The following is a 54,766-nucleotide window of genomic DNA, read 5'->3' as shown; positions in this document are numbered from 1 at the left end:
CCACGTCGACCAGCACCTCGCCCTCGCCGGGCACCGGATCGGGCACCTCGGTCCAGGTCAGCTTCTCGGGCCCGCCGGGTTCGGGAATCGTGATCGCGTGCATGGCGGCGACGGTATCTCCGCGAGGGGCGTCTCCCGGGGAAGCCCGGTCGAGCGCGTCGGCCGTGTCCCGAACCGCTCGTGCCCGTCCGCCGGGCGGACCTCGACGCCGTGGGCGGCCGGTCGGCCACGTTTTCCTCTTCAACCAGTCAACTTGTCTGCCCTGTGCAGTCGATGTGCGGCCGCTCATAGGATGCCCGCATGCTCATTTCCTTCCGCTCGTTCCGCGCCTCCGGTGTCGTGGTCACCACCCTCGCCGCACTGCTCGCCGCCTCTGTGTCGGGCTGCACCGCGGAACACGGAATCCCCGCTGCGAGCAGCCCGACGGCCCCGGGCCAGGCCGGACGGACTCCGGATGCCAAGCCGCGCCCTCCCCGGCAGGACGGAAGCCCTGGCGACATCCTGGTCGCCGGGCGGCCCGTCACGGGGTCGAAGCGGTCGGGCATTGCCAAAGCCCCGTTCAAACGCACGTACACAGAGGGGGAGTTGTACGCGGCGGTCACCGGGTACCGGTCGCTGGCCTTCGGTGCCGACCAGCTCGAGTTCCTCCTGGCGGACGACATCGAGGCGGGCAAGGATGTGGCGACCACCATCGACCCGGCTGTCCAGCGTGCCGCCTACGACGGGCTACGAGGCCGGCGTGGAGCCGCGATCGTCCTCGACGCGCGGACAGGCGACATCCTGGGACAGGTGAGCACCCCGTCGTACGACCCCGGAACGTTCAGCGGGAACTCCGTGGCCGATCAACGGGCCTGGGGCCGGCTCACCGGCGACGGCGACAAGCCGCTGTCCAACCGCGCCCTGCGCCTCGTCGACAACCCGGGGTCGGCGATCCACGTCCTTGTCGCGGCTGCTGCCCTGGAGAAGGGCCTGCTGCCGTCGGTGGACACGCCGACTCGGAGCCCAGCGGTCTACGCCGCCCCGGGCAGCACCACCCGGTTCTCCGGTGATCCCGCGCACTGCACCGACGCCACCCTCCGTGCGGCCCTGCGGTACGGGTGCGCGAACGTCTTCGCCCGTATCGCCTCCGACCTCGGCGCCGACGCGCTGGCATCGACAGCCCAGAAGTTCGGATTCAACAACGACACGCTGGATACGCCGGTGCGTGCCTTCGAGAGCACCTGGCCGCGCAAGCCCGGGAATCCCACCCGGCTGGCCCTCATGGCCAACGGCCTGTTCGAAGTGAAGAGCACCCCCGTACAGATGGCCATGGTGATGGCCGTACTCGCGAACGGCGGCAACCGCGTCCATCCCCACCTCGTCACCGGTTCAGGAACCGTCGTGCCCGCTCAGCGCGTCGTCACCCGGCGCACCGCCGATCAGCTGCGGTCGGCGCTCGGGGACTCGTTCGCCACGTGGGTGCCCTCCGCCTCGGCCGTCTGGGCCTTGTCGGCCACCCGGACCTCGGCCGGCCGGCCGGTGGCCATCGCCGTCTACCTCTCCGCTTCCGCCGACGCCACGTCCCAGGCCGGCAAGGTCGCGGAACGGATCTCCGCAGCCACGCGGAAGTGAGTCCCGCCCCTCCCGAGACGACCGCGCACCCGCCTCCGGTCGGTCATGCGATTGGCCACTGGGCGAGGACCGTTCAGAGAACCGGCGGTCGCCCCAGCCGGGTCATACGCCAAACCGTGCGCCACCTCATCGGCTTGCGCGGGCCGCACGGCCTGCGCGCACCCTCGAGAAAACCGCCCCACCACGCCTTCGCACCCGCCAGGGACCGCATCCGCACCATGGCGAGGAGCATCCATACGCCGAGGTAGACCGGAATCAGGGGGACCGGGAGTCGCCGGCGGGCCAGCCAGACACGGTTTCGGGCGGTGAACCGGTAGTAGACCGCGTGTCGGGCGGGGGACGTCCTCGGATGCTGGAGGACCAGCTCAGGTTCGTAAAGGATCCTCCACCCCGCATCGAGCGCGCGCCACGCCAGATCGGACTCTTCATGCCCGAAGAAGAACTCCGCCGGCCACAGACCGATCTGCCGGAGCATGGGCATCGAGAAGGCGTGGCCACCGCCGAGAAAGGCGGTCACCGAACCGCGCCGCATCGGATCGTCCACGCGCAACCGGGGCACCCAGCGTCGCTCCGTCCGTCCGTGCTCGTCGGCGACCCTGAACCCGATGATCCCCAACTCCGGGTCCTCGGCGAACAGTTGCCGGACCTTGCGGAACACGTCGTCGGCGACGAGCAGCCCGTCGTCGTCCAGCTCGACGACGACGTCCACCTCGCCCGAGTCGCGCAGCATCTTCAAACCGACGTTGCGGCCGCCTGGACAGCCCAGATTCTCCTCCAGCGGAATCTTGGTCGCCTCCACCGAGATCTCGGCGAGAGGCGTCGCGTTGCCCACCAGAACGACCCGCGCCGCAGGCACATCCTGCTTCTCCACCGAAGCGAGCAGAGCCGCCAGCTCCCTCGGGCGAGTGCCCATGGTCACGATGACGACTCCGATACGCGGCAACGACATGGTCGCGAACTCCAGTGGTCGGCGGACTGCCGGTGCCAGCGTAGCGAGCCGTGGCCACCTCACGGGGCGGCGACATCGAGGTCCGCCGCCCGGGTCCGGCCGGCCCCGTCCACTTGATGACGTGGACGGGGTTCAGCCTGTGGCGCCTCCGCGCCTCGGCGAACTGCACGTCTGGCTCAACGGCTGCGTGGGGGAGCGGCGTTCGATGTCCTGGCGGACGGTGTGGCGACTGACGCGGGCGGTCCGCTCGCCATCGCGTGGGCCGGCGCGCTCCGTCGGTCGTTCTCGTTCTCCCAGACCAGCAGCAGCACTTGGGGGTCGGCACCGCAGGCCCTGGCGTAGGTGACGGTGAAGCGCCGGGTGGGGAAGCGGTGGCCGGCGAGGACGCCGGTGAGGTGATCGAGGCCCGTACGGGTCTTCCGGGCCAGGGCCTCCGGACTCAGTTCGGCCTGCCTGCGGACCCGTTCCATGACGTGTCCGATGTGCGCCGGGCTGCTCCCCGCGTGGCTGGTTTCAGGTGGCATCGAGGGCCTCGCGGGCGTCGGAGTCCTGAGCGCGCTCCGTCTTCAGAGCGGGTTGGTCGTGCTGGTCGTGCGTACGGGGAGCGTGGGGGCAGCGCCGGCCGGTCATGCGCAGCAGCAGAAGGCAGGCACTGGCCGCGATGTTGATCCAGTGTTCGGACGGGTGAGTGAAGAGCAGTTGTCCGGCGGGCCCGGTGGCCGCTTCGAGTGCTTCCATCACGCAGATCGGGCACGGGTGGATGAGACGCATACGGCGCGGGCGGGCATGGCGTGGTTTGCGGCGTCGTCGCCCCGGGGAAGGGGACATGGCGGCCTCCTAGGAGAAGTCGTGGACAACAGGGCCCCGGTCGATGACCGCGAATCACTGCACCGGGGCCCTGGTGCCGCTCGACGTGTTGTCGAGCACGAAGGACGCTAAGGCGAACTCCGGCTTCGCGGAATCCACTTGAGTGGCGGAACATGGCATTGCCAGCCCTGTCGGTGACTCGGCTGCGATGCGTATTCGTGAGCTCGGCCCGTGCGGCGTTCGATTCCCTCGAAGTTTGCGCCCCATTTGCGCGCCCCTTGTTTTCCTGTTGAGAGCCCCTGCAGTGCAACGCAACTCGTCATCTTTTCTTAGGGTGTACGAATATCCCGCGCTCGACTATGGCCGGTGCATATTCCAGAGTATTTTGCATCCCCAGCCCGGGACGCCGCGAACTCGCTGGACCGTCGGGCGCACTTGCGCGGCAGGCCCAATCGAATCCAGACATTGTTGCTTCAACCATGCATACATGGCATGGAGAGCGGCGATCCTCCCAAGGTCGGGCCGGATGCAATTGCATCCCGGCAACGGGGAGTTCGTTCACCGCAGGAGGTCGCCCGGTGGGGAAACCGACGATTGTGAAGCGGCACAGCGCACCGCGGGCTGGTGTCGCGTGGCGGAAGAGTTCGTACAGCCTTCCGGAGGGGTCGTGCGTGGAGGTCGCGGAGCCGGCCGGTGACCACGTGCTTTTCCGTGACTCCAAGGAGCAGGACGGTCCGGTGATGGCGGTGTCGAAGGGGACTGCCGCCGCGTTCGTCGCCGCCGTCTACAGCGGCGACCTCTGAGGCAGCCAACCGGGCCGCCGGAAGATGCCCATTGCCTGTGCGGTGGGTGTCTTCCGGCGGTCTCCGTGTGCAGCCGGGTCCGCTGGGCTCCCGCCGTCAATTCGGCAATGGTATGCGTGGGAAGGCGAGAAAATCGTTCAGCTGTGGACATCGCTGCTGAACGGCCGGTATGGATGGGGATAATGCAAGTGCATTCTGCACCTGGCGGGACGGGTGCTCGTGGATGCCGGGGAGGAGCATGGTGGGGGAGCGGGCCGCACAGGGGCACGGGCAGGACAACAGTGATCTGTTCTTAGGGCAGGACCGGGCGCACAGTGCGCGGATGTACGACTATTACTTGGGCGGCAAGACCAACTACGCCGTGGACCGCGAGGCGGCCCGAGCGGTGATCAGACTGTTTCCGGCGATCCAGACCGTGGCCCGGGTGAACCGCGCTTACATGCACCGCGCCGCGCGGTACATGGCCCAGCAAGGGGTATGGCAGTTCATCGACGTGGGAACAGGTATCCCCACGGCGCCCAACCTGCACGAAGTGGTCCAGGAAGTGGCCCCGGACTCCAGGGTCGTCTACATCGACAACGATCCGATCGTCCTCGTCTACGCGGACGAGCTTCTCGCCGGCACACCGGAGGGCCGAACCGGCTTCGTCCAGGCGGACGCCACCGATCCGGAGGCGGTTCTCGCCGCGGTCAAGGAGAAGGGCATCGTGGATTTCGGCCGGCCGGTCGGCCTCAGTCTCCACGCGCTGCTGCACTTCGTCCCCGATGACCAGGAGCCGTACGACATCGTCCGCAGCTTCATGGACCGGCTGCCGCGCGGCTCCTTTTTGAGCCTGACCCACTGCACAGGGGACTTCGCCCCCGAGGCGTGGCAGGCCATCATCGACACCTATGTGCAGCGCGGAACCCCGGCCCAGGTGCGTACCCGGGCGGAAGTCCTGGGCTTCTTCGAGCAGTTGGAACTCGTCGACCCCGGACTGGTGCCGGCGCACCAGTGGCGCCCGGAGGTCGGCAGCGGACCGGGTGTTGTCGACGACCGACTGGTGTCCCTCTATGCCGGGGTCGCACGAAAGCTCTGACGGCGATGGGCCGGAGAGCGTCAGTAGCGGGTCGTCTTCAGCAAGTCCTGCAGCCGCCGCCTCATCGCGTGAGATGCGAGGGACTGGGCGGCGAGCGAGTCGAACGCTTTCACCCGGCGATCCACCATCTGCTCGTCCTCGATGACCAAACCCCCGTCGTACCCCTCCGCGAAGGCGATCGTGGGGAGGTGACCCGCGAAGTCGAAGATGGTCGTGGAGCCGAGTTCGACGTGCACGTTGTAGTCGTGCAGGGGGGCGAGGCAGAGCTGGAAGCGGGGATCGTGTGTCAGTGCGATCAGGTGCTTGAGCTGCCCGCGCATGATCTCCGCTGACCCGACAGGGCGCGCCAGGGCGGCCTCGTCCACGACACAGATCAACTTCCTGTCCGCTGCGGCGAACCGCTGCTGGCGTTCGGCGCGGAACCGGACCAGTTTATCGTGCTCGCTCTTGGATCCGCGGCCCCGCTCGATCAGCGCGCGGGCGTATTCGGGTGTCTGCAACAGGCCGTGCAGGTAGGTGGGTTCGAAGGACCTGACCCGGGTGGCCATGTCCTCGAAACTGACCACCGCCTGCAGGTACTTCGGCGTGATCGCCGACCACGGCTGCCACCAGGCGGGCTGACTGGCGGTCGCGAACAGCCCGTACAGCCGCACCTGTTCCTCCGGATCCGTGACGTTGTACAGCGCGAAGAACGTCAACAGATCCTGCTGCTTGAGGGAGAACGTGCCGGACTCGATCCGGCTCAGTTTCGAGGGTGAGCCCCCCAACTTCCGGGCCGCCTCGCCCGCGCTCAGGCCGGCGGCTTCCCGGAGATGGCGCAGGGCGCTGCCCAGCACCATGCGTGCCGCGAACGGCGCCGCCTCGTTCTGGAGGTAGCGCACCGCTCCCCTGCGCCCTGCCTTCTGGCCGGAGCCACCAGGCTCCGCAGCGGCGAGGGGCAACTGCTTGACCACCTTTGCTCCTTGAGTTCATGGACACGCTGTGACGCCTCGGGCACACATGGTGCCTGTCGTCGCCCTCTGTGGAGGGGTAATCGCAGAAATTTCTGATAGTTGCTTATGTGCTCGGGCCGGAAGGCGGCCCGCCATCACCTCTCAGAGTCAAGAGGCGGGGCGGTGGGCGTCAACGTGGCTCGCCCTGGCGTGAGTTGGCGGGGCGTGCCACGGCGGGTGGTCGTGTCACCCCGACGGTCGGCTGTCCGTGCGGGACTCCTCCAGGGCGTGGAGGACCTCCTCGTCGGTGGTCTGGTCGAAGTCGTCGTACCACTGGCCGACGGCCTGGAAGTCGGTGGGCTGGTGGAGGCAGATGATGTCGTCGGCGGCCGGGCGCAGGTCGTGTACCGCGCCGGGGGCGCCGACGGGGACGGCGAGGATCAGGCGGGCGGGGGAGCGGGTGCGCAGGTGGTGGAGGGCGGCGCGGGCGGTGGCGCCGGTGGCGAGGCCGTCGTCCACGAGGATCACGGTGCGGCCGGAGAGGCCGGGGGCGGGGCGGTCGCCTCGGTAGAGGTGCTCGCGGCGGTGCAGTTCGGTGCGTTCGCGGGAGACGTCCGGGGCGAGTTTCTCCTCGGTGAGGCCGAGTATCGCCAGCGCGCGGCGGTCGAACAGGGGCGGGCCGTCGCCCACGATCGCGCCGATGCCGGTCTCCGGGCGTCCCGGTATGCCGATCTTGCGGACGACCAGGATGTCTAGCGGCGCCCCGAGGGCCCGGGCCACCTCGGCCGCCACCGGGACGCCTCCCCGGGGCAGTGCCAGGACGACGGGCTCGACGAGGTCGCCGTCTGCGGCCCACTCCCTCAGCCGGACGCCCAGTTCCTGGCCGGCGCTGCGGCGGTCGGGAAATCGCATGGGCGCTCACCTGCCTTCCGGCGACTCCTGCGGACGCATGTCCGGGGTTTCCCCTGGGGCGCCGCCCAAACAAGCACCCGGGCCGGATGATCGGCGTGCGCCGGGGTAACCGGCACCCCATGAACAACTCCGCCGAATTCATCGCACTGTCCGGGGGCGGCTCGCTGTGGTTCCTCGTGGTCGGGGTGATCGTCGCGGCCGTCCTGCTCGGCGCGTTCTGGCTCGGAAGCCGCCGGGCGCGCGAGCGCCGTGCGTCGACCCCGGCGCCCGGTTCCCAGGCGCGCCGGGGAGGCGCCGAGAGCCGTGAGGGTGTCGGCTGGAGCACACCGGACGCCCGGAACGACGCAGAGGACTGAACGACGCAGAGGGCTGACGGCGCGCGGGAGTAGCGGCGTACCGCGACGTACAGCACTGAGCGGCGGCGGAGCAGGGTCGTACCCCGTTCCGCCACCGTCGTCGGCTGCTTCGCCCGTCGTGGGGCGCGCCCTCAGTGGGCGCCCAGCCCCCCGCCGCCGAAGGAACCGCTCGAACCCTTGCTCCAGCGTGGGCGCTCCTTCGCCGTGCTGGGCCTCGTGTGCATGTTGGACAGCTCGTACGGGGTCAGGGGGCGGCCGCCCTCGGGCATCCGCGGGACCTCGTCCGGCTCCCGGTTCTCCTGAATCTCCCGTACGGCACCCTCCGGAGGCAGATGTGGCTGCTCCTCGGGGCGTGGACGGGGTGGTTCGGTCTGCCTGACGCGGGAGGTGATCCAGAAGCCGCCGCCCAGCAGTGCGAGCAGTGCGACGGCGATCAGGAACAGTACGAGACTCAGCAGGCCGCTCGGCGCCGCCAGCTGGACCATTGGAGTACTCATACGACCGGAATACCCCGTACAGAACGGGATGAACCGGGCGCCATGGGTGGTCGATCACCTACCCTCCGCGACACCTCCCTCCGCCGCCGCGCCGACGCGTTTACGCCGCCCCGCCACGGCTACCCGCCCCCTTGTGACCACACCGCCGCCCCCGCGAGACGCGCCCTACCAGTTCCTGGAGGACCGCTTCGCCTGCGCCCAGGCGTGCGCCGAGTGCGCGCGGGAGTGCGCGGTCCGCGCGAGTCTCGTGGGCGCGTACGGTTCCGCGCGGCGGATCGGGATCATGTGCGCGGAGGTCTGCGACACGACCTGTCATCTGCTGTCCGAGGACGGCAGCGCGGAGGTCGACGGCACCGAGACGCGGATCAGGCTCCAGCTGGAGTGGTGCCGTTCCGTCTGCCTCGAAGGTGTCCACGCCTTCGAGGGGCTGACCGGCGCCGAGGCCGCCGCGGCGGCGTGCCGTACCTGCGCCGAGGCGTGCACCGCGTTCATGGCCGCCCTCGATTGATCCGTTTACGAGAACACCGCTGACCCGCCCATGAGAGCACCGCTGACCCGCCCACGAGCACACCGCGCTCTCCCCATCGCCCGCGCCCCGCGTTAGCCTGCGCCCATGGACGGCATCCGGCACGCCGACCCCGGCCTCTTCACTCCGCGCTCGGTGACCTGGCAGCTGCACGGTGACCCCATGATGTGGATCGCCGGCATCCGCGCGCTCTACCTCCAGGCGCTCCTGCCGCGCGCCGTGCGCGGCGTCATGGAGAACTCCGACTTCCGGCGCGACGCCTGGGGCCGGCTGATGCGCACCGCCGACTTCGTCGGGGTCACCACCTACGGCACCGGCGAGGCCGCCGAGCGCGCGGGCGCCCGGGTCCGCCGCATCCACCGCCTGCTGACCGCCACCGACCCGGACACCGGCGAGCGCTACGGCATCGACGAGCCCGGCCTGCTGCTCTGGGTGCACTGCGCGGAGGTCGGCTCCTACCTGGAGGTGGTGCGCCGCTCCGGGTTCCCGCTCACCGACGCCCAGGCCGACCGCTACCTCGCCGAACACCGCACCAGCGCCCGCCTGGTGGGCCTCGACTCGGACACCGTGCCCGCCGACCGGGCCGCGCTCGCCGCGTACTTCGACAAGACGCGCCCCGAACTCGCCGCCGGACCCGACGCCCGCGAGGTCGACGACTTCCTGCGGCGGCCGCCCGTCCACCCCGTGTTCGTCCCGGCGCGCGAACTGCTGTGGCGGCACGTGGCCCGGCTCGCCTACGCCTCGCTGCCGCCGTACGCCCACGAGCTGTACGGCCGCCCGGCGCCCGCGCCCGCCGTCGTCGACCGGCGGCTGCGGGCCGCCGGCGCCCTGCTGCGGGCCGTCCCCGGCCGGCTGCGCAGACGGCTGCCGCCGCAGCACGTCCTCCACGCCGTGGCCCGGCTCGGCCCGGCGGCCATGCCCTCGCCGCGCAAGGTGCGGTGAGGCGCCGTACACGCACCTCTATCCGCCGAAGATCATCCCGTGTTACGAAGAACCATGCCTGCTCACGAGGGAACCCGGACGTACGACGCCGTGATCGTCGGCGGTGGACACAACGGTCTGGTCGCCGCCGCCTATCTGGCCCGCGCCGGCCGCTCCGTACTGGTGCTGGAACGCCTGGACCACACCGGGGGCGCCGCCGTCTCCACCCGCCCGTTCGCCGGGGTCGACGCCCGGCTGTCGCGCTACTCGTACCTGGTCAGCCTGCTGCCGGACAAGATCGTGCGCGATCTCGGCCTCGACTTCCGCGTCCAGGGCCGGACCATCTCCTCGTACACCCCGGCCGAACGCGGCGGACGCGCCACCGGGCTGCTCGTCGGCGGCGGGGAGGAGCGCACCCGCGAGGCGTTCGCCGCCCTCACCGGCGGCGAGCACGAGTACGCAGCCTGGCAGCGCTTCTACGGGATGACGGGCCGGCTCGCCGAACGTGTCTTCCCCACGCTGACCGAACCCCTGCCCAGCCGCGAGGAGTTGCGCCGCCGCATCGACGACGAGACCGCGTGGCGGGCCCTGTTCGAGGAGCCGATCGGCGTCGCGATCGAGGAGAACTTCAGCGACGACCTGGTCCGGGGTGTCGTCCTCACCGACGCGCTGATCGGCACGTTCGCCGACGCCCACGACGCCTCCCTCGCCCAGAACCGCTGCTTCCTCTACCACGTCATCGGCGGAGGCACCGGCGCCTGGGACGTGCCCGTCGGCGGCATGGGCGCGCTCACCGACGCCCTCGCCGACGCGGCCCGCGCCGCCGGAGCCGTCATCGTCACCGGGCACGAGGCGGTCCGCATCGACACCGACGGGCACACCGCCGAGGTCACCTACCGCACCGCCGACGGCGAGGGCACCGCCGTCGCCCGGCACGTCCTGGTCAACGCCTCCCCGCAGGAGCTGGCCGCCCTCACCGGGGACACCGCCCCCGAACCCGCCGAGGGCGCCCAGCTCAAGGTCAACATGCTGCTCAAGCGGCTGCCCCGGCTCCGGGACAGCGCCGTGGACCCCCGCGAGGCCTTCGCCGGGACCTTCCACATCGCCGAGGGCTACGGCCAGCTCGCCACCGCCCACGCCCAGGCCGCCGCGGGCGAACTTCCCGCCGCGCCGCCCTCCGAGATCTACTGCCACTCCCTGACCGACCCCAGCATCCTCGGCCCCGACCTCGCCGCGCGCGGCTACCAGACCCTCACCCTCTTCGGCCTGCACACCCCGGCCCGGCTCTTCGCCGGCGACAACGACGCCGTGCGCGACGAACTGCTCAAGTCCACGCTCGCCCAGCTCGACGCCCACCTCGCCGAACCCCTCGCGGACTGCCTCGCCACCGACGCCGACGGGCGCCCCTGCATCGAGGCGAAGACCCCGCTCGACCTCGAACGCGACCTCGGGCTCCCCGGCGGCAACATCTTCCACCGCGCCCTGTCCTGGCCGTACGCCCAGGAGGACACCGGCCGCTGGGGCGTGGAGACGCGGCACGCCAACGTCCTGCTGTGCGGCGCGGGCGCGGTGCGCGGCGGCGGGGTGAGCGGCGTGCCGGGGCACAACGCGGCGATGGCCGTCCTGGGGGAGTAGGAGGACCACCCCGGCCGCCGGCCCGGGCGACACCCCGGCGACCGTCCGGCCGGTTCCCGAAGATCTTGACCTGGGACCGGCCGGGCCCCAGGATCGGCTGACATGACACAGGGACAAGGCAGCACGGTCGACGGGGTGCTGCGGCGCAGCGCCCGACGCGTCCCGGCGCGCGTCGCGCTGGAGTACGGGGAACGGACCTGGACGTACGCGGAACTCGACGACGCCGTCTCCCGCGCGGCCGCCCTGCTGCTCGCCGAGGGACTCGCCCCCGGCGACCGGGTGGCCGCCTACGGCCACAACTCCGACGCCTACCTCATCACCTTCCTCGCCTGCGCCCGCGCGGGCCTGGTCCACGTCCCCGTGAACCAGCACCTGACCGGCGACGACCTCGCCTACCTCCTCGGCCAGTCGGGCAGCGCACTGGTGCTCACCGACCCAACGCTCGCCGGGCAACTCCCGCCGGACGTACGACAGTTGCCCCTGCGTGACGCCGACGACTCCCTCCTCGCCCGGCTGCCCGGCACCGAGCCGTACGACGGGCCCGAGCCGCGCACCGAGGATCTGGTGCAGCTGCTCTACACCTCCGGGACCACCGCGCTGCCCAAGGGCGCGATGATGACCCACCGGGCGCTGGTCCACGAGTACCTGAGCGCGATCACCGCACTCGACCTCAGCGCCGGCGACCTGCCCGTGCACGCGCTGCCGCTCTACCACTCGGCGCAGATGCACGTCTTCCTGCTGCCCTACCTCGCGGTCGGCGCGACCAACGTCGTCCTCGACACGCCCGACGGAGACCGCCTCTTCGACCTGATCGAGGAGGGCCGCGCCGACAGTCTCTTCGCCCCGCCCACCGTGTGGATCGCGCTGACCAACCGGCCCGACTTCGCCGACCGCGACCTCACCGGGCTGCGCAAGGCGTACTACGGCGCCTCGATCATGCCGGTGCCCGTCCTGGAGCGGCTGCGCGAACGCCTGCCGAAGCTCGCGCTCTACAACTGCTTCGGGCAGAGCGAGATCGGCCCGCTGGCCACCGTGCTGGCCCCCACCGAGCACAAGGGCCGGCTCGACTCCTGCGGCCGTACCGTGCTGTTCGTGGACGCCCGGGTGGTGGACGAGGACGGCGCGGACGTGCCCGACGGGACGCCCGGCGAGATCGTCTACCGCTCCCCGCAGCTGTGCGAGGGCTACTGGGACAAGCCCGAGGAGACCGCCGCCGCCTTCCGTGACGGCTGGTTCCACTCCGGGGACCTCGCGGTCCGCGACGCGCACGGCTACTTCACGATCGTCGACCGGGTGAAGGACGTCATCAACTCCGGCGGTGTCCTGGTCGCCTCCCGCCAGGTCGAGGACGCCCTCTACACCCACGAGGGTGTCGCCGAGGCCGCTGTGATCGGGCTGCCCGACGAGCGGTGGATCGAGGCCGTCACGGCGGTCGTCGTCCCGCGCGGCGAGGTCACCGAGGAGCAGCTCGTCGCCCATGTCCGCGAGACACTGCCCGCGTTCAAGGCGCCGAAGCGCGTCCTGTTCGTCACCGAGCTGCCCCGCAACGCCAGCGGCAAGATCCTCAAGCGGGAACTGCGGGACAGGTTCGGCGACTGAACGGCGGCCGGGGCCGAGCTGCGGTCCGGCGCTAGCGCGGCCGCAGATCCACGATCCGGCGTATTTTGCCCACCGAGCGTTCCAGGGACTCCGGCTCCACGATCTCCACGGCCACCGACACCCCGATGCCGTCCTTCGCCGCGGCGGCGATCGAACGCGCCGCCGCCTCGCGCGCCTCGGGCGTGGCACCCGGCCGCGCCTCCGCGCGCACGGTGAGCGCGTCGAGCCGGCCCTCGCGGGTCAGCCGGAGCTGGAAGTGCGGCGCCACACCGGGGGTGCGCAGCACGATCTCCTCGAACTGGGTCGGGAACACATTGACCCCGCGCAGGATCACCATGTCGTCACTGCGGCCGGTGATCTTCTCCATCCGGCGGAACGCCCGCGCCGTGCCGGGCAGCAGCCGGGTCAGATCCCGGGTGCGGTACCGCACGATCGGCATCGCCTCCTTGGTGAGCGAGGTGAACACCAGCTCGCCCGGCTCGCCCTCCGGGAGCACCTCGCCGGTGACCGGGTCGACGACCTCCGGGTAGAAGTGGTCCTCCCAGATGTGGAGCCCGTCCTTGGTCTCGGCGCACTCCTGGGCCACGCCGGGACCGATCACCTCCGACAGGCCGTAGATGTCCACGGCGTCGATCGCGAACCGCTCCTCGATCTCCCGCCGCATCTCCTCCGTCCACGGCTCGGCCCCGAAGATCCCGACCCGCAGCGAGGTGCTCCGCGGGTCCACGCCCTGGCGCTCGAACTCGTCGAGCAGCGTGAGCATGTACGACGGCGTGACCATGATGACCCGGGGCTCCAGGTCCTGGATCAGCCGCACCTGCCGCGCCGTCATGCCTCCGGAGGCGGGCACGACCGTACAGCCGAGGCGCTCGGCGCCGTAGTGCGCGCCCAGTCCGCCGGTGAACAGGCCGTAGCCGTACGCCACATGGACCACGTCCCCGGGGCGGCCGCCCGCCGCGCGGATCGAGCGCGCCACCAGGTCGGCCCACAGGGAGAGGTCGTTCTCCGTGTAGCCCACCACCGTGGGCAGTCCCGTGGTGCCGCTGGAGGCGTGGAGGCGGCGGATGCGCTCGCGGGGGACGGCGAACATGCCGTACGGGTAGTTCTCCCGCAGGTCGCTCTTCACGGTGAACGGGAAGCGCGCGAGGTCGGCCGGCGAGTGGCAGTCCTCCGGGTGGACCCCCGCCTTGTCGAACGACTCCCGGTAGAAGGGCACGTTCTCGTACGCGTGCCGCAGGGTGGCGCGCAGGCGCTCCAGCTGGAGGGCGCGCAGCTCGTCGAGTCCGAGCCGCTCGCCCGCGTCGAGCAGATCCGCCGTGTCCGTCATCGGAAAAGGCCCCCTCACGCGCCACGCACCTACACATTACGGACGACCGATCATTCGGTCGTTTCCCTCGGGCCTAGTAATTCAGGCCGGCGGGTCCGAGGCAAGAGGCGGGGACCCGGATTTTTCCCAGGGGCGCGCGCGGACCGGCGCGCGCCGCCCGAACGTCCCCCTCACGTGGCCTGTCCGCCGCCCGGACCGGTCGCTAGGCTGACCCGCGGACGACGAACCGGGAGGAGCACGGACGTGGCCGAGAGCATCACCCAGCGGCAGCCGCTCGCGGACTGGAACAAGGGCAAGCCGGACCTGGACCTCAGCGGAGCGCAGTGGCGGTCCGGCAGCCGGGGCCTGGGAGACGTCCAGATCGCCTTCGTCGAGGGCTTCGTCGCGATGCGCAACAGCGACCGCACGGAGGGCGCCTCCCTGATCTTCACCCCCGCAGAATGGGGCGCCTTCGTCTCCGGCGCACGCGCCGGGGAGTTCGACCTGACCTGAGCGCCACCGGCCCGGCACTCCCGGCCCGGACACCCCGGCCCCGCGCCCTCCTGCCCCGGGCACCCCGGAGCCGAACCGGGGGTGTTCGCGCCCGATTTGCGGACACGCGACCAGGGGCGGCCCGTCGGTGTGGGTGGCTGGGACAGGCTGGGCCCGACAGGGGTAGGTCGTGTTCCGGAGGTGAGGACGATGAGCGCTGCGCCGGTCATCGCGGCGGTGGACGGGTCCGAGGACAGTGTGCGCGCGCTGGAGTGGGCGCTCGACGACGCCCGACGGCGCGCGGCGCCGCTGCGGGTGGTGCACGTACGCCAGTACGCCCCCTGGGGACAGGAGGACGTCCTGGTCGCCGACGACACCGAGCAGGACGGCGACCCCGTCCTCGACGAGGTGCGCACCCTGCTGCGCGACCGCGAGGACGTCCCCGAGACGGAGTACGTGACCGTCGAGGGCGCGCCAGCCGCCGTCCTGCCCGAACTCGGCGCCGACGCCCAGCTCCTCGTCCTCGGCTCACGCGGCCGGGGCGGCTTCACCGGACTGCTGCTCGGCTCCAACGGCGTGGCCACCGCCCGCGACGCCCCGTGCCCCGTGGTCGTCGTGCCCCGGCCCGGGCGCGAGGTGGACGGCGAACCGGCCGAGCCCGGCCCCCGGGTGGTCGTCGGACTGCACGTGGACCACCCCGACGAGGCCTCCCTCGACTTCGCGTTCACCGAGGCCGCGCTGCGCGACGCCCGGGTGCAGGTGATCGCCGCCTACCCCTGGCCCGTGCAGTCCTGGTCGGCGCCCGGCCAGCTGGTGCCCCCGGCTGTCGACCAGGCCGCCGTCGAGACCGAGACCCGGGCGCTCGCCGACACCTGTCTCGCGCCCTACCGCGAGCGCCACCCCGGGGTGCGCACCGACGCCGAGGCGCTGCCCGGAGGCGCCGCCGGACTGCTCGTCGGGGCCTCCGCCGGAGCCGATCTGGTGGTCGTCGGCCGCCACCGGCGCCGCCCGCTCGCCCCCGCCCCCATGCTCGGCTCGGTCACCCACGCCGTGCTGCTCCACGCGGCGAGTCCGGTCGCCGTCGTACCGCCCGTACCCACGGACGGGTGACCCGGACGGGCCACGGACGACGCCGGGTCCGCGAGCCCTGCCACCCGCGGCCGATCCGGGAGGGCGCCCGCACGCCGCCGCGCGCTCCCGGGCACGTACCATTGCCGCATGTCGTTCCTCCGCCGCCGCAGCGCAACCCCCGCCGGCCCCGATTTCGACGTGCTGGCCATGGACCCGGGCGACTGGCCGGGCAATCTCGGCGCGGGCCTGCTGCCCGCTCCCGACGGCACCTGCCAGGGTGTCTTCCTGCGCTACGACCTGTTCGGCGGGCGCGGCCCGGCCATGATCATCGGCAACCTCCCCGAGGGCTCCCCGGCCCGCGAGACCGCCGAGGGCGAGATCCCCTTCGAGGTCGCCCAGCTGCTCCTCGCGCTGGAGAACGACGAGGAGGTCACCGTCGTCGGCACCGAGGACACCCCCGTCCTCCAGGGCGACAACCTGCTGATCGTGCGCCGCCTCAAGCTCTCCGAGAGCCGCATCTCCTGCGTGCAGTTCGACCGCAGCGACGGCGTGCTCGTCACCATCGCGGCCTGGGACCGGCCCATCACCGACGACCTGTACGCCCTGCTGAAACCACTCCCGGCGGAGCTGTTCCAGCAGGGCTGAGGCCCCGCCTCAGCGGCGCGCGGCCGCCAGTGTCACGTCGGCCGCGCGGACGAACGCCACCCGGTGGCCGTACTGGATCTCGTAGTACAGGTCCTTGCCGACGACCACCTGGTGCGAGTCCTCGGTGAAGGTGACCGCGTAGTAGTACTCGCCCGGCATCTCGTCACCGACCACGTACTTCTGCCCGGCCGGGACCGTGTACGGCAGCGGCACCACCGACTGCGCGGGAACGCCCGCCGGGTACGCCTCCTTCTCCGGGTACGCCCGGCCGTACACCGGGACGCTCGCCAGACCGTCCTTCGGGGTGATCGTGAACCCGGACGCGGGAACCGCCGTCGCGTGCCGCCTCGGGTTCTCGAACCACGCCTTCCGGCCGAGGTACCAGATCGCCGTCCAGTCGCCCCAGCGGTCCGCGACCGCGTACTGCTGGCCGGTGGAGACGCGTGAGGACAGGTCGTTCACCCCGGTCGTCGGCGCGGTGCCGAGCCCGATGTCCTGGACCAGCGGGGCGTTCACGTCGTGGTCCGTGTACAGCCGCACCTCGCCGGAGCCGTGCGCCGGGCAGGAGGCGGCCGCCGAGTCGCAGCCCGTGTACACCGGCTGGTTGGCCGCGTAGTCCGGCCGGATCGTCACCAGCCCGGAGCGGGCGGTGCCCGTCGCCCTGAACGGGTGGCCGAGCAGCCGGAAGTAGTGCCGCCAGTCCCAGTACGGACCCGGGTCGGTGTGCATCCCGGGCACCGTCGAGGCGGTCGGACCTGGCACGTTGTCGTGACCGAGGATGTGCTGGCGGTCCAGCGGGATGCCGTACGCATGCGACAGATAGCGCACCAGGCGGGCCGAGGAGCGGTACATCGCCTCCGTGTACCAGGCGTCCGGCGCGGTGAGGAAACCCTCGTGCTCGATGCCGATCGAGCGGGCGTTGACGTCCCAGTTGCCCGCGTGCCAGGCCACGTCCTTCGCCTTCACATGCTGGGCGATCAGTCCATCGGTGGAGCGGATGGTGTAGTTCCAGGACACATAGGTGGGGTCCTGGATCAGGTTCATCACCCCGTCCCAGCCGCCCTCGGTGTCATGGATGACGATGTACTTGATCCGCTGCGAGGCCGGCCGGTTCCCCAGGTCGTGGTTGCCGTAGTCGTTGTCCCCGAACTCCTCGTACGGCGCCGGGACCGACACACAGGACACCGACGCCGGACACTCCACCCCGTCGGTCTTCGGCGCGCGCAGACCGGTCCGCTTGAGCTGGGCGGTGTCGCCGCGCACCCCGGGGGCGGCCTTGAGGGCGACACGCCGGCCGGTATCGGTGGTGCGGGACTCGCCGGTGCGCAGCACGTCGAAGACGTCGTTCGCGTACGCGGCCGCCGTCGCCGAGTCGTCGGCGCCGGAGAAGCGGGCCACCGCGCCGTACCACTCGGCCGGATCGTCGACCGGCTTCTGGCCCAGCTGCTTCTGCTCGGCGGCGAGCAGCGCGGCACCGCCGGCCACGTTCGCCGCCGGGTCGGTACGCAGCTTGGCGGCGGGCAGCCCCGTCAGCCGGGCCGCGCGGCGCAGCGTGGTCAGACGGGCCGGGAGCGCGGAGGCGGGCGGTACCTCGGCGCGCGGGTGCAGGGGAGCGCGGGCGCTGTCGCCGCGCGGGTCCTCGGTGCCCTCGGCGTAGTGCTCGGTGGTGGCGAGCGCCGTGCGGGCGTCGGTCAGATGCATCGGGCCGTACCCGCCGCTCACGCTGGGGGCACCGGCGTGGGTGTCCCAGCGGGACTGGAGGTAGGAGACGGCCAGCAGCAGGCTCTGCGGCACGTGGTACTCGGCCGAGGCGGTGGCGAAGGCGCGCTGGAGGCTGTCGGCGGGCGGCGCGGGGGCCGCGCCGGAGGACGGGGCCGCGCCGAGCAGCGGCAACAGCAGGACGGCGCCCGCGAGGGCGCCGGTGGTGCGGTTCAGCCGTCTGCGGCCGGGTGCGGATGTCGGGTCGGTGGCGAATCCTCGCAATGCGGCCTCCTGTGACGGGCGGGCGTGGCGGGACGGGCGGCGCCGAGCTGGGTCAGTGGTACCGGCTGGCCGACGATCCGTCAATCATGCCCTCGGAGAGGCGATTTCCCATGTCACAGATGGGTCCGGCGAGTTTCGCGGTGGTGGGTGGCGGGCCTGCGGGGCGTCAGTGGCGTAGACCAGTGGCCGTCCTCCGCGGGCTCCCGAGGTCCGTTTCGGGAAGACGCGCCGGATACGGCGGCTCCGCCCCGTAAGGGAGAATCCGCGGTGCGCCGCCGCTCCGGGCGCACCGCGGAGCCCGTGTCAGCGGGTGCCCACCGCCGCCCGCACGGCCTGCCGCGCCAGGTGGCAGTCGTCGTGCAGGCGCCGCAGCAGCAGCCGCTGTTCCTCCCCGCTCGGCACGCCGCCCACCCGGGCCGCGGCCGGAGCCGTCTCGTGCATCGAGCGCTGGATGGCCGTCTCGTAGGTACGGATCTCCCGGGTGAGCACCAGCATCAGGTTCACCAGGAAGGCGTCGCGCGAGGCCGGGCCGCCCAGTTGGGCGATCTGGCTGATGTGCCGCCGGGCGTCCGGGGCGCTGCCGAGGGCGAGCCACAGGGTGGCCAGGTCGTACCCCGGCAGATACCAGCCCGCGTGCTCCCAGTCGACCAGGACCGGGCCCGTCGGGGAGAGCAGGATGTTCGACAGCAGGGCGTTGCCGTGGCAGAACTGGCCCATGCCGTGGCGCCCGGCCGAGTGCGCGATGCCGTGCAGCAGCTTCTGCAGGTCGCCCAGGTCGCGGTCGGTGAGCAGCCCCAGCTCGTGGTAGCGGTTGATGCGGGCCGCGTAGTCCAGCGGGGCGTCGAAGGTGCCCGCCGGGGGACGCCAGGCGTTCAGCCGGCAGATCGCGCCGAGCGCGGTCCGGATGTCCGGGCGGGCCGGCGCGTCCAAGGGGTGGCGCTGGAGCGCGGCGACCCGGCCGGGCACCCGCTCGATCACCAGTGTGCAGTTGTCCGGGTCCGCCGCGATCAGCCTCGGCACCCGCACAGGGGGGCGGTGCCGGACGAACGAGCGGTATGCCGCTATCTCGTGCCGGACGCGTTCGGCCCAGGAGGGCGACAGATCCAGCAGACACTTCGCCACCGCCGTGCTGCGGCCCGCCGTCCCCACGAGGGTGACGGAGCGTCCGGTGCGGCGCAGCACCTGCACGGGGGCGAACTCCGGGCAGATGCGGTGCACGGCGTTGATGGCGCCGCGCAGCTGGGCCCCCTGGGGGCCGGACAGGTCCAGTCTGCCGCTGAGCGGCTGCGCGCCGGGCTGGCCCGGGATACGCGCGGCGCGGCCCACGACCGGCACGGATGTTCCGGGCCGCGCCGCCGGGTCGAGATACGGTCCGCCGCCCGCCGGGCGGGGACGCAGAGGCCGGGGCGGAGCGGACACGGAGGACGATGCTGCGTACATGGGAGATACAGATCCCTTCGTGTGCCTGCGGTGCCTGTCCTGACAGTCCATGAGCTGTGCTCGCGCCGCCCGGCCCGGCCCCTCGGGAACACCCTGGGGAATGTCCCGGGGTGACCGGGTCGGGGTGGCGCTTTCCTACCTGACACCCGATGTCCACTGGCACACCATCTGGCGCACCCTGGCGAACCCTGGCGAATAGTCGCCCGGCAACCGGCACGGGGCTACTGTCAACTCAGCCGAGAACCTGGGGGCTTGACGTGAGCGGACAACCCAACACCCGCTTCGCTGACCTGTTCGGCCTGGCCGGCTGGTCGAAGGGCGAACTCGCGAGACTGGTCAACCGGCAGGCGGCGGCCATGGGCCACCCCCAGCTGTCGACCGACACCTCGCGGGTGCGGCGGTGGATCGACACGGGAGAGATCCCGCGCGATCCGGTGCCGAGGGTGCTGGCGGCTCTGTTCACCGAGCGACTCGGCCGTGTCGTGACCATCGAGGACCTCGGTCTGGTACGGCACGGGCGTGCGGGGAAACGGCAGGGCGACGGGAATGCGGATCATCCCGACGGCGTGCTGTGGACGCCCGGACGAACCGCCGCGGTCCTCACCGAATTCACGGGAATGGACCTCATGCTCAACCGACGCGGCTTGGTGGGCGCGGGTGCCGCGCTCGCCGCGGGAGCCACCCTCAGCAGTTCCATGCGCGACTGGCTGCACACCGACCCTGCCCTGAAGGCCGACGCCCCCGTCTTCGACGACCCCCTGCACGCCGACCCCGCCGGGTTCGACCGCTACGAGGCCGCCCCCGTCGGGGAGCAGGAGGTCGAGGAACTGGAAGGCTCCGTCGAAGTGTTCCGCGCCTGGGACGCGGCACGCGGCGGCGGCCTCCAGCGCAAGGCGGTCGTGGGCCAGCTCAACGAGGTGGGCGGCATGCTCGCCTACCACCACCCACCCCAACTCCAGCGGCGCCTGTGGGGCGTCGCGGCCAACCTCGCGGTCCTCGCGGGCTGGATGTCGCACGACGTGGGCCTGGAACCCACCGCACAGAAGTACTTCGTCATCGCCGCGCACGCCGCGCACGAGGGCGGCGACCGGCCGCGCGCCGGGGAGGCCCTGTCCCGGGCCGCCCGCCAGATGGTGCACCTGGGCCGGCCCGACGAGGCCCTGGACCTGATGAAGCTCGCCCACTCCGGCTCGGGGGAGGCCCTCCAGCCGCGCACGAAGGCGATGTTCCACACCATCGAGGCGTGGGCGCAGGCCTCGATGGGCAAGGGCCAGGCGATGCGGCGCACCCTCGGACAGGCGGAGGACCTCTTCGTCTCCGACCGCAGGGTTGAGGCACAGCCCGACTGGATGCAGACCTTCAAGGACGAGGATCTGTACGGGATGCAGGCCCTGGCCTATCGCACACTGGCCGAGTTCGACCCGGCCGCCGCCGCGCACGCCCAGTACTACGCGGAGAAGGCCCTGGCACTCCGGATCGACGGACGGGAGCGGTCGAAGATCTTCGACCATCTCTCCATGGCCTCGGCCTGCTTCATCGCCGACGACCCCGAGCAGGCCGACCGGTACGCCCGGCTCGCCCTCATGGCGATGGGCGCCAACTCCTCGCGCCGCACCTGGGACCGGCTGCGCCAGATGTACCGGCTCAGCGCGGAGTACGCGGGCTACCCGAGGATCCACGAACTGCGGGAGGAGATCAGAATGGCGCTGCCCAAGCAGCGGGGGAGGAGCGCGGGAGCCTGATCCCAGGGGGCCTGCGCGGTGGGGAGCCTACGCCGTGGGGGCCTGAGCGGTCACCCTGGCCACCAGCAGGCAGGCGTCGTACGCCCGTCCCGTCGTGCCGAACGCCTCGGCGACGATCCGCGCGCACTCCGGCGCGGTGGAGGCCGCGTCCAGCAGCGGGCCGAGCCCGAGCAGCCGGTCCAGTGCCGTGGCCCCGTCGGCGCCGAGGAGCAGACCCTCGGTGTGCAGCAGGAGCAAGTCGCCCTGCTCCAGGGCTACTTCGGCTTGCCCCGGGGCGGTTCCGGGCGCGCCGTCCGGTGCGGTCAGTACGTGCCCCGTCCCGTCGCGGAACAGCAGCGGGGCGGGGTGGCCGGTGTCCGCCCAGGTAAGGGTGCGGTTTTCCGGGGCGTAGTGGCAGCAGACGGCGCCGCTGAGCCGTGCGGGCGGTGCGGAGGCGTCCAGCACCTGGTCGAGCACGGTGAGCAGCCGGCCGGGCCCGGTGCCGGACAGGGCCATGCCGCGTACGGCGCCCAGCAGGACGGCCACGGCCGGTACCGGGCTGCCGTGCTGTCCGGTGAGGTCACCGGCGCTCAACAGGAAGGTACCGTCCGGCAGTTCGAGGGCGTCGCACCAGTCACCGCCCGCCGCGGCGACCGACTCGGAGGGCAGGTGCCGGGCGGCGATGTCGAGCGCGCCCGTGCCGCGGCGCGCGGGTTCGCTCCACAGGGGCGGCGGGGTCCGGCTCGGCAGGGGATCGTGCAGCAAGGTTTCGCCAGGCGCGACCAGGGGCCGTTGCCGCAGCTGTAAGGAGTCGCCGGTCTCGCGCACCGTCCGTCCCCGGCGGCGCAGTTCGCTGACGTCGCGCAGCACGGCCCACATCGAGACGGTGCCGCCGTCGGCGTCCAGCACGGGTTCGCCCATCATGTGCACGGTCCGTACGGAGGTGTCGGGCCGTACGACGCGGAACTCGCCGTCGATCGGGCGGGCGTCCACCAGGCAGGCCGTCGTCATCGCGGTCAGCCGGGGCCGGTCCTCCTCGTGCACCAGGGACGGGAGTTCGTCCAGGGTGAGGGCGGGCACGTCCGGGTCGAGACCGAGGATGCCGTACAGCTCGGGTGACCAACTCGCCCCGTCCGTGAGCAGGTTCCACTCCGCGCTGCCGACCCGGCCGAGCGGTGAGGCCTCGTCGTCCTCGGGGCGCCGGCGCTCCGGGCCGTCCCGGAGCTGGGCCAAGTGGGCGTCCAGGTCGTCGAGTTGATGGAGGGCCAGTTCGTACAGGGCGCGCTGCCAGCGCTCCTCCGGGGCCGAGCCGTCGCCCGGGGTGTCGCGTCGTACGGCGGCCATGTCGCCCTTGAGCCGCCGCGTCTGCGAGATGAGCGCCTCGACCGAGCCGCGTCCGGGCGGCTGGGCGGCGGGGCGGTCCGCGGAGACAGGGGACGGCATGACGCACTCCGATGGGAACGGTACGGCCGGGAGAACGGTGGAACCGCTACGACTGTGGCACAGCCCGCGACCCCCCGTAAGGGATTTGGCAACACCTGATGCGAGGGTGCATCTGGCATATGTCAGAGTCTTCCCGGCGTGGTCCACGAGGGGTTCGGCTGTACGGGCCGGGGGTGCCAAGTCGTAGACGGACTAAGGCATTTGACCCATCGGGGAGCGGCGCGGCCGGATGGCCGGCCGCGCGTTCGGTGCTCGTGTGTTCGGGGATGGAAGGGGGTGCCTCGTGGTCAGCCGAGACCGATCTCCCGGTCCGCCGCCGCGCGGCTCGGCTGCCACCACGTCGTCACCGGCTCCCACACCAGGACCCGCGTCCCGGTGCCCAGCCGGCGGGCGGAGAACACGCCGCCCCACCGGCCGGGCGCGTCGGACACGTAGACCGAGTGGGCCCGGCGGGCCTCCGGGTCCGCCGGGTCGCCGATGGTGCGCACGGCGGCGTAGGCGGTCTCCCGCGCGCCGATCCGGTACGTGCCCGTGCCGCCGTCCCGCACCGGCAGCGCGGCCCCGTCCAGACCGCCGAAGCTGACCACGGGCACGCGTTCCACGGTGCAGGCGCGGCCGCCCCGGTTGGTCACCGAGAACCGCACCACGGTGGGCTCGGCGGCCACCGCCGCGGCCCGCACGGTCAGTTCGCCCTGGGTGCACGGGGCGACCCGGGCGGGGGCCGCGTGACCGGCCGGGGCGGTCAGCAGCACGGCCCCGGTGGCGAGGGCGGAAGCGGCGGCAAGGGCTCGGATACGCATGGCGGACTCCCTGATCACGGTCGGCGGCACAGCCGGGCGGAGCGTGGTCCGCCCGACCGGTAGGACGGTGGTCCGGCCTGTGGGGTTGTACCGGAATCGGCGGTGTGACCCGATTGCGCTACACCGTCACCCTTCCCGGGGCGGCTCACTCGTCGCCCTCCACGGGCGAACTCCAGGAGTTGCCGTCCGCCGGGCAGGAACTGCCGTTCGGCGGCAGTGAGCCGTACAGCAGGAAGTCGTTGACCTTGCGGTGCACGCACTTGGAGGAGGCGTAGCCGGTGTGGCCGTCGCCCTTGTTGTCGAGCACCACGGCCGCGTCGCCCAGCCGCTTCGCCGTCTCCGTGGTCCAGCGGTACGGGGTCGCCGGGTCGCCGCGCGTGCCGATCAGCAGCATCCGGGCGGACGGCACGTCCCTCACCTCGTCGCGTATGTAGTCCGTGCCCTTGGGGCGGCCGTAGCACATCAGCAGCTGGGTGAGCCGGTAGCGGCCGAAGACCGGGGACGCCTCGTCGTAGGAGGAGCGCAGGTCCTTGAGGTCCTTGGTGACCCGGGCGTCCGAGGGGCGGTCCGGGTCGTCGGCGCAGTTGACCGCCAGCAGCGCGGCGGGCAGGTTGTCGACCGGCACGTCCTCGGTGTCCGCCAGACCGGCGTGCCGGCCGCCCGTGCCGCCGCTCCCGCTCCCCTCGGTGCGCGGCGGCGCCGAGATCCCGCCGGTGGCGAAGCTGAGGACGCGCCGGGTGTCGCCGTCCTCCATCAGGGAGGCCAGCGCGCGCTCCAGCGACGGCCAGAGCTGCTTGCTGTACAGGCCCTGCCCGATCGCGCCCACCAGGTCCTGGCCCGAGAAGGTGCCGCCGAAGTCCGTGGGCACCGGGTTCGCGTCCAGCGAGCGCACCAGCCGCACCACCTGGTCGCGGGCCGCCCGCGGGTCCTGCCCGAAGGGACAGCCCACGTCACCCGTGCACCAGTCCACGAAGGAGTCCAGCGCCGTCTGCTGCCCCTCGGCACCGGCCCTGCCCTGCTCGGACAGCGGCTCGGTCAGCGTGTCCACGCCGTCCAGGGCCATGTGCCCGACCTTGTGCGGGAACTCGGCCGCGTAGACCGCGCCGAGCCGGGTGCCGTAGGAGAAGCCCAGGTAGTCCAGCTTCTTGCGGCCCAGCGCCTGGCGGATCACGTCCATGTCGCGGGCCGCGTCGACCGTGCCCATGTGCTGGAGGACGGGGCCGGAGTAGCGGGCGCACAGCTCGGCGGACTGCCGCAGCCGGGTCAGCAGCGCCTGCGGGCGGCGGATGTCCAGATCGGAGTCCGAGGCCGCCGCGTCCGCCGCCGGGTCCTGGCCCGCGCCGCAGCTGACGGGGGAGGAGCGGCCGACGCCGCGCGGGTCGAAGGTGACCACGTCGTAGCCGTTGGTCAGGTCCATGAAGGCCTTGCCGCTCGCGGCGAGCTGGGCGACGCCCGGCGCTCCCGGGCCGCCGAAGTTCAGCAGCAGCGAGCCGTGCTGCTTCCCGGTCGCCCGGTAGCGGGCCAGCGCCAGATCGAGGGTGGCGCCGCCGGGGTGCGCGTAGTCGAGGGGCACGGTGACCTTGCCGCACTGGAGGTCCCGGGGCATGTCCGGGCCCTCGCAGACGCCCCAGGCCACCTTCTGGTCGTAGAAGCGGGACAGACCGGGCGCGGGGGTGCCGGCCGCCGCGACGGGCAGTCCGGCGCCGAGCAGCGCGAGGGTGAGGACGCCGGCGCTCGCGCCGCGCCGCAGGGCGGATCGTCGTCTGGTCAGCTTCGCCGGCATCGATCGCCTCCCGGGACGCGGCCGACCGGGGGATCTGGAGCCGCGCCGTCCTCACGATAAGCGGGCCCCGGGGCCGCCGCCTCCCGGCGGGTCGAGGGGCGCCGGAGGCCGTACCCTGCCTGCTCCGGGCCGCACGGCGTGCTCGATTCCGGACGCGTTCACGACCGTTTCGCGGTCGTTTGAAAGCCCGCTTCTGACTCGTTCGGGCGGCGTCAAGCCATTCGATGGACCGGGCCACTCGATGGGGTGAAAGCAGGAATAGCCATAACTCGGATGGTCCGGCCGCGTTCTATGTGGTGCGGGCGACTGCCCGCGACGATCTCTGGAAGGCAGGCAAACCTATGAAACGGGCTACCCGTAACGGTGTGATCGGTGTGGCCGCCGCGTCCGGCGCGATGGCCATGGCGATGCCGGTGTCCGCCGCCTTCGCGGCCGGCGGCGCCTCTGCCGACGGCGCTGCGGTGGGCTCGCCCGGTGTGCTCTCCGGCAACAGCGTCCAGGTCCCGGTGAGCGTGCCGGTGAACGCGTGCGGCAACACGGTGAACGTGGTCGGGCTCCTCAACCCGGCGATGGGCAACTCCTGCGCGAACACCGGCTCCGACTCCGGGAGCGACGACTCCGGCAGCGGCTCCGGCTCCGGCACCTCGGGCGGCTCCGCCCACGCGGGTGTCGGCACGGCCACCTCCGGTTCCTCGGCGCACGCGGTCACGCACGGCTCGCCCGGTGTGCTCTCGGGCAACGGCATCCAGCTGCCCGTGGACGTGCCGGTGAACGCGTGCGGCAACACGGCCGACGTCGTGGGAGTGGCCAACCCGGCCTTCGGCAACCACTGCCAGAACGGCCCGGTGGAGACCACGCCCCCGCCGGTGGCTCCGCCGGTCACCCCGCCCCCCACCGAGCCCCCGGCCACGCCGGAACCCCCGGCCCCGCCGAAGTCCCACCCCAAGCCGCACACCCCCGCGGCGCCGCCCGAGGGCACCCTCGCGCACACGGGTACGGACGGGACGGCCCCGGCGCTCGCGGGCAGCGCGGCGTTCATCGTCGCCGGAGCGGCCCTGTACCGCCGCTTCCGGCCGACCCGCGTCGGCTGACCGCGCCGGCGCACGGCCCCACCGGACGCGACCGGCCTCGGTGGGGCCTTTGACATGGACGGCGGAGGCCTTTGACATGGACGGCGGAGCCGGGCCCGCCGGACGTGTCGTCAACGTCCGCACGCCGCAGTTGCGTTGACTTCCGCCGTGCCCGGAACCGGCATGGCGTGCGCACGCCGGATCGGGAAGGATGCGGCGGGTGCGGCGAGCCGTCGCACCGTCCGTGGTCCCACCCGCGCGGAGAGCGCCCGTACGCCGGGACGATCCGCGCGCCCCCAGAAATGGAGCGCACCGATGACGTCACCGGCCCCCCAGGATCTCGTCGTCACCCAGGCCACCCTCGCCGACTGGCCGGTGATCAGCGCATGGGCGGCGGCGGAGGGCTGGAACCCGGGACTGTCCGACGGGCCCGCCTTCTTCGCCCAGGACCCCGAGGGCTTCTTCCTCGGCCGGATCGACGGCGAGCCGGTCTCGGCCGTCTCCGTCGTGAACTACGGCGAGGACTACGCCTTCCTCGGCTGCTACCTCGTACGTCCCGATCTGCGCGGCCAGGGACACGGGCTCGCCACCTGGAAGACCGCCCTCGCGCACGCGGGCACCCGCACCGTCGGCCTGGACGGCGTCGTCGCCCAGCAGGACAACTACCGCCGCTCCGGCTTCGAACTCGCCCACCGCACCGCCCGCTACACCGGCCCGGCCCCCACCGGCCCGGTGCCCGAGGGGGTGCGCCCCGCCGGAGCAGCCGACCTCGCCGCCGTCACCGCGTACGACAGCGCCTGCTCCCCGGCCGACCGCCCCCGCTTCCTCGCCGAGTGGCTCACCCTCCCCGGGCACCGCGCCGTCGTCCGCGAGGACGCCGGGCGCCTGACCGGGTACGGCGTGATCCGCCCCGGACACGACTGCCCGCGCGTCGGCCCGCTCTTCGCGGACACCGCCGACGACGCCCGCGCCCTGCTGACCGCGCTCTCGGCCGGGTTCGCCGGACAGCGGATCGCCGTGGACATTCCCGAGCCGAACAAGGCGGCCGTCGAACTGGCCCTCGGCCTGGGCCTGGCCCCCTCCTTCGAGACCGCCCGCATGTACACCGGGCCGGTCCGCGAACACGCCCTGGACCGGGTGTTCGGCGTGGCCACCCTCGAACTGGGCTGACCGCCTCGATGCGTCTCTCCGTGCGGGCAAATTCCTTTGCCCGCGCGGGAGTCGGCTGCTGAAGTGACACCATGGACGAAACAGCGGTACTGGCCGCGTACGACCGTGAGATGCGTGAGGGCGCACGCGCCGACGGTCCGGGGGCGCGGATCGAGAGGGCCGGCGGTGTGGTGCGCCACGTCTCGGAGACGGGCGGGTGGAACGCCGTCCTCTGGTCGGGGCTCGACGAGACGGACGCGCAGCGCGCCATCGAGGAGCAGATCGCCCACTTCACCGGCCTCGGCCAGGAGTTCGAGTGGAAGCTCTACGGCCACGACCGGCCGGCCGATCTCGGTGAGCGGCTCGGCGCCGCCGGTTTCCGGGCCGAGGACGAGGAGACCTTGATGGTGGCCGAGACCGCCCGGGTGGCCCAGGACGCCGAGCCGCCCGCCGGGGTGCGCGTCGTCCGGGCCACCGACGAGGCCGGGATCGAACTCGTCGTGCGCGTGCACGACGAGGTGTTCGGGAAGGACGGCGCCCGGCTGCGGCACCACCTGCTCACCCGGCTCGCCGCCGACCCCGGCACCGTCCTCGCGGTGGTCGCGCTCGCCGGTGACGAGCCGGTCGCCGCCGCCCGGCTGGAACTCGTGCCCGGGACCGCGTTCGCGGGACTGTGGGGCGGCGGCACCGTGGAGCGGTGGCGCGGCCGGGGCGTCTACCGCGCCCTGGTCGCCCACCGCGCCCGTGCCGCCGCCGCGCACGGCTGCCGCTATCTCCAGGTCGACGCCTCGGACATGAGCCGCCCCATCCTGGAGCGACTCGGTTTCCGGGCGCTGACCACCACGACCCCTTATCTGTACGGGGCGTGACGTCCGGTCATCGGATCCACGGGACGTCACGCCCGGTCGTCGTCTTCCAAGGGACGTGGGTCCGGTCAGCGGCGTCCCCGCGACCGGTCCAGCGCCGCCACACCGGCCGCCGCCAGGGCGATCTGGATCAGCCATTCGATCCAGTCGGGCCCGTCCGTGTCCGCCACCCCGAGCCCGGCCGCGATCGCGGAGCCCAGCAGGGCGGCCACGATGCCGACGACGATGGTCAGCAGAATGCCGATGTGCTGGCGGCCGGGTACGACCAGCCGGCCGAGCACGCCGATGATGACGCCGATGACTATGGCGCTGATGATGCCTGAGATTTCCATGTCCACCCCTCCGGGTCCGGGCCCTCGCTGCCTTGGCATGTTCCCGCTATAAGCGGAGGCAGTCCCCCCGGAGCCGGGTCCGTCCGGAACCGGATCATCAACGGCTGCCGCAGGGCACGCCGGCGGCTGTCGCGGCACACGTCAGCGGCTGCCGCAGGACATGGGGAGGCCGGTCCGCCCGGGCGAACCGGCCTCGCGTCCTTCGTTGTCCTGCGATGTCAGCGTGTGCTCCCTTCCCTCGCGTACTGCGGGGCTGGACCGCGCTGGTGGGGTGAGCGGTGCAGCACCGCCGTTCTTCATAGTCTGCGCCTTTTATGGCCCGGTGTGTAGGGGTTGGGCCGGTTTGTCTGCGGAAACGTGGAAACCGGAGTGCGCCCGGCCCCTTGCTCAGGCGCCCGCCTCCACCGGTTCCGGCCGCTCGATGCCGCACCGCAGCCGGTGCAGTCCCCGGCGCGCGTGACTCTTCACCGTGCCCAGCGGCCACCCCGTGCGGGCCGCGATCTGCGGCTGGGTGAGGTCCTCGTAGAACGCCAGATACAGCACGCGCCGCTGCGCCGCCGGGAGGCGCCCCAGCTCCCGCCGCACCAGCACCCGGTCGAGTGCCGACTCCGGCTCCGGGGCGGCCGTGGGGTCCGGCAGGGCCGTCCCCGCCGCCGTGACCAGCTCCCCGCGCCGGGTGCGCGCGGCCAGCGCGTCGGCGATCTTGCGCCGGGCGATGCCGACGATCCAGCCGGGCAGCGGCCCCCGCTCCGGGCGGTAACCCGCCCGCCCCCGCCACACCCCGAGGAACACCTGCTGGGTCACGTCCTCCGCCTCCCCGGCGTTCCCCAGCGCCCGCCGCGCCAGCGTGTACACCAGCGGCGACCAGCGGTGATAGGCGGCGGCCAGACAGCGTTCGTCGCCCGTCACCAGCCCCCGGGCGATCTCCTCGGCGCCGTACGACTCCTCGGCCGCGACCCACCGGGAGGCGGCGGGTTCGGCGGGGGCGGCGGCGGGCGCGGCCGGATACGGGAACATGACCTCGGCTCCTCACGGGACGACGGTTCCGCCATCGTGTGAGCGGGCCGCGGGCGCTCACAACTCGCATCGTTTCTGCGTCGTATAGTCGCCTTATGGACGACAAACCGGTGCGCACCGGACCGGACCCCGAGCCCCCGCTGTCCGCGTGGCCCGTGTCCGCCGACGCGGGGCTGACCACCGGCGCCCTCGCCCGCAGGCTCGGCGTCTCGCCCACCACGCTGCGCTCCTGGGACCGCCGCTACGGCATCGGGCCCGCCGCCCGCGCCGACGGCCGCCACCGGCGCTGGGCCCCGGACGACGTGGCCGTCCTGGAGGCGATGTGCCGCCTCACCGCCTCCGGTGTGCCGCCCGCCGAGGCGGCCCGCGCCGCCAGGAACCGGACGCGGGAGAACGCGCCGCCCGCCGTGCGGACCGCCCCGCGCTCCCGGGCCGCCGGCGCCCTGCCCCTCGGTGACGTACGCCAGGAGTGCCGGGGGCTCGCCCGCGCCGCCGTCCGCCTGGACGCCCCCGCCGTCGCGCGGCAACTCGACCGCGCCATCACGGAGTTCGGCCTCACCGTCGCCTGGCAGGACGTGATGGCGCCCGCGTTGCACGCCGTGGGCCGCAAGTGGGCGTCCTCCGGGGACCGTTACGTCGAGGTGGAGCACCTGCTGTCCTGGCACGTCTCCACCGCGCTGCGCCACCACACCGCTCCCGTGGGCACGTCCGTGGCACCCGTCCTGCTGGCCTGCGTGCCCGGCGAACAGCACACCCTTCCACTGGAGGCGCTCAACGCCTCGCTCGCCCAAAGCGCCATCCCCACCCGCATGTTCGGCGCCGCCGTCCCGGCCGACGCGCTCGGCGCCGCCGTACGGCGGCTCGGCCCGGCGGCGGTCGTGCTGTGGGCCCAGGCCCGCGCCACGGCGGCCCCGCAGCTCGCCCGGCACATCGCGGCCACCGCGTGGGGCGTACGCGGCGCCCGTGCACAGCCCCTGGTCATGCTCGGCGGCCCCGGCTGGAGCGGCCGCCCCACCCGGGGCATGGTCCGCCCCACCGGCCTCACCGACGCCCTGGCCACGCTGACGGCGGCGTACGGCGCCGGCCAACCGGACTGATCCGGCGCCCTGTTGAATGGTCCTGACGCTCAGTCACGTCCCCGCGCGTGCTTGAACCGGGCCAGCCCTTCGGGGAGTTCCACGATCGGGTCCGGGTAGTCTCCGGCGGCCGCCCGGTCGAGGCCGCGCAGCTTCCACGGCTCGTGCACGGCCGGTCCCTCGATCTCCGCCAACTCCTCGACCCAGCGCCGTACATACGTGCCGTCGGGGTCGTACCGCTTCGCCTGGGTGACCGGGTTGAGGACGCGGTTGGGGCGGGTGTCCGTGCCCGTGCCCGCCATCCACTGCCAGTTGAGCTGGTTGTTGGCGATGTCGCCGTCGACCAGCAGACCGAGGAAGTGCCGGGCGCCCACCCGCCAGTCCACGTACAGCGTCTTGGCCAGGAAACTCGCCGTCAGCAGCCGCCCCCGGTTGTGCATCCAGCCCTCGTAGCGCAGTTGGCGCATCGCCGCGTCCACCGCCGGGTAGCCGGTGCGGCCCTCGCGCCAGGCCTCGATGTCGGCCTCGGCCGCGCGGCCGGAGCGCCAACGGTCGTGCTTGGTGCGGTAGTCGGCGTGCGAGACGGCCGGGCGGGCGGCCAGCACCTGGCGATGGAAGTCCCGCCAGGCGAGCTGCCGTACGAACGCCTCCGCGCCCGCGCCGCCCGCCCGCCGGGCCCGGTGCACCAGCTCGATCGCGGACAGCGCGCCGAAGTGCAGATGCGGGGAGAGCCGGGAGGTGGCGTCGCCCGCGAGGTCGTCGTGCCGGTCCTCGTACGCGCCGACCCCCGAACGCAGCCATGCGGCCAGCCGCCTGCGGCCCTCCTCCTCGCCGCCCTCCGCCAGACCGGGGGAGACGCCGGAGACGGCGGACCGGGCGGGGGGCTCCTCGGAGCCGACGTGCTCCGGCACCCGCACCACGCGCGGCGCGGCCACCGCGTCCCGCAGCCGCTCGCCCGACCACTGGCGGAAGTACGGCGTGAACACCGCGAAGTGGTCCGAGGACGCCGGGGTGACCGCGCCGGGCGCCACCGCCCCCGTCACCGTCTCGTGCACGTGCAGCCTGCGCCCGTCCGCCTCCAGCGCGTCGCGCAGCCGCTGCTCGCGCCGCTGGGCGTATTCGCTCACGTCGGCCGACAGATGCACCTCGTCGGCGTCCGCCTCCGCGACCACCTTGCACACCTGTTCCACCACGTCGCCGGAGCGCACCACGAGCCGCCCGCCGCGCTCGCGCAGCCCGGCGTCCAGGTCGCGCAGACAGTCGGCGAGGAACGCCTGCCGGTTGGGCGCGTCGTGCGCGGCCGCCACGGCCGGGTCGCGCACGAAGAGGGGGACGACCTGACGGGAGCCGTCCAGGGCCGCGCGCAGCGGCGGATGGTCGTGCAGACGCAGGTCGGCGGTGAACAGGACGACCGAGGTGTTCATCGGGCGGCTCCGGAGCAGACGGTTCGGGCGAGCGGGCGGTTCGGGCGAGCAGGTCGTACGTACGAGCAGGTGGTACGGACGCTGACTCTTCCGGCCGGGAGTGCCCGGCGGACGCACCCGGGGGCGGGTTCCTTCGGCGGGCGCCGGTTTCAGCGCCGGGCGGCCGGGTTCCCGCGCCGCCGCAGGGCCGGTGACTTCGCGCGGTCCTCGGGCTCCCGGCACGCGGCGCGCGCGATGTTGCGGACCATGCCGCCGAACACGAGCGCGTGGAACGGCGAGACCGCCCACCAGTACGCCTGGCCGAGCAGCCCGCGCGGATGGAACAGGGCGCGCTGGCGGTAGACGCTGCGGCCGTCGCCGTCCGGGGAGGAGCACATCTCCAGCCACGCGAGACCCGGCAGCCGCATCTCGGCCCGCAGCCGCAGCAGATGCTCCGGCTCGACCTCCTCCACCCGCCAGAAGTCCAGCGAGTCGCCCACCCGCAGCCGCTCGGCGTCCCGGCGTCCCCGGCGCAGCCCGACCCCGCCCATCGCGCGGTCCAGCCAGCCCCGCAGGCTCCAGGCCAGCGGGAAGGAGTACCAGCCGTTGTCGCCGCCCACGCCCTCGATCACCCGCCACAGGGCCCGCACCGGGGCGTCCACCACGGTCTCGCGCTCGTCGGAGTAGAGGCTGCCGCCCGCCCAGTCGGGGTCGGTGGGCAGCGGCTCGCTCGGTGCGCCGGGCAGGGACGCCGACGACCAGCGCGTGTCCACCTTGGCCTCCCGCACCCGGCGCAGCGCGAGCCGCACCGCCGCGTCGAAGCCGTACGGATGCCCCGGCGGCTCGGGCAGATACCGCCGGATGTCGTGCTCCCGGCACACCACCTCGTGCCGCAGCGACTCCGTCAGCGGCCGCGCGATGGACGCGGGCACCGGCGTCACCAGCCCGACCCAGTGGCTGGACAGCCCCGGCGTCAGCATCGGCACCGACAGGATGAGCCGGTGGGGGAGGTGCGCCACCTGCGCGTACCGGAGCATCATCTCGCGGTACGTGAGCACGTCCGGGCCGCCGATGTCGAAGGCGCGGCTGACGTCCGGGGGCAGCTCCGCGCAGCCGACCAGCAGCCGCAGCACGTCCTCCACACCGATCGGCTGGATACGGGTGTGCACCCAGCTCGGGGTGACCATCACCGGCAGCCGCTCGGTGAGATAGCGCAGCATCTCGAAGGAGGCCGAGCCCGAACCGATGATCACCGCCGCGCGCAGCACGGCCGTCGGCACGCCCGAGGACAGCAGGATGCGGCCCACCTCGGCGCGCGACCTGAGGTGCGGGGAGAGTTCGCCCTCGGGCACGTCGGCCGGGGTGAGCCCGCCGAGGTAGACGATCCGGCGCACCCCGGCGGCTTTGGCCTGCCTGCCGAAGTTGCCGGCCGCGCGGCGGTCGGTCGCCTCGAAGTCGTCGCCGGTGCCGAGCGCGTGCACCAGGTAGTACGCCACGTCGACGCCCCGCATCGCCTCGGCCGTCGACTCCGGGTCCGTGACATCGCCCCGGACGATCTCCACCCGCCCGGCCCACGGATGGTCGCGCAGCTTGCGCGGGGTGCGGGCGAGACAGCGCACCCGGTACCCGGCCTCCAGCAGCTCCGGCACCAGACGGCCGCCGATGTAGCCGGTCGCGCCGGTCACGAGGCAGAGCGGGCCGCCGCCCGTGGAGTGGTCGTGGTTCATCGTCCCGGGTCCTCCGCGTCGGTGTGTCCTGCCGTGCCGTACTCCCCGCCCTGGTGCTTCCCCCCGGCCGCGCCCCGCGGATGCGTGCGTGCTGCCCTTCCGACCAGCGTGCCCGCGCGGCGCGGCCGGCGCCTGCCGAGGTCGCGGTGCGGGACCCGGCGGCGTACGGTGCGTGGCTGCCCGGCGTACGGTGCGTGGCCGGCCCGTTCCGGGGCAGACGGGGGAGTACACGCTGTACGTCTCGTCGTCCTCCGGAGGTGTCCGCAGCCATGGTCGCCAAGGTGCTGGAGCGGTTTCCCGCAGGTTCGCCCCGTGGATCGTGGCCCGCGGAGGAGTACGCGGCGGCCCGCCGCGCGGAGGGCCGTCCCGCGACCGTGGTGATGGACCTGGAGTCGGACAGCTTCCTCGTGGTGCTGGAGAAGCGGACCGAGGACTGAGCCCTTCCGCGTCAACACGGCCTGACAGACTGCGGGTTCATGACGCATGAACGGTCGGGTGCGGGAGCCCGCGTGGGATCCTCCGTCACCCAGAGCGCGCTCGACGCCTTCGGTCTGCACGGCGTGGTCCATCTGGACCAGTCGGCCCTCACTTGCCAGTCGGCCCTCACTTGGGGGTACACACCAGGGGCCGTGACGAGCCCGCTGGTCGTCATCCCCTTCACACTGTGGGCCCGTGGCCGGCTGCGGCGCGCGGGTGTACTGCGGCCGGGCGGGCCTGGTGATGTGCTGCGCGGGCTGGGGTTCGCCGCCGCCGTGACGGCCGGGACCCACCTCGTGGCCCGCCGGGTGCTGCGGGCCCGCTGAAAAGCCGGATGCTGCGGACCCGGTGAAAGGTCGAGTGCTGCGGACCTGGTGAAGAGTCGAGTGCTGCGGACCTGGCGAAAGGCCGTGCCGGTCACCCCGCCAGCGCCCGCAGATGCGCCTCCCTGGTCTCCGCCGTCTGCCCCTGGACCAGCAGGAACAGCCCCTCGCGGGCGAGGCGTTGGGCGCGGGCGGTGAGGGACATCGCCCGTCCGCCGCCGGCCACGACCGCCGCCGTGGTCGCCTCGGTCAGGGCCGCGTACGCCTCCGCGCGCACGGCCAGCCGCTCCCCGGCCCGTTCCAGCGGCTCCGGGTGGTCGGCCAGGGCGTAGGCGCGGAGGCGGATGTCCGCGAGACGGGCGCGGAGCGGGGCCGCCGTCTCCTCGTCCAGCAGGGACAGCGCGGCGGAGGCGATGCCGAAGACCGCCGGGTTGGCGTTCAGGGTCTTCGCGCGGTCGCCCGGGGCCCACTGTTCGTACGGGACGCGCAGGGCCACCGCCTCCTCGGGCACCCACAGACCGTCCAGTTCGAGGGAGACCGTACGGGCGGCGGAGAGCGCCGCGAGCCGCATCGGCGCCGACGCCCGCAGCCCGGGCTGCTCGCGGGCCTCGACGAAGGCGAACAGCACCTCGCCGTCCCCGGTCACCCCGGCCAGCAGCATCAGGTCGTTCAGCCCCCACCCCGTGAACCAGGGCACGCTGCCGTCGAACCGCCATCCGCCGCCCTGCCGTCGTACCCGCACCGGAGTCCTCGGGTACGCCCGCAGATGCGCGTACGCCACCCCGGAGAGCAGCTCCCCGCGCGACAGCGGGCCCAACAGCCGTTCCCGGGCCGCCTGTTCACCCCGCACCAGGGTCTGCACCGGCGTGTGGTGCTGCGTCTGCACGAACCAAGTCGAGCAGCACGCCCCGGCCAGGATCTCCGCCGTCTCCCGCAGTACGGCCGCCGGTGCCCCGGCCCCGCCGTACTCCACCGGCGCCGTCACCCCCAGCAGCCCCGACCGCTTGACGGCCTCGACATGACCGGCGGGCACGCCCTCCTGGTCCACCCGCGCGGCCTCGGGCTCCAGCAGGGAGGAAGCGAGCTGCCGGGCACGGGCGACGAGGGGGTGCGCGGTGATCGTCATACCGACGATTCTCGCCCAGCGGAGCCGACCGCCACCCCCCAACCGGCCCGGTGCTCACGGACCGTCCGAAAACCCCGCCCCCCGCCCGCCCCGGTGTGCGACACTCCGCCGGATGACCGCCGAAACGATCACCGCAGCCGCGTCGGGCACCTTCAAGCTCGGCGACTTCCCCGTCCACCGCACCGGCTTCGGCACCATGCGCCTGACCGGCAGCTCCGCCTTCCACGAGGGCACCCCGAGCGAGCGCGGGCGCTCGATCGCCGTGCTGCGCCGGGCCGTCGAGCTCGGGGTGAACCACATCGACACGGCCGCCTACTACTTCTCCGCGCTCCGCTCCGCCAACGAACTCGTCAACACCGCGCTCGCCCCGTACCCCGACGAGCTGCTCATCGCCGCCAAGGTCGGCCCGTTCCGCGAACAGGACGGCGAGTGGGGCACCGCCGCGCGCCCGGACCAGCTGCGCGGCCACGTCGAGGAGAACCTGCGCCAGCTCGGCCGCGACCACCTCGACCTCGTCTATCTGCGCCGGATGCGGCAGGACTCCATAGCCGAGCACTTCGGCGCGCTCGCCGAGCTGCGCGAGGCCGGGCTGATCCGGCACCTCGGCATCTCCGCCGTCCAGCCGCGGCACCTCACCGAGGCGCTGGAGATCGCCCCCGTGGTGTCCGTGCAGCAGCGGTACGCGCTCGACCTGCCCGACCCGGAGGCCGACACGCTTCTCCGGCTGTGCGGGGAGCGCGGGATCGCCTTCGTGCCGTACTTCGCCGTCGCGGGCGAGGGCGCCGAGCGCGGTGCCGTCGCCGGACGCGCCGAGACCGCCGTGGCGGAGGTCGCCCGCGCCCACGGGGTGAGGCCGGCCCAGGTCCGCACCGCCTGGACCCTGCACCAGGGCCCGCACGTCCTCGCGATCACCGGCACCGGCAACCCGGACCACCTCACGGAGAACATCGCGGCGGGCGCCCTGCGGCTGACCGACGAGGAACTGACCCGGCTGAACGCCCTGCACCGCGCGGCGGACTGACCCGGCGCCGCGCGGCCCTCCCGTGAGGAGAACCAGCGGCTGCGGGGCACCCTCTCCGGGCTGCTGAGCACGGTGCCGGACTCACCCCGGCGTGACCGCTCCCGCTGGCACTCCGAACCACTCCTCCAGCGCTTCCGCCAGCCCGGCGGCCGGCGTCGGTGTGTTCGCCGCCGCGTCGGCTGCCCAGGCCGTGAAGCCGTCCGGACGGACGAGGACCGCCGCCAGTTCCGGGCGGGACGGGCAGCCGGTGGTGAGGGTGTCGACGCGGCCGGCGTATCCCGCGGCCAGGGTCCGGAGCTCCGGGTCGTCGGTGAGGTCGAGCAGGAGTGCCCGGCCGCCGTGGAGGTGGTCCGCGAGGCGGCTGCCGTCGGTGAGTTCGAGGTCCGGGGTGTTGCGCCCGGTCAGCGGGTGCCCGCCCGGCAGGCCGTACCGCACCCCGCCACCGTTGAGCCGCGCGGTGAGGTACGTGGTGCCCGCGACCGTCCCCGCCAGGTCGCCGACGATCTCGCGCAGGGCCCGGGACCGCGGGTCCGGGCGCATGGCCGCGACCTGGGACCGGGTCCAGTCCAGGACCCGTGCGCCGACCGGGTGCCGCTCGGCGGTGTACGTGTCCAGCAGCCCTTCCGGCGCCCGGCCGGCGATCACCGCGGCGAGCTTCCAGCCGAGGTTCATCGCGTCCCCGACACCCAGGCTCAGCCCCTGGCTGCCGAACGCGGAGTGCACGTGCGCCGCGTCGCCCGCCAGCAGCACCCGGCCCTTGCGGTAGTCGGTGACCTGGCGGGCGTGGTCGGTGAAGCGGGTCGCGGTCCGTACTTCGGTGATCGTGATGTCCACGCCGGAGACACGGCGCAGCCGCGCCTGAAGGTCCTCGGCGGTGACCGGCGCGTCCCGGTCGGCCGGCGGGCCCTCGAACTCCACGGTGACGACGCGGCCCGGCATCGGCCCGTAGGCGTACACCCCGGTGTCCGTGGCGGTCCAGCCGATCTTCAAGTCCTCGGCGCCGGCCATCTCCACGACCGCCTGGTGACAGGTGATCTCCGGTTCCGTACCGGGAAAGCCGAACCCCGCGAGCTTGCGGACCGTGCTGCGGCCGCCGTCGCAGCCCACGAGCCAGCCGGCGCGCAGGACCCCGTGGCCGGTCCGTACCGTGACGGCCTCGTCGTCCGCGTCGAAGCCGGTCAGCTTCACTCCCCGGCGCACGTCGACGCCGAGCTCGGCCGCCCGCGCGCCGAGCAGCCGCTCGATGTCCTGCTGCGCCACGAAAGCGATCTCGGCGGCGGGTCCGGTGTCGCCGAGACCCGGCTCCGTACGGTCGACCAGGTCGGCGCGCAGCATGATTCCGGCGAAGTGCCCGACGATCCCGAGCCCTTGGCCCGTGCCCTCGCCTCCGTCCTCGCTGTTCTGTTCGCGGATGAACGCCCGGAAGCGGTCCAGCGCCTGCCGCTGCAGCTCGGCCAGTGCGGGCAGCATGCCCCGGCGGTAGAGCGCCTCGGCGCCGGGCGTGGTGATCGCCCCGCCCTTGACCGTCGGGTTCACTTCGGTGAGGCGCTCCAGGACGGCCACCCGCGCGCCCCCGAGCCGGAGCTCGCAGGCCACCATCAGTCCGACCGGGCCGCCTCCGGCCACCACTACGTCATAGTCCATGGCGCCGACTATGACCGAGGGCCGGAAAGGCCAAAAAGCCGCAGCGGTGTCAAGGACCCGCCCGTTTCGCCGCCCCGCCCTGTCCGGCCCGGCGGCGCGCGCCCTGCGGGCCCTTCCCGACCCGCGCGACCAGGGGGGCCGGCCCGTGGAACACCTCCCTCGGGAGGTGACTGGCGCACGTCAGGTTTTACGTATAACCTCTCCCGCTAACCACCCCCACCGGAAGGTCCCGATGCGACGCGTTGCCCTGGTCACCCTCGTTGTGGACGACTACGACGAGGCCATCCGCTTCTACGCCGAGGCCCTGGGCTTCCGGCTGGCCGAGGACGAGCCCCGTCCGGACGGCGCCCGCTGGGTCGTGGTCGTACCGGGCGAGGGCAACGACGGCACCGGACTGCTGCTCGCCCGCGCCAAGGACGACGCCCAGCGCGCCCGCGTCGGCGACCAGACCGGCGGACGGGTCGGCTTCTTCCTGCACACCGACGACTTCGCCCGCGACCACGCGCGCATGACCGCCGCCGGAGTGACCTTCCTGGAGGAGCCCCGCCACGAGTCCTACGGCTCCGTCGCCGTCTTCCAGGACCTCTACGGCAACCGCTGGGACCTCCTCCAGCCCGCCGCCTGAACCCCCGCACCCCGCACTCCCGCACGATCCGCCGAGGAAGCCGCCATGACCGCGCCCCGCATCGACACCGACACCCTCCGCCGGCTCCCCAAGGCCGTGCTGCACGACCACCTCGACGGCGGACTGCGCCCCGCCACGCTCGTCGAACTCGCGGCGTCGGTGGGCCACACCCTGCCCACCACCGACCCCGACGAGCTGGCCGCCTGGTACGTCGAGGCCGCCAACTCCGGTGACCTGGTGCGCTACATAGGCACCTTCGAGCACACCCTCGCCGTGATGCAGAGCCGTGAGGGTCTGCTGCGCGTCGCCGAGGAGTACGTCCTCGACCTCGCCGCCGACGGCGTGGTCTACGGCGAGGTGCGCTACGCCCCCGAGCTGAACACGCAGGGCGGGCTCACCATGCGCGAGGTCGTGGAGACCGTGCAGGAGGGTCTCGCCGCCGGCATGGCCAAGGCGGCCGCCGCCGGGACGCCCGTGCGCGTGGGCACCCTGCTCTGCGGGATGCGGATGTTCGACCGGGTGGGGGAGGCCGCCGAGCTGGCCGTCGCCTACCGGGACGCGGGCGTCGTCGGCTTCGACATCGCGGGCGCCGAGGACGGCTTCCCGCCCGCCGACCACCTGGCCGCCTTCGAGCTGCTGCGCCGCGAGAGCGTGCCGTTCACCATCCACGCGGGCGAGGCGTACGGCCTGCCCAGCGTCCACCAGGCCCTCCAGGTCTGCGGCGCCCAGCGCATCGGCCACGGCGTCCGCCTCACCGAGGACATCGTGGACGGCAAGCTCGGCCGCCTGGCCGGGTGGGTCCGTGACCGCCGCGTCGCGCTGGAGATGTGCCCCACCTCCAACCTCCAGACGGGCTGCGCGACCTCCATCGCCGAGCACCCCATCACCGCGCTGAAGGACCTCGGCTTCCGGGTCACCCTCAACACCGACAACCGGCTGGTCTCCGGCACCACGATGACCCGGGAGATGTCCCTGCTCGTCGAGGAGGCGGGCTGGACGGCCGAGGACCTGCGCACGGTCACGGTGAACGCCGTCAAGAGCGCGTTCATCCCGTTCGACGAGCGCAAGGCCCTCATCGAGGACGTGATCCTGCCGGGCTACGCGGCCGCTGTCTGAAGCAGCCCGCGTACGTAGGCGGCCTGTCCGGCGTGCTGGAGATCGTCGGACAGGACGCTCACCAGGCGCACCCCGAGCGTGACCGGCGGGCTCCACCGCTCGTCCACCACGCGCTCCAGGTCGCCCGCCGTGACCGACCGCAGCGCCTTCAGGCTCTGCTCGTGCACCGCGTCGTAGTACCCGGTCAGCAGGTCCGCCGAGTCCACCCGGACCTTCGCGACCTGCGCCGGGGTGTGCCCGTAACCCGTGTCGTGCGCGGGGAGCTTCAGCCCGAAGCGCTTCTCCCAGCCGTCGGACAGCCACACCTGGTCCAGGCCGAAGGCGTCGGCGACGTGGTCGTCCTGCACCCGGGTGAGATGCCAGACCAGCCAGGCGATGGTGTTGGCGCCGGGCGCGGGGCTCGTGTCCAACTCGTCGGGGCCGAGACCGTCCAGGACGGCGTGGACCTCTTCCCGGATGCGGCCGAAACCGTCGATGAGGATGTCCTTGGCATGCATGGGTCCACCTTCGCGCATCCCGGCGCCCGCCGCGCCCCGATGGACTGACGGCGCGTCACGCCGGGCGTCGCGGGGCGCGTCACACCTCGCCGAGCGGCCCCGTCACCGCCGGTTCCGCCGGTACGGCCGCCTCCTCGGTGCCCAGCAGCGAGATCAGGGCGCGGGCGGCCGGGCTGGTGGCGCGCTCCGGGGGCAGCAGCACCACCGTCTCGTACGCCGCCTCGCCCATGCCCTTCAGCGGGAGCGCGGTGAGCGAGGACCGCTTGTGCCGGAAGTGCCGGGGGACGACCGCGATGCCGAGGTTCTCGTCCACCAGGTCCAGCAGACTGTGCACGTCGTTGACCTCCAGGGCGACCGTGCGCCGTACCCCGGCGGCCGCGAACGCCGCGTCCGTCGCCCGGCGCGGACCCCAGTCCGGGTGGAAGTCCACGAACACCTCGCCCGCGAGGTCCTCGGGGGCGAGGTGTGCGCCGGCCCCGGCGAACCGGTGCTCCGGGTGGCACAGCACCGTCATGGGCTCGCTGGTCAGCGCCACGGCCCGCAGCTGGTCGCCGTCCGTGCGGGTGCGGTAGGCGAAGGCCAGGTCCAGGCGGCCCGCCGCCACCTCCTCGGCCAGCGTGCCCGTACCGGTCTGGCGCAGCCGGATCTCCACGTCCGGGTGCTCCCGGCGGAAGGCCGCGAGCAGCCCCGCCACCCGCACCCCGGCGATGCACTGCTCGGTGCCCAGCGCGACCGTGCCGCGCAGCACGCCCTGGACGGCGGCCACGGCCTCGTGCGCCGCGCGCACCTGCGCGAGCACCCGCTCGGCCTCCACCAGGAGCGCCCGCCCGGCCTCGGTGAGCGTCACCCGCCGGGTGGTGCGTACGAAAAGGGGCGCCCGCAGCTCGCGTTCCAGGGAGCGGATCGACGCCGACAGACCCGACTGGGACACCATCAGCCGCTCGGCTGCCCGGGTGAAGTGCTGGTCCTCGGCGACCGCGACGAAGTGCTGGAGATGACGCAGTTCCATGAGGGAGAAGCCTAACCGGATTGAGAAGCCCGCTCGCTCAAACCCATCGGATTCTCCTGTTGGACCGCTGACCGGGCCCCGGGGAAGAGTGGGGGAGGCTGCCGGACGTCCGGCAGCCGGGAAGACCGAGTGCCCACCCCACTGGAGTCGCGTTGTACACCGCACACCCCGACCGCTACGCCGACATGCCCTACCGGCGCACCGGACGCAGCGGACTGAAGCTCCCCGCGCTGTCCCTCGGCCTGTGGCACAACTTCGGCCCCGACCGCCCCGTGGAGACCCAGCGCGCGATCCTGCGCCGCGCCTTCGACCTCGGCGTCACCCACTTCGACCTCGCCAACAACTACGGGCCCCCGCCCGGCGCCGCCGAGTCCGCCCTCGGCGAGGCCCTGAAGGCCGACTTCGCGCCGTACCGCGACGAGCTGGTGATCTCCACCAAGGCGGGCTACCTCATGTGGCCCGGCCCGTACGGCGAATGGGGCTCGTGCAAGTATGTGCTGGGCTCACTGGACCAGTCGCTGAAGCGTATGGGCCTGGACCATGTGGACATCTTCTACTCCCACCGCTTCGACCCCGACACCCCGCTGGAGGAGACGATGGGTGCCCTGCACTCCGCCGTCCAGCAGGGCAAGGCGCTCTACGTCGGCGTCTCCAACTACCCGGCCGAGCAGACCCGGGAGGCCGCCCGCATCCTGGCCGGGCTGGGCACCCCGCTCCTCATCCACCAGCCGCGCTACTCGATGCTCGACCGGCGCCCCGAGGACGAGGGCGTGCTCGACGCCCTGGACGAGCTCGGCGTCGGCTCCATCGCCTACTCCCCGCTGGAGCAGGGCCTGCTCACCGGCCGCTATCTGGACGGCATCCCCGAGGACTCCCGCGCCGCGAGCGACAGCCCCTTCCTGAACTCCGACGCCGTCACCGAGGACCTGGTCGGCCGCCTGCGCGCCCTGGACGGCATCGCCAAGTCCCGGGGACAGTCCCTGGCGCAGCTCGCCCTCGCCTGGGTGCTGCGGGGCGGCCGGGTCACCTCGGCCCTGGTCGGCGCGAGCAGTCCCGGTCAGCTTGAGGACAGCGTGGGCGCGCTGCGGAACCTGGACTTCGAGGACGGTGAACTGGCGCGGATCGACGCGGTGTTGAAGGGATGAGCGGCTGAACGGCGACTGCCGATCCCGAGAGGGGCGCGGCAGCCGTCTGCGGGATGTCCACCGCCCGCCCGGTCGTCCCCTCCCCGACCAGGCCGGCGGTGCACACTCCTCTTCTCCCCGACTCCCCTCGCGATATCCGGAGTTCGGGGATTCAGCCGCCCGCCCCCACCAGCCGGTCCCCGGGGATGCCCGCCTTGTCCGGGGCGTAGAAGTCCTCGATGCCGGCGATCCACGTCTCCACCGTGATCCGGTCCGAGGCGTCCGGCTCGAAGGCGTCGAAGAGCGCCTCGATGTGGGCGCGTTGGAATCCGATGGCCTCCATCAGCGCGAGGAACAGCGGGCGTTCGATCAGGCCGTCCCCGTCGGGGTCACCCAGGGCGGCCAGGCTCTCCGCGAACTCCCGTACCGTCGGGGCGAATCGCTCCGGGGAGAGCACGCACGCCCGGAACTCGTCCGGCGTGATCCTTCCGTCCCGGTCGGCGTCCAGCTCGGCCGACAGCGTCTCCCAGTACCGCCGGAACGCGGCCGCGATCCGCTTCCGCGCGGCCGGGGACGCCCCCTCGGCCGCCGCCGTCACCCGGGCGGTCATCAGCTCGAAGTCCCCCGGGTCCAGGTGGCCGTTGCCGTTGGCGTCGAAGAGCGAGAAGACGAGGGCGACCCGGTCGATGGCCTCAGTGCGCATGACGTGCGTGACCTTTCCTTCGGTGATGTCCCGGCCGTCGGGACGGCACCCACACACTGCGTCCGGCGGGCACCGGACATGCGGCCGGGCGGACACGTTCATCCGATGGATGGATTCGCCGCCGGGAGCGGATTGCGGCCGGGCCGTCACCCGCGCGGCCGCAATCCGCATTCACATGACACCCCCGGCATTCACATGACTTCCCTGATATTCACACGGTGTCCGCTTTCCGGGCCGCCCGTAAAGCGGAGCGGTTGATCACGCAACGACTAATGCGTGGCCATGGCTTGCCCCGTGTTTTCGGACAGGGCCGGACCGGCCCCCGCCTCGCATATGCCAGGAGACTGGCCGGAAAGACGTGGTGACAGCGTTTCCCCCGTGGCGATACTCGGAATGCGAGGGGCACTTCTCACCACATACGAGCCGCACCGGAAAGCGAGGGTCCGACCGCCATATCGGCCAGGCCACGGGGGAGTGAGCGTGCACGACGAATTCCTGTGCCATGTCACCGCGTACGGAGTGTGCGACGGACAGCGCGTGGGCGTACCGCTCGGCACCTATCGCGCGCCCACCCTCGCCCTCGCCCTGTGGTGGCTGCGGGACCGCGCCTCGTGGATGGCCGAGCGGCTCGACCCGCTCCCGGAGAACACGGTGTTCCCGCCGGGCGCCCTGGTCCCCGTCGCGGGCACGGTGGCCGACGTGCCCACCCTGCTGCGCGCCTGGTGCGCCGACGATCTGCGGCAGGAGCAGGTCGCGGACGAGCTGGCGGCCGGCCGGCTGGTGCGCATCGCCGCCTGTGACGACACCACGGAGTACGAGCTTCTCGCCGAGTCGGTCGACGCCCTGCGGATGCAGCGCACCGTGCCCGCCTTCGTGGTGCCGGTCGTCCCCGTCGCCTGACGCGTGCCGTCGCCGGTTCGCCCCGGCCCTGCGCCGTGACGTAGGCCGTCAGCGGAAGTGCGCCCCGCAACGCGCCCCACGCGCGCGGCCGTACGCCTCTGCTGCCCCGCGCGTACCGGTGGGATTCTGGCCATGACCCGGCGTGCGGGCCGCTGTCCGTGAACGCCGCAGGACGCCCGCTTCCCGCCGGGGAAGGCGGTGCGCCGGAGGCGAACGGACTCGGTGGACTGCCCGGCGCGCCTCGGGGTACGAGCACAGGAGCAACAGGTGACAGGCCGGCCGGCCCTTCGAGAGAGACAGGCATGACGGAACAACTGGGCGGGGCAGTGATACCGACTGGTTTCGACGTACCCGTGGAGCCGCTGCGACGCGCGGCGCATTACACCGGCGAACCCGGATGCATCGCCGCGGCACGGGCCTTCGCCGCCCAGTTCCTGGAACAGCTGCGCAACGAGTGGTGCGCCGTGGTCGACCGCCGCGTGGCGGGAGAGGTGCTGCTCGTCGTGAGCGAGCTGGTCACCAACGCCGACCGGCACAGCGACGGCCCGTACATCCTGGAGCTGGAGGGGACGGACAGCACGGTCGCCGTGTCGGTGTACGACAGCAGCGTGGTCCTGCCCCGGGCCTTCCCCAAGGACCCCCAGCGGATCGGCCGGCACGGGCTGGAGATCGTGAGCGCGCTCGCCACCGAGATCACCGTGGACCGCGTACCCGTCGGCAAGCGAGTCCGGGCCCGGGTCGAGCTGGAGTCCTGACCGCGCAGCCGCCTTTTCGTGTGCCCCTTTTCGTTTGCCCCGCACATTTCGTGCGCCCCGCATATGTAGAACGGGCATATATGCAGAACGGGCCCGGTACGAACACCGGGCCCGTCGCCGTGTACTCAGGCGCAGCCGAGTTCGCCCAGCATCCCCTGACGCAGCCGCGCGATGATGCGCTTGATCAGCCGGGAGACGTGCATCTGGGAGCAGCCGAGCTCCTGGCCGATCTCCGCCTGGGTGGCCTCCTCCACGAACCGCATGTGGATGATCCGGCGGTCGCGCTCGCTCAGGTCGGCCATCAGCGGGGCGAGGGCGTGGAAGTCCTCGACCAGCCGCAGGCCCTCCTCCTCCACACCGATGAAGTCCGCGAGCACCGCCTCGCCGTCCTCGGGGCCGTCACCGGTGAGCGCGGCGTCCAGGGACGAGGAGTTGTAGCCGTTCGCGGCGACCTGGCCCTCGACGACCTCGGCCTCGGTGATGTTCATCAGGGTGGCCAGCTCGGCGACCGTCGGATCGCGGTCGAGCCTGCTGGACAGCTCCTCACGGGCCTTGGCCAGCTCCACGCGCAGCTCCTGGAGCCGGCGCGGGACGTGCACCGCCCAGGTGGTGTCCCGGAAGAACCGCTTGATCTCGCCCACGATGTACGGCAGCGCGAAGGAGGTGAACTCGACCTCGCGCGACACCTCGAACCGGTCGATCGCCTTGATGAGACCGATCATGCCCGTCTGGACGATGTCCTCCATGTCGTCGCCCCGGCCCCGGAACCGTCCGGCCGCGAACCGCACGAGCGACATGTTCATCTCGATCAGGGTGTTGCGCGCGTACTGGTATTCGTGGGTGCCCTCCTCCAGCTCGGCCAGCCGGCGGAAGAACTGGCGGGACAGTGCCCGCGCGTCCCGGGGGGCCACGGACGTGGGGTCCGCGATTCCGGGAAGGCTCTCCTCCGCCGTCGTGTCCTGTGCGGTCCTATCGACGACCTTGGTGTGCGACCGGATGCCGGCGGCGGTGTCCATTACCTCTCCCACGTGAGTCACGGTTTCGGTGTCAGCCTCTGCGTCCGGAGTGTCGTGCCCGGCCACGGAAGCTGCGTGGTCCCCGGCTTCCCGGAAATCCGCGCCCTATTCCTGTTTCCTCTTCCTCTCCCGGCGGGTACCCAGGGTCACGCACCACATGCGGGCAGTCCGAAGCAGTGGCGTGAAAGTTTCGTGAGACCGCTCGGCGGCACCCCGGGGCGCACCCTGTGATCACGCTGCGCTGACGCGAAAACATGCAGGTGAGAGCCGCTTTCGTGCCTGCGTGTCGGTCGGCTCGCGGCCACGCGCGGCCTACCGTGACGAGTGCCGCCCGACCCCACGGTGGCCGGAAACCGCCCCCGCTCCCCACCGGTCACCCCCGTCACCGATGAGTTCCGGCACCCGCGCCGGTCCACATCCACGACTGCGACACCACCACACACCACCGACCACGCCCGGGAGGCGTTCATGACCACCGACGGATTCGTCACGTGTCTCTGGTTCGACGGCCAGGCGGAGGAGGCCGCGCATTTCTACGTCTCCGTGTTCAAGGACTCCGGCATCGACGGCGTCGTCCGCCACGGCGAGGCGAGCCCGGGGGAGCCCGGCACCGTGCTGGCCGTCGACTTCACGGCCAACGGCCAGCGGTTCGTCGCCCTCAACGCCGGTCCCCGGTTCCGCTTCAACGAGTCCATCTCGTTCCAGATCCTCTGCGCCGACCAGAAGGAGGTCGACCATTACTGGTCCCGCCTGACCGAGGACGGCGGCGAGCCCGGCCCGTGCGGCTGGCTCAAGGACCGCTTCGGCGTCTCCTGGCAGGTCGTCCCGGAACGCCTGCCGGAGATGATCAAGGACCCGGACCCGGCGAAGTCCGACCGCGCCATGCGCGCCATGATGACCATGGGCAAGATGGACATCGACGCGCTGGAGCGGGCGTACGCGGGCGGCTGACGCCTCGTCCGGCGGGCGGGGGTGACGTGCTGCCAGGTTGGCGCCATGTCCTTTCGTACTGGTGATCGGTTACGACCCGCAGGCGATTCCCGGCGCCGACGCCCCGGCTCTGCGTACGGCGCTCGACAAGGAGATGAACCGGTTCGCCGAGCACGCCATCGACGCGTCGATGGCGCTGGTCGTCTTCGACGGGACGGCCGAGGAGACGGTCACGACATCGCTGGACGCGCGCCCCTGGGACGTGGTCGTCGTCGGCGGCGGAATCCGCAAGACGGAGGCGCTGCTGCCGCTCTTCGAGCGGATCGTGAACCTGATCCACCGTCACGCGCCCCAGGCCGCCATCGCGTTCAACGCCCACGGCGGCGACAGCGTGGACGCGGCGCTGCGTCTGCTTTGACGCGGCGCCGCGCGGCCCCGCACCGTCACCCCTCCCGCAGGATCCCGGCAATCGTGTGGCGGGCGTTCGCCGCCAGCGCCGGGTTGGTGTGCCAGTAGTACGGCAGCTGGACCAGGGCGATGGACAGGGCCCAGCCGCGTCCTCGGGCCCACTCGGTGTCGTCGGCGCCCACCGTCTCGCGGAAGGTCTCGCGGGCGGAGGCGGGCAGCAGATTCCACGCCACGATCAGGTCCACGGCCGGGTCGCCCACCCCCGCGCAGCCGAAGTCGATCACCGCGCCGAGCCGGCCGCCGGTCACCAGGACGTTGCCGGGGGAGAGGTCGCCGTGCGCCCAGACCGGCGGGCCGGTGTGCGCGGAGGCCCTCAGCGCCCGCTCCCAGAGCGCGCCCGCCGCCTCCGTGTCGATACGGCCGGTCAGCTCGGCCAGCGCCGACCGGGTCTCCGCGTCCTGGTCCGCCAGCGGGCCGCCCCGGTACCCGCGCGGCGCGCCCTCCGTCCCGGCCGCGCGCAGCGCGGTCACGAACCGGCCCAGATCCCGGGCCAGCCGCCCGGGCCGTTCGACGGCGCCCGCGACCGGGTTGCCGCCCTCCAGCCAGCGGTAGACCGACCACGGCCAGGGGAAGTGCTCACCGGGCTCCCCGAGGCCCACCGGCTCCGGCACGGCCACCGGCAGCAGGGGTCCGAGCCGGGGCAGCCAGCGCCTCTCGTGTGCCACGTCGGCCACCGCGCCGGGGTGGCGGGGGAGCCGTACCACCAGCTCCGGGCCGAGGCGGAACATCGCGTTCTCGGTGCCGGACGACTCCAGCCGCCGTACCGGAAGCCCCGCCCAGTCCGGGAACCGGCCGGCCACCAGCCGTCGTACCAGCGGGGCGTCGATACCGATCTCGTTCGCACGCATCTTCGGAGTACTCATCGGCGCCCATCCAAGGCGCCACGCGCCCCCGGTGTCGAGCCGATTCCGCCGCGCGTGCCGACCCCCGCCCGGCTAGCGTGACGTCCCGGGACGAACCGCGCGAAACGAGAGGGCCCGACCATGGCCGTGCAACCCGAAGGAACGCCCTGCTGGGCCGACGCGATGTTCACCGACCTGGAGGGCGCCAAGGAGTTCTACGGCGACGTCCTCGGCTGGACCTTCGGCGACTCCTCGTCGCAGTACGGCAACTACACCCAGGCGTACGCGGACGGCAAGGCCGTCGCCGCCGTCGTCCCCCCGATGCCCGGCCAGGAGGGCCAGTCCCAGTGGTGCCTCTACTTCGCCTCCCCGGACGCGGCCGCCACCGCCGAGAAGATCCGGGAAAGCGGCGGGGATGTGCTGATGCCGCCCATGCGGGTCGGTGACTTCGGCACGATGGCGCTCGCCCGCGAGCCCAGCGGCGCCGTGTTCGGCGTCTGGCAGGGCGCCGCCCACGAGGGCTTCGAGGCCGTCGCGACCCCGGGCGCCTACTGCTGGTCCGAGGTCTTCACCCGCGAGCCCGAGAAGGCCGACACCTTCTTCTCCGCCGTCTTCCCCTACCAGGCGAAGGACATGGAGGACGACGACGTCGACTTCCGCGTCTTCGGCCTCGGCGCCGACCCCGTCCTCGGCCGGATGCGGATGACCGAGGACTTCCCGCCCGAGGTGCCCTCGTACATCAACGTCTACTTCACCGTCGACGACTGCGACGCGGCCGTGGCCCGTGCCACCGAGCGCGGGGCCGTGCTCCGCTTCGGCCCGATGACCAGCCCCTTCGGCCGGTTCGCCGCGCTCACCGACCCCCAGGGCGCCAACTTCTCGGTGATCGACGTCACCACCACCGAGGGCGAGATGCCCGGGCTCAAGGACGCCTGAGGGGCGCCCGGCCGGGACGGCTCCGCCCCGCGCCTTGGCCATGGCATGATCGTGCACATGGGTGAACGTGTGGTGGCCGCGTGCGACGGGGCTTCGAAGGGAAACCCCGGACCGGCCGGATGGGCATGGGTGGTCTCCGGGGACGACGAGCGGACCCCGGACCGCTGGGAGGCCGGGGCACTCGGCCGTACCACCAACAACGTCGCGGAACTCACCGCCCTGGAGCGGCTGTTGGCCTCCGTCGCGCCCGATGTGCCGCTGGAGATCCGCATGGACTCCCAGTACGCGATGAAGGCGGTCACCACCTGGCTGCCCGGCTGGAAGCGCAACGGCTGGAAGACCTCCGCCGGCAAGCCCGTCGCCAACCAGGAGCTGGTCGTCCGCATCGACGAACTCCTCGACGGCCGCTCGGTGGAGTTCCGCTACGTCCCCGCCCACCAGGTCGACGGCGACCCGCTGAACGACTTCGCCGACCGCGCCGCCAGCCAGGCCGCCGTGGTGCAGGAGGCGGCCGGTAGCGCGCTCGGCTCCCCGGAGCCGCCGCCCTCGCCCGACACCCCCGCCCCGGGCGCCGCCCGCCGCAAGACACCCCGCCGCACCGGCGGTGGCACCTCCACGCGCGGCGGGGGCGCCTCCGCGCGCACCCTCAAGGCCAAGTTCCCCGGCCGCTGCCAGTGCGGCCGCACCTACGCGGCCGGCGAGCCCATCGCCAAGAACGCGACGGGCTGGGGACACCCGGAGTGCCGTACCGCCACCGACTGACGGGCACCGCGTGAGCGGCGTCCGCCGCCGGACGTGAGCACGTCTCCGCGCTGCTACCCTGCGAGGCCGATCGACTACGTCCGGTGACTCCCAGAGGTGTACGCGTGAAGGTCGTCTGCGTCGGGGGCGGGCCCGCGGGCCTGTACCTCGCCATCCTGCTCAAACGGCAGAACCCGTCCCGCGACGTCACCGTCCACGAACGCGGCCCCGAGGGCTCCACCTACGGCTGGGGCGTCACCTACTGGCAGGGCCTGCTCGACCAACTCCGCGCCCACGACCCCGAGTCGGCCCGCGCGATCGAGGAGAACTCGGTCCACTGGAACGAAGGCGTCGCGCACGTACGGGAATTGACGGTACGTCAGCCCGGCGACCGGGGCTTCGGCATCGGCCGCCACCGGCTGCTCGACCTGCTCGCGGCCCGCGCCCGGGAGCTGGGCGTACGCCTCGAGTTCGACAGCGAGATCACCGAACCGCCCACCGGAGCCGGCCTGGTGGTGGCCGCCGACGGCATCGGCAGCACGCTGCGCACCCGGCAGGCCGGCGCCTTCGGCACCCAGGTCACCCACGGCCGCAACCGCTATGTCTGGCTCGGCACCACCCGCGTCTTCGACGCCTTCACCTTTGCCTTCACCGAGACCGCCCACGGCTGGATCTGGGCGTACGGCTACCCCTACGACGACACCCACAGCACCTGCGTCGTCGAGTGCTCCCCGGACACGTACACCGGTCTCGGCCTGGACCGCGCCGACGAGGGCGAGCAACTCGCCCTGCTGGAGAAGCACTTCGCGCACGTCCTGGACGGCCACCCCCTCCTCGCCCAGGGCGCCGGTCACTGGCCCGCTTTCCGCACCCTCACCAACCGCACCTGGCACCACGGCGACCTCGTCCTGCTCGGCGACGCCGCCCACACCACCCACTACTCCATCGGCGCGGGCACCACCCTCGCCCTGGAGGACGCCATGTGCCTGGCCGCCGCCCTGCGCGACCACGCCACGCTTTCCTCGGCGCTGACCGCCTACGAGACCCGGCGCCGCACCGGCCTGCTGTCCGCGCAGAGCGCCGCCCGCTACAGCGCCCGCTGGTACGAGAACCTGCCCCGCTACATCGGCCTGCCCCCGCACCGCATGTTCGCCCTGCTCGGCCAGCGCCACTCCCCGCTGCTGCCGTACGTCCCGCCCCAGCTCTACTACGGCCTCGACCGCGCGGCCGGGAGCCTGGAGCCCCTGCGCCGGCTCAAGCGGGGCCTCGGCCCCGTGGTGGCCCGCGCGGTGCACGCCCGCGCCCTGCGGGACCGTGCGGCGCACCACCGTGACCAGTAGCCCCACCGCCGCTCGGGCGCGGGGGTAAATGTTGGTGAACAGGCATTCACTGGATAGGGTGAATAGTCATTCACCAGTCACGCACATTCCGCAGGAGCGTCCATGGAGTCGTCCGCCCCCATACCCGAGCCGTCCGGCGGCCTCGCGGCGCCGCCCCGGCTGCGGGAGCGCCTCACCATCCCCGTGCTGGCGTCGGGCGGCATCCTCATGGCCGTCATGCAGACCGTGGTCGTCCCGCTCCTGCCCGACCTGCCCCGGCTCACCCACTCGTCCCCGGCCGCCGTCTCCTGGATGGTCACCGCGACCCTGCTCTCCGGCGCCGTGCTCACCCCCGTGCTCGGCCGCGCCGGTGACATGTACGGCAAGCGCCGGGTGCTCACCTCCGCGCTCCTGCTGATGACCGTCGGCTCGGTGCTGTGCGCGCTGTCCTCCGACATCGCCGTGCTGATCGCGGCCCGCGCGCTCCAGGGCGCCGCCGCCTCCGTCGTCCCGCTGTCGATCAGCATCCTGCGCGACGAACTCCCGCCCGAGCGGCGCGGCTCGGCCGTCGCGTTCATGAGCTCCACCGTCGGCATCGGCGCCGCCCTTGGTCTTCCTCTCGCGGCGCTGGTCGTGCAGTACGCCGACTGGCACACCATGTTCTGGCTGACCAGCGCCCTCGGCGCGCTCGGCGTCTCGGCCACCTGGTGGGCGGTCAAGGAGTCCCCGGTGCGGGAGCCCGGCCGCTTCGACGTCGTCGGCGCGCTCGGCCTCGCCACCGCCCTGGTCGCTCTGCTGCTCGGTGTCTCGCAGGGCGGCCAGTGGGGCTGGGGCAGCCCCCGCGTCCTCGGCCTCTTCGCCGTCTCGGTGGTCGTGCTCGTGCTGTGGTGGCGCCAGCAGCTGCGGGCCCCGCGTCCGCTGGTCGACCTGCGCCTGGTGACCCGGCCCCGGGTGGGCCTGTCGCACATCGCGGCGCTGCTCACCGGGTTCGCGTTCTACGCCAACTCGCTCGTCACCGCCCAGCTCGTGCAGGCGCCCAAGGCCAGCGGCTACGGCCTCGGCCTGTCCATCGTCGCCACCGGTCTGTGCCTGCTGCCCGGCGGCGTCACCATGCTGCTGTTCTCCCCGCTGTCCGCCCGTATCTCCGCCGCGCGCGGCCCGCGCATCACCCTCGCGCTCGGCGCGGCCGTCATCGCCTGCGGCTACGCGCTGCGCATCGCGGACAGCCGCGACCTCTGGATGATCATCCTGGGCGCCACCGTGGTCGCCACCGGCACCACGCTCGCCTACTCCGCGCTGCCCACCCTGATCCTGCGCGCCGTACCGGCCGCCGCGACCGCCTCCGCCAACGGCGTCAACGTGCTCATGCGGACCATCGGCCAGGCCGTCTCCAGCGCCGCCGTCGCCGCCGTGCTCGTCCACCACACGAGCCTCGTCGGCGGTGTCCCGGTGCCCACCCTGCACGGCTATCTGCTGGCCTTCGGGATGGCCGGCGCCGTCGCCCTGTTCGCCTGCGCGGCAGCGCTGACCATCCCGGGGGACTCCACCGGGGACGGCGACGACGGCGGCACCCGGCGCTCCTGGGGGGCCCGGGGCGCCCGGGGCGGCAGCCGGAGGACCCGCGCCGGCGCCCTGGAGGACGCGTGAGCACCCCGGACACCCCCGACGTCCCGGCCGCCGCCCCGCAGGGCACCGCGCGCCGGGACGCCGAGGCGACCAAGGCGGCCATCCTCAAGGCCGCCCGCCACCTCCTGGCCCGGCACCCGCACGGCGCCATCACCCTGAAGGCCGTCGCCGAGCGCGCCGGGGTCAGCCCGCCACTCGTGCTGAAGTACTTCGGCAACAAGGACGCCCTCTTCGCCCGCGTGATGTCCTTCGACACCGACGCGGACGACCTGCTCGACGCGCCCCTCGATGCCCTCGGCCGGCACATGGTCCGGCACGTCCTGGCCAGCCAGCGCGAACGCGGCACCGACCCGCTGCTGCGCATCGTCTTCGCCCCGCTGCACGGCGACCACGGCGACATCCTGCGCGCCAACTTCCGCGCCCAGGTGACCGAACGCCTCGCCGCCCGGCTCACCGGCCCCGACGCGGGCCTGCGCGCCGAACTCGCCGTCGCCGCCGTCGTCGGCCTCGGCGTGATGTACGGCATCGCGCGCGGCCCCGGACTGCGCGCGGCCGACGCCGACGCCGTGGCCGACCGCTACGGCCCGCTCGTCCAGGCCCAGCTGACCCCGGGCGCCTGACTCACTCGGCGACCCCGGGACCGGTGAGCAGCGCCTCGGCGCACTTGCGGAACTCCGTCACCAGCCGTCCGCCGTCCCCGGCCCGGGTCGCCACCGCCACATGGCACGGCTCGACCCCGTGCAGCGGCACCGTGGTCAGATCCGGGCGCGGCGGACGCAGGCCGGGCACGCCCGCCGCCAGCGCCAGCGACTGGCCGGAGGCGACCAGCTCGAACTTGTCCTCGATGTTCTCGATGAGCGGTCCGTCCGGCGCGGGCCGCCCGTCCGGGCGCGGGTCGATCCGCCAGAACGCGTCCCACAGCCGGTCCGTGACGCGGGGCAGCGGCTCGTCCGCGATGTCGTCCAGCGTGACCGACTCCTTGCCCGCGAGCCGGTGGTCCAGCGGCAGCACCACCACGCGCGGCTCGTCGTAGAGCACGGTCACCCGCAGGCCCTCGGTGACGAACGGCAGCCGGGTCACCAGCGCGTCCACCCGGTGCCCGGTCAGCGCCTTGCGCGCCTCCTGCCAGGGCAGATGCGCCGTGCGCACGTCCGCGTCCGGGAACCGGCGGCGCAGCTCGGCCACGGCCGGGGTGACGATCAGCCCGGTGGTGTACCCGACGGTGATCCGGCTGGGCTCGGCGGCGGCCCGCGCGGCGGCCGCCGCCTGTCCGGCCGCCCGCAGCAGCGACCGCGCGCGCGGCAGGAACACCTCGCCCGCCTCGGTGAGCCGCGTGCCCTGCGGGGTGCGGTCCAGCAGACGCGCACCCAACTCCCGCTCCAGACGCCGTACCTGACGGCTCAGGGACGGCTGGGTGATGTGCAGCGCGGCCGCCGCGCGCCCGAAGTGGCGGTGCTCGGCGACGACCGTGAAGTACCGCACCAGCCTGAGGTCGAGATCCGCGTCGGCGGGGGAGTCGGACATGTCCCCAGCGTACGGCCCTCTGTCGAGCGGGCGCCTTGACCTGCGGTGATGCCCGAAGCGTATTGCGCGATACGGAACAAGCTTTGGACGCGGG

At 72.9% G+C, this 54,766-nt stretch carries 56 protein-coding genes (1 of these 56 running past the window's edge); 31 read left to right on the top strand and 25 right to left on the bottom strand.

Translation table 11 applies throughout. The features are described from left to right. Positions 1-103: the start of an NAD(P)H-quinone oxidoreductase gene (locus AB0898_RS22495; protein ID WP_366804735.1), read on the bottom strand. 878 nt of this gene lie to the left of the window's left edge; the window shows 103 of its 981 coding nt (coding positions 1-103); its start codon is at positions 101-103; the stop codon falls past the left edge of the window. A 197-nt stretch (positions 104-300) separates the two neighbouring features. Here AB0898_RS22495 and AB0898_RS22490 point away from each other — a divergent pair, with 197 nt between their 5' ends. Then, the gene (locus AB0898_RS22490; RefSeq protein ID WP_366804734.1) at positions 301-1,611 is read left to right on the top strand and encodes a penicillin-binding transpeptidase domain-containing protein; all 1,311 of its coding nucleotides are present in this window, start codon (positions 301-303) and stop codon (positions 1,609-1,611) included. Between the two features lie 73 nt (positions 1,612-1,684). Here the strand turns inward: AB0898_RS22490 and AB0898_RS22485 are convergent, their stop codons facing one another. From AB0898_RS22485 to AB0898_RS22475, 3 genes are all read right to left on the bottom strand, one after another. Then, entirely contained in the window at positions 1,685-2,560 is an 876-nt protein-coding gene (locus tag AB0898_RS22485) for a glycosyltransferase (RefSeq protein WP_366804733.1), read from the bottom strand. A gap of 176 nt (positions 2,561-2,736) precedes the next feature. Continuing rightward, positions 2,737-3,084 carry a helix-turn-helix transcriptional regulator gene (locus AB0898_RS22480; RefSeq protein WP_366804732.1) on the bottom strand — a complete coding sequence of 116 codons (348 nt, stop codon included), beginning with the start codon at positions 3,082-3,084 and terminating at the stop codon, positions 2,737-2,739. Next, on the bottom strand, positions 3,074-3,298 hold the full coding sequence (locus AB0898_RS22475; RefSeq protein ID WP_366804731.1) for a hypothetical protein: 225 nt from the start codon (positions 3,296-3,298) through the stop codon (positions 3,074-3,076). The genes AB0898_RS22480 and AB0898_RS22475 overlap by 11 nt, the downstream gene beginning before the upstream one ends. A 428-nt stretch (positions 3,299-3,726) precedes the next feature. Between AB0898_RS22475 and AB0898_RS22470 the strand changes: the two genes are divergently transcribed. Then, positions 3,727-4,170 (top strand): DUF397 domain-containing protein, encoded by a 444-nt coding sequence (locus AB0898_RS22470; RefSeq protein ID WP_366804730.1) that lies wholly within the window; start codon positions 3,727-3,729, stop codon positions 4,168-4,170. Between the two features lie 238 nt (positions 4,171-4,408). After that, entirely contained in the window at positions 4,409-5,248 is an 840-nt protein-coding gene (locus tag AB0898_RS22465; protein WP_366804729.1) for an SAM-dependent methyltransferase, read from the top strand. 20 nt (positions 5,249-5,268) lie between these two features. Here AB0898_RS22465 and AB0898_RS22460 read toward each other — a convergent pair whose 3' ends face one another. Together AB0898_RS22460 and AB0898_RS22455 are read right to left on the bottom strand one after the other, a co-directional pair. Next, positions 5,269-6,201: a Scr1 family TA system antitoxin-like transcriptional regulator gene (locus AB0898_RS22460; protein ID WP_366804728.1), complete on the bottom strand. Its 933-nt coding sequence runs from the start codon at positions 6,199-6,201 to the stop codon at positions 5,269-5,271. Between the two features lie 225 nt (positions 6,202-6,426). Next, on the bottom strand, positions 6,427-7,092 hold the full coding sequence (locus tag AB0898_RS22455) for a phosphoribosyltransferase (protein ID WP_366804727.1): 666 nt from the start codon (positions 7,090-7,092) through the stop codon (positions 6,427-6,429). Between the two features lie 119 nt (positions 7,093-7,211). On the opposite strand from AB0898_RS22455, the gene AB0898_RS22450 reads away from it, so the two are divergent. Further along, positions 7,212-7,448 (top strand): DUF6479 family protein, encoded by a 237-nt coding sequence (locus tag AB0898_RS22450; protein WP_366804726.1) that lies wholly within the window; start codon positions 7,212-7,214, stop codon positions 7,446-7,448. 131 nt (positions 7,449-7,579) lie between these two features. Here AB0898_RS22450 and AB0898_RS22445 read toward each other — a convergent pair whose 3' ends face one another. After that, positions 7,580-7,945 carry a DUF6479 family protein gene (locus AB0898_RS22445; protein WP_366804725.1) on the bottom strand — a complete coding sequence of 122 codons (366 nt, stop codon included), beginning with the start codon at positions 7,943-7,945 and terminating at the stop codon, positions 7,580-7,582. Positions 7,946-8,078: 133 nt separating this feature from the next. Here AB0898_RS22445 and AB0898_RS22440 point away from each other — a divergent pair, with 133 nt between their 5' ends. The 4 genes from AB0898_RS22440 to AB0898_RS22425 all read left to right on the top strand — a co-directional run bounded on the left by AB0898_RS22440 (position 8,079) and on the right by AB0898_RS22425 (position 12,626). Continuing rightward, positions 8,079-8,453: a ferredoxin gene (locus tag AB0898_RS22440; RefSeq protein WP_366804724.1), complete on the top strand. Its 375-nt coding sequence runs from the start codon at positions 8,079-8,081 to the stop codon at positions 8,451-8,453. Positions 8,454-8,558: 105 nt separating this feature from the next. After that, on the top strand, positions 8,559-9,413 hold the full coding sequence (locus tag AB0898_RS22435; RefSeq protein ID WP_366804723.1) for an oxygenase MpaB family protein: 855 nt from the start codon (positions 8,559-8,561) through the stop codon (positions 9,411-9,413). Between the two features lie 54 nt (positions 9,414-9,467). Then, on the top strand, positions 9,468-11,027 hold the full coding sequence (locus tag AB0898_RS22430) for an NAD(P)/FAD-dependent oxidoreductase (protein ID WP_366804722.1): 1,560 nt from the start codon (positions 9,468-9,470) through the stop codon (positions 11,025-11,027). A 102-nt stretch (positions 11,028-11,129) separates the two neighbouring features. Beyond that, the gene (locus tag AB0898_RS22425; RefSeq protein ID WP_366804721.1) at positions 11,130-12,626 is read left to right on the top strand and encodes an acyl-CoA synthetase; all 1,497 of its coding nucleotides are present in this window, start codon (positions 11,130-11,132) and stop codon (positions 12,624-12,626) included. Between the two features lie 31 nt (positions 12,627-12,657). Here the strand turns inward: AB0898_RS22425 and paaK are convergent, their stop codons facing one another. Continuing rightward, positions 12,658-13,953, bottom strand: coding sequence for a phenylacetate--CoA ligase PaaK (gene paaK, locus AB0898_RS22420; protein ID WP_366804720.1), 1,296 nt, complete (start codon positions 13,951-13,953; stop codon positions 12,658-12,660). 243 nt (positions 13,954-14,196) lie between these two features. Here paaK and AB0898_RS22415 point away from each other — a divergent pair, with 243 nt between their 5' ends. The 3 genes from AB0898_RS22415 to AB0898_RS22405 all read left to right on the top strand — a co-directional run bounded on the left by AB0898_RS22415 (position 14,197) and on the right by AB0898_RS22405 (position 16,140). Next, the gene (locus AB0898_RS22415; protein WP_366804719.1) at positions 14,197-14,445 is read left to right on the top strand and encodes a DUF397 domain-containing protein; all 249 of its coding nucleotides are present in this window, start codon (positions 14,197-14,199) and stop codon (positions 14,443-14,445) included. Positions 14,446-14,634: 189 nt separating this feature from the next. Then, positions 14,635-15,534, top strand: coding sequence for a universal stress protein (locus AB0898_RS22410; protein WP_366804718.1), 900 nt, complete (start codon positions 14,635-14,637; stop codon positions 15,532-15,534). Between the two features lie 108 nt (positions 15,535-15,642). Continuing rightward, positions 15,643-16,140, top strand: a complete 498-nt coding sequence (locus AB0898_RS22405; protein ID WP_018546107.1) for a hypothetical protein — start codon at positions 15,643-15,645, stop codon at positions 16,138-16,140. A gap of 9 nt (positions 16,141-16,149) precedes the next feature. On the opposite strand, the gene AB0898_RS22400 is transcribed toward AB0898_RS22405, so the two are convergent. Continuing rightward, entirely contained in the window at positions 16,150-18,123 is a 1,974-nt protein-coding gene (locus tag AB0898_RS22400) for a peptidoglycan recognition family protein (protein ID WP_366804717.1), read from the bottom strand. A 303-nt stretch (positions 18,124-18,426) separates the two neighbouring features. Further along, complete coding sequence (locus AB0898_RS22395) at positions 18,427-19,563, bottom strand: aminoglycoside phosphotransferase family protein (protein ID WP_366804716.1); 1,137 nt, start codon at positions 19,561-19,563, stop codon at positions 18,427-18,429. Positions 19,564-19,820: 257 nt separating this feature from the next. On the opposite strand from AB0898_RS22395, the gene AB0898_RS22390 reads away from it, so the two are divergent. Next, positions 19,821-21,305 carry a hypothetical protein gene (locus AB0898_RS22390; protein ID WP_366804715.1) on the top strand — a complete coding sequence of 495 codons (1,485 nt, stop codon included), beginning with the start codon at positions 19,821-19,823 and terminating at the stop codon, positions 21,303-21,305. A 27-nt stretch (positions 21,306-21,332) separates the two neighbouring features. On the opposite strand, the gene AB0898_RS22385 is transcribed toward AB0898_RS22390, so the two are convergent. The 3 genes from AB0898_RS22385 to AB0898_RS22375 all read right to left on the bottom strand — a co-directional run bounded on the left by AB0898_RS22385 (position 21,333) and on the right by AB0898_RS22375 (position 25,310). Then, a complete protein-coding gene (locus AB0898_RS22385) occupies positions 21,333-22,727 on the bottom strand; it encodes a SpoIIE family protein phosphatase (protein ID WP_366804714.1) in 1,395 nt (464 codons plus the stop codon). Between the two features lie 287 nt (positions 22,728-23,014). Next, a complete protein-coding gene (locus tag AB0898_RS22380) occupies positions 23,015-23,527 on the bottom strand; it encodes a DUF4232 domain-containing protein (RefSeq protein WP_366804713.1) in 513 nt (170 codons plus the stop codon). Between the two features lie 145 nt (positions 23,528-23,672). Further along, positions 23,673-25,310, bottom strand: coding sequence for an alpha/beta fold hydrolase (locus AB0898_RS22375; RefSeq protein ID WP_366804712.1), 1,638 nt, complete (start codon positions 25,308-25,310; stop codon positions 23,673-23,675). Between the two features lie 341 nt (positions 25,311-25,651). Between AB0898_RS22375 and AB0898_RS22370 the strand changes: the two genes are divergently transcribed. From AB0898_RS22370 to AB0898_RS22360, 3 genes are all read left to right on the top strand, one after another. After that, entirely contained in the window at positions 25,652-26,401 is a 750-nt protein-coding gene (locus AB0898_RS22370) for a chaplin (protein WP_366804711.1), read from the top strand. Positions 26,402-26,695: 294 nt separating this feature from the next. Next, the gene (locus AB0898_RS22365; RefSeq protein ID WP_366804709.1) at positions 26,696-27,550 is read left to right on the top strand and encodes a GNAT family N-acetyltransferase; all 855 of its coding nucleotides are present in this window, start codon (positions 26,696-26,698) and stop codon (positions 27,548-27,550) included. 71 nt (positions 27,551-27,621) lie between these two features. Next, positions 27,622-28,398, top strand: coding sequence for a GNAT family N-acetyltransferase (locus AB0898_RS22360; RefSeq protein ID WP_366804708.1), 777 nt, complete (start codon positions 27,622-27,624; stop codon positions 28,396-28,398). A 65-nt stretch (positions 28,399-28,463) separates the two neighbouring features. Here AB0898_RS22360 and AB0898_RS22355 read toward each other — a convergent pair whose 3' ends face one another. Continuing rightward, positions 28,464-28,727, bottom strand: a complete 264-nt coding sequence (locus AB0898_RS22355; protein ID WP_366804707.1) for a GlsB/YeaQ/YmgE family stress response membrane protein — start codon at positions 28,725-28,727, stop codon at positions 28,464-28,466. A 387-nt stretch (positions 28,728-29,114) separates the two neighbouring features. Next, positions 29,115-29,744: a sigma-70 family RNA polymerase sigma factor gene (locus AB0898_RS22350; RefSeq protein WP_366804706.1), complete on the bottom strand. Its 630-nt coding sequence runs from the start codon at positions 29,742-29,744 to the stop codon at positions 29,115-29,117. A 95-nt stretch (positions 29,745-29,839) separates the two neighbouring features. Here AB0898_RS22350 and AB0898_RS22345 point away from each other — a divergent pair, with 95 nt between their 5' ends. Further along, on the top strand, positions 29,840-30,841 hold the full coding sequence (locus AB0898_RS22345; protein ID WP_366804705.1) for a MerR family transcriptional regulator: 1,002 nt from the start codon (positions 29,840-29,842) through the stop codon (positions 30,839-30,841). A gap of 29 nt (positions 30,842-30,870) precedes the next feature. Here AB0898_RS22345 and AB0898_RS22340 read toward each other — a convergent pair whose 3' ends face one another. Together AB0898_RS22340 and AB0898_RS22335 are read right to left on the bottom strand one after the other, a co-directional pair. Then, complete coding sequence (locus tag AB0898_RS22340; RefSeq protein ID WP_366804704.1) at positions 30,871-32,244, bottom strand: deoxyribodipyrimidine photo-lyase; 1,374 nt, start codon at positions 32,242-32,244, stop codon at positions 30,871-30,873. A 149-nt stretch (positions 32,245-32,393) separates the two neighbouring features. After that, positions 32,394-33,950, bottom strand: coding sequence for an SDR family oxidoreductase (locus AB0898_RS22335; RefSeq protein WP_366804703.1), 1,557 nt, complete (start codon positions 33,948-33,950; stop codon positions 32,394-32,396). Between the two features lie 269 nt (positions 33,951-34,219). Here AB0898_RS22335 and AB0898_RS22330 point away from each other — a divergent pair, with 269 nt between their 5' ends. Continuing rightward, positions 34,220-34,387 carry a hypothetical protein gene (locus AB0898_RS22330; RefSeq protein WP_366804702.1) on the top strand — a complete coding sequence of 56 codons (168 nt, stop codon included), beginning with the start codon at positions 34,220-34,222 and terminating at the stop codon, positions 34,385-34,387. A 72-nt stretch (positions 34,388-34,459) separates the two neighbouring features. Beyond that, a complete protein-coding gene (locus AB0898_RS22325; protein ID WP_407078385.1) occupies positions 34,460-34,753 on the top strand; it encodes an HXXEE domain-containing protein in 294 nt (97 codons plus the stop codon). Between the two features lie 91 nt (positions 34,754-34,844). On the opposite strand, the gene AB0898_RS22320 is transcribed toward AB0898_RS22325, so the two are convergent. Continuing rightward, positions 34,845-35,876, bottom strand: coding sequence for an acyl-CoA dehydrogenase family protein (locus tag AB0898_RS22320; protein WP_366804701.1), 1,032 nt, complete (start codon positions 35,874-35,876; stop codon positions 34,845-34,847). A gap of 112 nt (positions 35,877-35,988) precedes the next feature. On the opposite strand from AB0898_RS22320, the gene AB0898_RS22315 reads away from it, so the two are divergent. Next, positions 35,989-36,897, top strand: coding sequence for an aldo/keto reductase (locus AB0898_RS22315; protein WP_366804700.1), 909 nt, complete (start codon positions 35,989-35,991; stop codon positions 36,895-36,897). Positions 36,898-36,978: 81 nt separating this feature from the next. Here AB0898_RS22315 and AB0898_RS22310 read toward each other — a convergent pair whose 3' ends face one another. Then, the gene (locus AB0898_RS22310) at positions 36,979-38,541 is read right to left on the bottom strand and encodes an FAD-dependent oxidoreductase (protein ID WP_366804699.1); all 1,563 of its coding nucleotides are present in this window, start codon (positions 38,539-38,541) and stop codon (positions 36,979-36,981) included. A gap of 232 nt (positions 38,542-38,773) precedes the next feature. On the opposite strand from AB0898_RS22310, the gene AB0898_RS22305 reads away from it, so the two are divergent. Both AB0898_RS22305 and AB0898_RS22300 read left to right on the top strand, forming a co-directional pair. After that, the gene (locus tag AB0898_RS22305) at positions 38,774-39,166 is read left to right on the top strand and encodes a VOC family protein (RefSeq protein ID WP_366804698.1); all 393 of its coding nucleotides are present in this window, start codon (positions 38,774-38,776) and stop codon (positions 39,164-39,166) included. Between the two features lie 45 nt (positions 39,167-39,211). Continuing rightward, complete coding sequence (locus AB0898_RS22300) at positions 39,212-40,282, top strand: adenosine deaminase (RefSeq protein ID WP_366804697.1); 1,071 nt, start codon at positions 39,212-39,214, stop codon at positions 40,280-40,282. Here the strand turns inward: AB0898_RS22300 and AB0898_RS22295 are convergent. Both AB0898_RS22295 and AB0898_RS22290 read right to left on the bottom strand, forming a co-directional pair. Further along, positions 40,264-40,779 carry a mycothiol transferase gene (locus AB0898_RS22295; protein WP_366804696.1) on the bottom strand — a complete coding sequence of 172 codons (516 nt, stop codon included), beginning with the start codon at positions 40,777-40,779 and terminating at the stop codon, positions 40,264-40,266. The genes AB0898_RS22300 and AB0898_RS22295 overlap by 19 nt on opposite strands. Before the next feature lie 79 nt (positions 40,780-40,858). Next, positions 40,859-41,788, bottom strand: a complete 930-nt coding sequence (locus tag AB0898_RS22290) for a LysR substrate-binding domain-containing protein (protein WP_366804695.1) — start codon at positions 41,786-41,788, stop codon at positions 40,859-40,861. 152 nt (positions 41,789-41,940) lie between these two features. Between AB0898_RS22290 and mgrA the strand changes: the two genes are divergently transcribed. Then, the gene (mgrA, locus tag AB0898_RS22285) at positions 41,941-42,933 is read left to right on the top strand and encodes an L-glyceraldehyde 3-phosphate reductase (protein WP_366804694.1); all 993 of its coding nucleotides are present in this window, start codon (positions 41,941-41,943) and stop codon (positions 42,931-42,933) included. Between the two features lie 151 nt (positions 42,934-43,084). Here the strand turns inward: mgrA and AB0898_RS22280 are convergent, their stop codons facing one another. Then, the gene (locus tag AB0898_RS22280; RefSeq protein ID WP_366804693.1) at positions 43,085-43,615 is read right to left on the bottom strand and encodes an EF-hand domain-containing protein; all 531 of its coding nucleotides are present in this window, start codon (positions 43,613-43,615) and stop codon (positions 43,085-43,087) included. A 480-nt stretch (positions 43,616-44,095) separates the two neighbouring features. Here AB0898_RS22280 and AB0898_RS22275 point away from each other — a divergent pair, with 480 nt between their 5' ends. Then, entirely contained in the window at positions 44,096-44,515 is a 420-nt protein-coding gene (locus AB0898_RS22275) for a hypothetical protein (protein WP_366804692.1), read from the top strand. 302 nt (positions 44,516-44,817) lie between these two features. Next, a complete protein-coding gene (locus tag AB0898_RS22270; RefSeq protein WP_366804691.1) occupies positions 44,818-45,270 on the top strand; it encodes an ATP-binding protein in 453 nt (150 codons plus the stop codon). Positions 45,271-45,395: 125 nt separating this feature from the next. Here AB0898_RS22270 and AB0898_RS22265 read toward each other — a convergent pair whose 3' ends face one another. Further along, a complete protein-coding gene (locus AB0898_RS22265; RefSeq protein WP_366804689.1) occupies positions 45,396-46,286 on the bottom strand; it encodes an RNA polymerase sigma factor SigF in 891 nt (296 codons plus the stop codon). 468 nt (positions 46,287-46,754) lie between these two features. Here AB0898_RS22265 and AB0898_RS22260 point away from each other — a divergent pair, with 468 nt between their 5' ends. Continuing rightward, positions 46,755-47,237, top strand: a complete 483-nt coding sequence (locus AB0898_RS22260; protein WP_366804688.1) for a VOC family protein — start codon at positions 46,755-46,757, stop codon at positions 47,235-47,237. A gap of 58 nt (positions 47,238-47,295) precedes the next feature. Then, positions 47,296-47,634, top strand: coding sequence for a hypothetical protein (locus AB0898_RS22255; protein WP_366804777.1), 339 nt, complete (start codon positions 47,296-47,298; stop codon positions 47,632-47,634). Between the two features lie 25 nt (positions 47,635-47,659). Here the strand turns inward: AB0898_RS22255 and AB0898_RS22250 are convergent, their stop codons facing one another. Continuing rightward, positions 47,660-48,547 carry an aminoglycoside phosphotransferase family protein gene (locus tag AB0898_RS22250; protein ID WP_366804687.1) on the bottom strand — a complete coding sequence of 296 codons (888 nt, stop codon included), beginning with the start codon at positions 48,545-48,547 and terminating at the stop codon, positions 47,660-47,662. Positions 48,548-48,667: 120 nt separating this feature from the next. Here AB0898_RS22250 and AB0898_RS22245 point away from each other — a divergent pair, with 120 nt between their 5' ends. The 5 genes from AB0898_RS22245 to AB0898_RS22225 all read left to right on the top strand — a co-directional run bounded on the left by AB0898_RS22245 (position 48,668) and on the right by AB0898_RS22225 (position 53,768). Continuing rightward, entirely contained in the window at positions 48,668-49,462 is a 795-nt protein-coding gene (locus AB0898_RS22245) for a VOC family protein (RefSeq protein ID WP_366804686.1), read from the top strand. Positions 49,463-49,507: 45 nt separating this feature from the next. Next, positions 49,508-50,224 (top strand): ribonuclease H, encoded by a 717-nt coding sequence (locus tag AB0898_RS22240; protein WP_366804685.1) that lies wholly within the window; start codon positions 49,508-49,510, stop codon positions 50,222-50,224. Positions 50,225-50,328: 104 nt separating this feature from the next. Continuing rightward, a complete protein-coding gene (locus AB0898_RS22235) occupies positions 50,329-51,543 on the top strand; it encodes an FAD-dependent monooxygenase (RefSeq protein ID WP_366804776.1) in 1,215 nt (404 codons plus the stop codon). A gap of 102 nt (positions 51,544-51,645) precedes the next feature. Continuing rightward, positions 51,646-53,169, top strand: coding sequence for an MFS transporter (locus AB0898_RS22230; protein ID WP_366804684.1), 1,524 nt, complete (start codon positions 51,646-51,648; stop codon positions 53,167-53,169). Beyond that, positions 53,166-53,768 carry a TetR family transcriptional regulator gene (locus AB0898_RS22225; RefSeq protein WP_366804683.1) on the top strand — a complete coding sequence of 201 codons (603 nt, stop codon included), beginning with the start codon at positions 53,166-53,168 and terminating at the stop codon, positions 53,766-53,768. The genes AB0898_RS22230 and AB0898_RS22225 overlap by 4 nt, the downstream gene beginning before the upstream one ends. 1 nt (position 53,769) lies before the next feature. Here AB0898_RS22225 and AB0898_RS22220 read toward each other — a convergent pair whose 3' ends face one another. Next, positions 53,770-54,672, bottom strand: coding sequence for a LysR family transcriptional regulator (locus AB0898_RS22220; RefSeq protein WP_366804682.1), 903 nt, complete (start codon positions 54,670-54,672; stop codon positions 53,770-53,772). Positions 54,673-54,766: the final 94 nt, after the last annotated feature.

It is taken from the genome of Streptomyces sp. NPDC005435, from assembly GCF_040703155.1.
Taxonomy (GTDB): Bacteria; Actinomycetota; Actinomycetes; order Streptomycetales; family Streptomycetaceae; genus Streptomyces.
Note: the sequence above shows the minus strand (reverse complement) of the source record. Positions and strands in the feature narration are given on the sequence as shown.

Excerpts from the sequence above, each read along its gene's own strand:
- AB0898_RS22490 (WP_366804734.1), top strand. The coding sequence starts at position 301 with ATGCTCATTTCCTTCCGCTCGTTCCGCGCCTCCGGTGTCGTGGTCACC.
- AB0898_RS22485 (WP_366804733.1), bottom strand. The coding sequence starts at position 2,560 with ATGTCGTTGCCGCGTATCGGAGTCGTCATCGTGACCATGGGCACTCGC.
- AB0898_RS22480 (WP_366804732.1), bottom strand. The coding sequence starts at position 3,084 with ATGCCACCTGAAACCAGCCACGCGGGGAGCAGCCCGGCGCACATCGGA.
- AB0898_RS22475 (WP_366804731.1), bottom strand. The coding sequence starts at position 3,298 with ATGGAAGCACTCGAAGCGGCCACCGGGCCCGCCGGACAACTGCTCTTC.
- AB0898_RS22470 (WP_366804730.1), top strand. The coding sequence starts at position 3,727 with ATGGCCGGTGCATATTCCAGAGTATTTTGCATCCCCAGCCCGGGACGC.
- AB0898_RS22465 (WP_366804729.1), top strand. The coding sequence starts at position 4,409 with ATGGTGGGGGAGCGGGCCGCACAGGGGCACGGGCAGGACAACAGTGAT.
- AB0898_RS22455 (WP_366804727.1), bottom strand. The coding sequence starts at position 7,092 with ATGCGATTTCCCGACCGCCGCAGCGCCGGCCAGGAACTGGGCGTCCGG.
- AB0898_RS22450 (WP_366804726.1), top strand. The coding sequence starts at position 7,212 with ATGAACAACTCCGCCGAATTCATCGCACTGTCCGGGGGCGGCTCGCTG.
- AB0898_RS22445 (WP_366804725.1), bottom strand. The coding sequence starts at position 7,945 with ATGAGTACTCCAATGGTCCAGCTGGCGGCGCCGAGCGGCCTGCTGAGT.
- AB0898_RS22435 (WP_366804723.1), top strand. The coding sequence starts at position 8,559 with ATGGACGGCATCCGGCACGCCGACCCCGGCCTCTTCACTCCGCGCTCG.
- AB0898_RS22430 (WP_366804722.1), top strand. The coding sequence starts at position 9,468 with ATGCCTGCTCACGAGGGAACCCGGACGTACGACGCCGTGATCGTCGGC.
- AB0898_RS22425 (WP_366804721.1), top strand. The coding sequence starts at position 11,130 with ATGACACAGGGACAAGGCAGCACGGTCGACGGGGTGCTGCGGCGCAGC.
- paaK (WP_366804720.1), bottom strand. The coding sequence starts at position 13,953 with ATGACGGACACGGCGGATCTGCTCGACGCGGGCGAGCGGCTCGGACTC.
- AB0898_RS22410 (WP_366804718.1), top strand. The coding sequence starts at position 14,635 with ATGAGCGCTGCGCCGGTCATCGCGGCGGTGGACGGGTCCGAGGACAGT.
- AB0898_RS22405 (WP_018546107.1), top strand. The coding sequence starts at position 15,643 with ATGTCGTTCCTCCGCCGCCGCAGCGCAACCCCCGCCGGCCCCGATTTC.
- AB0898_RS22395 (WP_366804716.1), bottom strand. The coding sequence starts at position 19,563 with ATGTACGCAGCATCGTCCTCCGTGTCCGCTCCGCCCCGGCCTCTGCGT.
- AB0898_RS22385 (WP_366804714.1), bottom strand. The coding sequence starts at position 22,727 with ATGCCGTCCCCTGTCTCCGCGGACCGCCCCGCCGCCCAGCCGCCCGGA.
- AB0898_RS22380 (WP_366804713.1), bottom strand. The coding sequence starts at position 23,527 with ATGCGTATCCGAGCCCTTGCCGCCGCTTCCGCCCTCGCCACCGGGGCC.
- AB0898_RS22375 (WP_366804712.1), bottom strand. The coding sequence starts at position 25,310 with ATGCCGGCGAAGCTGACCAGACGACGATCCGCCCTGCGGCGCGGCGCG.
- AB0898_RS22370 (WP_366804711.1), top strand. The coding sequence starts at position 25,652 with ATGAAACGGGCTACCCGTAACGGTGTGATCGGTGTGGCCGCCGCGTCC.
- AB0898_RS22365 (WP_366804709.1), top strand. The coding sequence starts at position 26,696 with ATGACGTCACCGGCCCCCCAGGATCTCGTCGTCACCCAGGCCACCCTC.
- AB0898_RS22360 (WP_366804708.1), top strand. The coding sequence starts at position 27,622 with ATGGACGAAACAGCGGTACTGGCCGCGTACGACCGTGAGATGCGTGAG.
- AB0898_RS22355 (WP_366804707.1), bottom strand. The coding sequence starts at position 28,727 with ATGGAAATCTCAGGCATCATCAGCGCCATAGTCATCGGCGTCATCATC.
- AB0898_RS22350 (WP_366804706.1), bottom strand. The coding sequence starts at position 29,744 with ATGTTCCCGTATCCGGCCGCGCCCGCCGCCGCCCCCGCCGAACCCGCC.
- AB0898_RS22345 (WP_366804705.1), top strand. The coding sequence starts at position 29,840 with ATGGACGACAAACCGGTGCGCACCGGACCGGACCCCGAGCCCCCGCTG.
- AB0898_RS22340 (WP_366804704.1), bottom strand. The coding sequence starts at position 32,244 with ATGAACACCTCGGTCGTCCTGTTCACCGCCGACCTGCGTCTGCACGAC.
- AB0898_RS22335 (WP_366804703.1), bottom strand. The coding sequence starts at position 33,950 with ATGAACCACGACCACTCCACGGGCGGCGGCCCGCTCTGCCTCGTGACC.
- AB0898_RS22330 (WP_366804702.1), top strand. The coding sequence starts at position 34,220 with ATGGTCGCCAAGGTGCTGGAGCGGTTTCCCGCAGGTTCGCCCCGTGGA.
- AB0898_RS22320 (WP_366804701.1), bottom strand. The coding sequence starts at position 35,876 with ATGACGATCACCGCGCACCCCCTCGTCGCCCGTGCCCGGCAGCTCGCT.
- AB0898_RS22315 (WP_366804700.1), top strand. The coding sequence starts at position 35,989 with ATGACCGCCGAAACGATCACCGCAGCCGCGTCGGGCACCTTCAAGCTC.
- AB0898_RS22310 (WP_366804699.1), bottom strand. The coding sequence starts at position 38,541 with ATGGACTATGACGTAGTGGTGGCCGGAGGCGGCCCGGTCGGACTGATG.
- AB0898_RS22305 (WP_366804698.1), top strand. The coding sequence starts at position 38,774 with ATGCGACGCGTTGCCCTGGTCACCCTCGTTGTGGACGACTACGACGAG.
- AB0898_RS22300 (WP_366804697.1), top strand. The coding sequence starts at position 39,212 with ATGACCGCGCCCCGCATCGACACCGACACCCTCCGCCGGCTCCCCAAG.
- AB0898_RS22295 (WP_366804696.1), bottom strand. The coding sequence starts at position 40,779 with ATGCATGCCAAGGACATCCTCATCGACGGTTTCGGCCGCATCCGGGAA.
- AB0898_RS22290 (WP_366804695.1), bottom strand. The coding sequence starts at position 41,788 with ATGGAACTGCGTCATCTCCAGCACTTCGTCGCGGTCGCCGAGGACCAG.
- AB0898_RS22280 (WP_366804693.1), bottom strand. The coding sequence starts at position 43,615 with ATGCGCACTGAGGCCATCGACCGGGTCGCCCTCGTCTTCTCGCTCTTC.
- AB0898_RS22270 (WP_366804691.1), top strand. The coding sequence starts at position 44,818 with ATGACGGAACAACTGGGCGGGGCAGTGATACCGACTGGTTTCGACGTA.
- AB0898_RS22265 (WP_366804689.1), bottom strand. The coding sequence starts at position 46,286 with ATGGACACCGCCGCCGGCATCCGGTCGCACACCAAGGTCGTCGATAGG.
- AB0898_RS22260 (WP_366804688.1), top strand. The coding sequence starts at position 46,755 with ATGACCACCGACGGATTCGTCACGTGTCTCTGGTTCGACGGCCAGGCG.
- AB0898_RS22250 (WP_366804687.1), bottom strand. The coding sequence starts at position 48,547 with ATGAGTACTCCGAAGATGCGTGCGAACGAGATCGGTATCGACGCCCCG.
- AB0898_RS22245 (WP_366804686.1), top strand. The coding sequence starts at position 48,668 with ATGGCCGTGCAACCCGAAGGAACGCCCTGCTGGGCCGACGCGATGTTC.
- AB0898_RS22240 (WP_366804685.1), top strand. The coding sequence starts at position 49,508 with ATGATCGTGCACATGGGTGAACGTGTGGTGGCCGCGTGCGACGGGGCT.
- AB0898_RS22230 (WP_366804684.1), top strand. The coding sequence starts at position 51,646 with ATGGAGTCGTCCGCCCCCATACCCGAGCCGTCCGGCGGCCTCGCGGCG.
- AB0898_RS22220 (WP_366804682.1), bottom strand. The coding sequence starts at position 54,672 with ATGTCCGACTCCCCCGCCGACGCGGATCTCGACCTCAGGCTGGTGCGG.